The 57671-nt window shown below is 53.6% G+C and carries 53 protein-coding genes (2 of these 53 running past the window's edge); 20 read left to right on the top strand and 33 right to left on the bottom strand.

Annotated features, from left to right (window positions below; translation table 11 throughout):
- Nucleotides 1–1542 carry the 5' portion of a carbohydrate porin gene (locus ACZRKO_RS02970; RefSeq protein WP_463737451.1) on the bottom strand. It extends 42 nt beyond the left edge of the window, so only the first 1542 of its 1584 coding nucleotides appear in the window; its start codon is at nucleotides 1540–1542; the stop codon falls past the left edge of the window.
- 242 nt (nucleotides 1543–1784) lie between these two features.
- On the opposite strand from ACZRKO_RS02970, the gene ACZRKO_RS02965 reads away from it, so the two are divergent.
- The gene (locus tag ACZRKO_RS02965) at nucleotides 1785–2732 is read left to right on the top strand and encodes an aminoimidazole riboside kinase (RefSeq protein ID WP_463735771.1); all 948 of its coding nucleotides are present in this window, start codon (nucleotides 1785–1787) and stop codon (nucleotides 2730–2732) included.
- Between the two features lie 78 nt (nucleotides 2733–2810).
- Here ACZRKO_RS02965 and eptB read toward each other — a convergent pair whose 3' ends face one another.
- The 3 genes from eptB to ACZRKO_RS02950 all read right to left on the bottom strand — a co-directional run bounded on the left by eptB (nucleotide 2811) and on the right by ACZRKO_RS02950 (nucleotide 6835).
- Nucleotides 2811–4475, bottom strand: coding sequence for a kdo(2)-lipid A phosphoethanolamine 7''-transferase (gene eptB / locus ACZRKO_RS02960; RefSeq protein WP_463735770.1), 1665 nt, complete (start codon nucleotides 4473–4475; stop codon nucleotides 2811–2813).
- 237 nt (nucleotides 4476–4712) lie between these two features.
- Nucleotides 4713–6167: a heavy metal sensor histidine kinase gene (locus ACZRKO_RS02955; protein WP_463735769.1), complete on the bottom strand. Its 1455-nt coding sequence runs from the start codon at nucleotides 6165–6167 to the stop codon at nucleotides 4713–4715.
- Entirely contained in the window at nucleotides 6164–6835 is a 672-nt protein-coding gene (locus ACZRKO_RS02950) for a heavy metal response regulator transcription factor (RefSeq protein ID WP_463735768.1), read from the bottom strand. The genes ACZRKO_RS02955 and ACZRKO_RS02950 overlap by 4 nt, the downstream gene beginning before the upstream one ends.
- Before the next feature lie 186 nt (nucleotides 6836–7021).
- Here ACZRKO_RS02950 and ACZRKO_RS02945 point away from each other — a divergent pair, with 186 nt between their 5' ends.
- The 3 genes from ACZRKO_RS02945 to ACZRKO_RS02935 all read left to right on the top strand — a co-directional run bounded on the left by ACZRKO_RS02945 (nucleotide 7022) and on the right by ACZRKO_RS02935 (nucleotide 9221).
- Entirely contained in the window at nucleotides 7022–7636 is a 615-nt protein-coding gene (locus ACZRKO_RS02945; protein ID WP_463735767.1) for a hypothetical protein, read from the top strand.
- Between the two features lie 189 nt (nucleotides 7637–7825).
- On the top strand, nucleotides 7826–8464 hold the full coding sequence (locus tag ACZRKO_RS02940) for a cytochrome b/b6 domain-containing protein (RefSeq protein ID WP_463737450.1): 639 nt from the start codon (nucleotides 7826–7828) through the stop codon (nucleotides 8462–8464).
- Nucleotides 8457–9221: a molybdopterin-dependent oxidoreductase gene (locus ACZRKO_RS02935; RefSeq protein ID WP_463735766.1), complete on the top strand. Its 765-nt coding sequence runs from the start codon at nucleotides 8457–8459 to the stop codon at nucleotides 9219–9221. The genes ACZRKO_RS02940 and ACZRKO_RS02935 overlap by 8 nt, the downstream gene beginning before the upstream one ends.
- A 115-nt stretch (nucleotides 9222–9336) precedes the next feature.
- On the opposite strand, the gene ompX is transcribed toward ACZRKO_RS02935, so the two are convergent.
- A complete protein-coding gene (gene ompX, locus ACZRKO_RS02930; protein WP_463735765.1) occupies nucleotides 9337–9867 on the bottom strand; it encodes an outer membrane protein OmpX in 531 nt (176 codons plus the stop codon).
- 401 nt (nucleotides 9868–10268) lie between these two features.
- Here ompX and rhtA point away from each other — a divergent pair, with 401 nt between their 5' ends.
- The 11 genes from rhtA to ybiO all read left to right on the top strand — a co-directional run bounded on the left by rhtA (nucleotide 10269) and on the right by ybiO (nucleotide 20790).
- Nucleotides 10269–11264 carry a threonine/homoserine exporter RhtA gene (gene rhtA, locus ACZRKO_RS02925; protein ID WP_463735764.1) on the top strand — a complete coding sequence of 332 codons (996 nt, stop codon included), beginning with the start codon at nucleotides 10269–10271 and terminating at the stop codon, nucleotides 11262–11264.
- Nucleotides 11265–11451: 187 nt separating this feature from the next.
- On the top strand, nucleotides 11452–12012 hold the full coding sequence (locus ACZRKO_RS02920; protein ID WP_463735763.1) for a fasciclin domain-containing protein: 561 nt from the start codon (nucleotides 11452–11454) through the stop codon (nucleotides 12010–12012).
- Nucleotides 12013–12079: 67 nt separating this feature from the next.
- A complete protein-coding gene (locus tag ACZRKO_RS02915; protein ID WP_463735762.1) occupies nucleotides 12080–12661 on the top strand; it encodes a sigma-70 family RNA polymerase sigma factor in 582 nt (193 codons plus the stop codon).
- Nucleotides 12658–13338 carry an anti-sigma factor gene (locus ACZRKO_RS02910; RefSeq protein WP_463735761.1) on the top strand — a complete coding sequence of 227 codons (681 nt, stop codon included), beginning with the start codon at nucleotides 12658–12660 and terminating at the stop codon, nucleotides 13336–13338. The genes ACZRKO_RS02915 and ACZRKO_RS02910 overlap by 4 nt, the downstream gene beginning before the upstream one ends.
- Nucleotides 13339–13473: 135 nt before the next feature.
- Entirely contained in the window at nucleotides 13474–14256 is a 783-nt protein-coding gene (gene tam, locus ACZRKO_RS02905) for a trans-aconitate 2-methyltransferase (RefSeq protein WP_463735760.1), read from the top strand.
- A gap of 592 nt (nucleotides 14257–14848) precedes the next feature.
- Nucleotides 14849–15352 (top strand): DNA starvation/stationary phase protection protein Dps, encoded by a 504-nt coding sequence (gene dps / locus ACZRKO_RS02900; protein WP_463735759.1) that lies wholly within the window; start codon nucleotides 14849–14851, stop codon nucleotides 15350–15352.
- A 150-nt stretch (nucleotides 15353–15502) separates the two neighbouring features.
- A complete protein-coding gene (locus tag ACZRKO_RS02895; protein WP_463735758.1) occupies nucleotides 15503–15769 on the top strand; it encodes a DksA/TraR family C4-type zinc finger protein in 267 nt (88 codons plus the stop codon).
- Between the two features lie 411 nt (nucleotides 15770–16180).
- Nucleotides 16181–16924, top strand: a complete 744-nt coding sequence (gene glnH, locus ACZRKO_RS02890; RefSeq protein WP_463735757.1) for a glutamine ABC transporter substrate-binding protein GlnH — start codon at nucleotides 16181–16183, stop codon at nucleotides 16922–16924.
- Between the two features lie 78 nt (nucleotides 16925–17002).
- On the top strand, nucleotides 17003–17662 hold the full coding sequence (glnP, locus tag ACZRKO_RS02885; protein WP_463735756.1) for a glutamine ABC transporter permease GlnP: 660 nt from the start codon (nucleotides 17003–17005) through the stop codon (nucleotides 17660–17662).
- The gene (glnQ, locus tag ACZRKO_RS02880) at nucleotides 17659–18381 is read left to right on the top strand and encodes a glutamine ABC transporter ATP-binding protein GlnQ (RefSeq protein ID WP_463735755.1); all 723 of its coding nucleotides are present in this window, start codon (nucleotides 17659–17661) and stop codon (nucleotides 18379–18381) included. Before glnP ends, glnQ begins: the two co-directional genes overlap by 4 nt.
- 159 nt (nucleotides 18382–18540) lie before the next feature.
- Nucleotides 18541–20790, top strand: coding sequence for a mechanosensitive channel protein (gene ybiO, locus ACZRKO_RS02875; RefSeq protein WP_463735754.1), 2250 nt, complete (start codon nucleotides 18541–18543; stop codon nucleotides 20788–20790).
- Nucleotides 20791–20879: 89 nt separating this feature from the next.
- Here ybiO and ACZRKO_RS02870 read toward each other — a convergent pair whose 3' ends face one another.
- On the bottom strand, nucleotides 20880–22475 hold the full coding sequence (locus ACZRKO_RS02870) for an ABC transporter substrate-binding protein (protein WP_463735753.1): 1596 nt from the start codon (nucleotides 22473–22475) through the stop codon (nucleotides 20880–20882).
- A 149-nt stretch (nucleotides 22476–22624) separates the two neighbouring features.
- On the opposite strand from ACZRKO_RS02870, the gene pepT reads away from it, so the two are divergent.
- Nucleotides 22625–23857, top strand: a complete 1233-nt coding sequence (gene pepT, locus ACZRKO_RS02865) for a peptidase T (protein WP_463735752.1) — start codon at nucleotides 22625–22627, stop codon at nucleotides 23855–23857.
- Nucleotides 23858–23929: 72 nt separating this feature from the next.
- Here pepT and hisP read toward each other — a convergent pair whose 3' ends face one another.
- From hisP to ACZRKO_RS02790, 15 genes are all read right to left on the bottom strand, one after another.
- Complete coding sequence (gene hisP / locus ACZRKO_RS02860; RefSeq protein ID WP_463735751.1) at nucleotides 23930–24703, bottom strand: histidine ABC transporter ATP-binding protein HisP; 774 nt, start codon at nucleotides 24701–24703, stop codon at nucleotides 23930–23932.
- Between the two features lie 43 nt (nucleotides 24704–24746).
- Nucleotides 24747–25460, bottom strand: coding sequence for an ABC transporter permease (locus ACZRKO_RS02855; protein ID WP_463735750.1), 714 nt, complete (start codon nucleotides 25458–25460; stop codon nucleotides 24747–24749).
- On the bottom strand, nucleotides 25457–26143 hold the full coding sequence (locus ACZRKO_RS02850) for a histidine ABC transporter permease HisQ (RefSeq protein ID WP_463735749.1): 687 nt from the start codon (nucleotides 26141–26143) through the stop codon (nucleotides 25457–25459). The genes ACZRKO_RS02855 and ACZRKO_RS02850 overlap by 4 nt, the downstream gene beginning before the upstream one ends.
- 141 nt (nucleotides 26144–26284) lie before the next feature.
- Nucleotides 26285–27067, bottom strand: a complete 783-nt coding sequence (locus ACZRKO_RS02845; protein WP_463735748.1) for a lysine/arginine/ornithine ABC transporter substrate-binding protein — start codon at nucleotides 27065–27067, stop codon at nucleotides 26285–26287.
- Between the two features lie 339 nt (nucleotides 27068–27406).
- Complete coding sequence (locus ACZRKO_RS02840; protein ID WP_463735747.1) at nucleotides 27407–27979, bottom strand: UbiX family flavin prenyltransferase; 573 nt, start codon at nucleotides 27977–27979, stop codon at nucleotides 27407–27409.
- A gap of 195 nt (nucleotides 27980–28174) precedes the next feature.
- Nucleotides 28175–29692, bottom strand: a complete 1518-nt coding sequence (purF, locus tag ACZRKO_RS02835; protein ID WP_463735746.1) for an amidophosphoribosyltransferase — start codon at nucleotides 29690–29692, stop codon at nucleotides 28175–28177.
- Between the two features lie 31 nt (nucleotides 29693–29723).
- A complete protein-coding gene (gene cvpA, locus ACZRKO_RS02830) occupies nucleotides 29724–30215 on the bottom strand; it encodes a colicin V production protein (RefSeq protein ID WP_463735745.1) in 492 nt (163 codons plus the stop codon).
- A gap of 244 nt (nucleotides 30216–30459) precedes the next feature.
- A complete protein-coding gene (gene dedD, locus ACZRKO_RS02825) occupies nucleotides 30460–31245 on the bottom strand; it encodes a cell division protein DedD (RefSeq protein ID WP_463735744.1) in 786 nt (261 codons plus the stop codon).
- Nucleotides 31238–32509: a bifunctional tetrahydrofolate synthase/dihydrofolate synthase gene (folC, locus tag ACZRKO_RS02820; RefSeq protein ID WP_463735743.1), complete on the bottom strand. Its 1272-nt coding sequence runs from the start codon at nucleotides 32507–32509 to the stop codon at nucleotides 31238–31240. The genes dedD and folC overlap by 8 nt, the downstream gene beginning before the upstream one ends.
- Nucleotides 32510–32630: 121 nt before the next feature.
- On the bottom strand, nucleotides 32631–33548 hold the full coding sequence (gene accD / locus ACZRKO_RS02815; RefSeq protein ID WP_463735742.1) for an acetyl-CoA carboxylase, carboxyltransferase subunit beta: 918 nt from the start codon (nucleotides 33546–33548) through the stop codon (nucleotides 32631–32633).
- 253 nt (nucleotides 33549–33801) lie between these two features.
- A complete protein-coding gene (locus ACZRKO_RS02810) occupies nucleotides 33802–34470 on the bottom strand; it encodes a DedA family protein (protein WP_463735741.1) in 669 nt (222 codons plus the stop codon).
- A 72-nt stretch (nucleotides 34471–34542) separates the two neighbouring features.
- Nucleotides 34543–35382 carry a tRNA pseudouridine(38-40) synthase TruA gene (truA, locus tag ACZRKO_RS02805; RefSeq protein ID WP_463735740.1) on the bottom strand — a complete coding sequence of 280 codons (840 nt, stop codon included), beginning with the start codon at nucleotides 35380–35382 and terminating at the stop codon, nucleotides 34543–34545.
- Nucleotides 35382–36395, bottom strand: a complete 1014-nt coding sequence (locus ACZRKO_RS02800; RefSeq protein ID WP_463735739.1) for an aspartate-semialdehyde dehydrogenase — start codon at nucleotides 36393–36395, stop codon at nucleotides 35382–35384. The genes truA and ACZRKO_RS02800 overlap by 1 nt, the downstream gene beginning before the upstream one ends.
- A 116-nt stretch (nucleotides 36396–36511) precedes the next feature.
- A complete protein-coding gene (pdxB, locus tag ACZRKO_RS02795) occupies nucleotides 36512–37639 on the bottom strand; it encodes a 4-phosphoerythronate dehydrogenase PdxB (RefSeq protein WP_463735738.1) in 1128 nt (375 codons plus the stop codon).
- A gap of 99 nt (nucleotides 37640–37738) precedes the next feature.
- A complete protein-coding gene (locus ACZRKO_RS02790) occupies nucleotides 37739–38518 on the bottom strand; it encodes an AraC family transcriptional regulator (protein WP_463735737.1) in 780 nt (259 codons plus the stop codon).
- A gap of 145 nt (nucleotides 38519–38663) precedes the next feature.
- On the opposite strand from ACZRKO_RS02790, the gene ACZRKO_RS02785 reads away from it, so the two are divergent.
- Nucleotides 38664–39572 carry a DMT family transporter gene (locus tag ACZRKO_RS02785; protein WP_463735736.1) on the top strand — a complete coding sequence of 303 codons (909 nt, stop codon included), beginning with the start codon at nucleotides 38664–38666 and terminating at the stop codon, nucleotides 39570–39572.
- A 208-nt stretch (nucleotides 39573–39780) separates the two neighbouring features.
- Entirely contained in the window at nucleotides 39781–40830 is a 1050-nt protein-coding gene (gene flk, locus ACZRKO_RS02780; RefSeq protein WP_463735735.1) for a flagella biosynthesis regulator Flk, read from the top strand.
- 12 nt (nucleotides 40831–40842) lie between these two features.
- On the opposite strand, the gene ACZRKO_RS02775 is transcribed toward flk, so the two are convergent.
- On the bottom strand, nucleotides 40843–41298 hold the full coding sequence (locus ACZRKO_RS02775; RefSeq protein ID WP_463735734.1) for a rhodanese-like domain-containing protein: 456 nt from the start codon (nucleotides 41296–41298) through the stop codon (nucleotides 40843–40845).
- 134 nt (nucleotides 41299–41432) lie between these two features.
- On the opposite strand from ACZRKO_RS02775, the gene pdxR reads away from it, so the two are divergent.
- On the top strand, nucleotides 41433–42902 hold the full coding sequence (gene pdxR, locus ACZRKO_RS02770; RefSeq protein ID WP_463735733.1) for a MocR-like pyridoxine biosynthesis transcription factor PdxR: 1470 nt from the start codon (nucleotides 41433–41435) through the stop codon (nucleotides 42900–42902).
- A 35-nt stretch (nucleotides 42903–42937) separates the two neighbouring features.
- Here pdxR and ACZRKO_RS02765 read toward each other — a convergent pair whose 3' ends face one another.
- The 6 genes from ACZRKO_RS02765 to fabB all read right to left on the bottom strand — a co-directional run bounded on the left by ACZRKO_RS02765 (nucleotide 42938) and on the right by fabB (nucleotide 51741).
- Nucleotides 42938–44059 carry an SLC13 family permease gene (locus ACZRKO_RS02765; protein ID WP_463735732.1) on the bottom strand — a complete coding sequence of 374 codons (1122 nt, stop codon included), beginning with the start codon at nucleotides 44057–44059 and terminating at the stop codon, nucleotides 42938–42940.
- A gap of 213 nt (nucleotides 44060–44272) precedes the next feature.
- Entirely contained in the window at nucleotides 44273–46579 is a 2307-nt protein-coding gene (locus tag ACZRKO_RS02760) for an Orn/Lys/Arg family decarboxylase (protein WP_463735731.1), read from the bottom strand.
- A 103-nt stretch (nucleotides 46580–46682) separates the two neighbouring features.
- Nucleotides 46683–48020 (bottom strand): arginine/agmatine antiporter, encoded by a 1338-nt coding sequence (gene adiC / locus ACZRKO_RS02755; RefSeq protein ID WP_463735730.1) that lies wholly within the window; start codon nucleotides 48018–48020, stop codon nucleotides 46683–46685.
- A gap of 290 nt (nucleotides 48021–48310) precedes the next feature.
- On the bottom strand, nucleotides 48311–49807 hold the full coding sequence (locus ACZRKO_RS02750; protein WP_463735729.1) for a PepSY-associated TM helix domain-containing protein: 1497 nt from the start codon (nucleotides 49805–49807) through the stop codon (nucleotides 48311–48313).
- A 92-nt stretch (nucleotides 49808–49899) separates the two neighbouring features.
- Entirely contained in the window at nucleotides 49900–50376 is a 477-nt protein-coding gene (locus tag ACZRKO_RS02745) for a DUF2946 domain-containing protein (RefSeq protein WP_463735728.1), read from the bottom strand.
- A gap of 144 nt (nucleotides 50377–50520) precedes the next feature.
- Nucleotides 50521–51741 (bottom strand): beta-ketoacyl-ACP synthase I, encoded by a 1221-nt coding sequence (gene fabB / locus ACZRKO_RS02740; RefSeq protein WP_463735727.1) that lies wholly within the window; start codon nucleotides 51739–51741, stop codon nucleotides 50521–50523.
- Nucleotides 51742–51914: 173 nt separating this feature from the next.
- On the opposite strand from fabB, the gene mnmC reads away from it, so the two are divergent.
- Nucleotides 51915–53951, top strand: a complete 2037-nt coding sequence (mnmC, locus tag ACZRKO_RS02735; protein ID WP_463735726.1) for a bifunctional tRNA (5-methylaminomethyl-2-thiouridine)(34)-methyltransferase MnmC2/FAD-dependent 5-carboxymethylaminomethyl-2-thiouridine(34) oxidoreductase MnmC1 — start codon at nucleotides 51915–51917, stop codon at nucleotides 53949–53951.
- Between the two features lie 69 nt (nucleotides 53952–54020).
- Here the strand turns inward: mnmC and ACZRKO_RS02730 are convergent, their stop codons facing one another.
- From ACZRKO_RS02730 to aroC, 5 genes are all read right to left on the bottom strand, one after another.
- On the bottom strand, nucleotides 54021–54314 hold the full coding sequence (locus ACZRKO_RS02730; RefSeq protein ID WP_463735725.1) for a YfcL family protein: 294 nt from the start codon (nucleotides 54312–54314) through the stop codon (nucleotides 54021–54023).
- Between the two features lie 32 nt (nucleotides 54315–54346).
- Complete coding sequence (locus tag ACZRKO_RS02725; RefSeq protein WP_463735724.1) at nucleotides 54347–54904, bottom strand: elongation factor P hydroxylase; 558 nt, start codon at nucleotides 54902–54904, stop codon at nucleotides 54347–54349.
- Nucleotides 54905–55036: 132 nt separating this feature from the next.
- Nucleotides 55037–55837 (bottom strand): sulfite exporter TauE/SafE family protein, encoded by an 801-nt coding sequence (locus tag ACZRKO_RS02720; RefSeq protein ID WP_463735723.1) that lies wholly within the window; start codon nucleotides 55835–55837, stop codon nucleotides 55037–55039.
- A 47-nt stretch (nucleotides 55838–55884) separates the two neighbouring features.
- A complete protein-coding gene (gene mepA, locus ACZRKO_RS02715; protein WP_463735722.1) occupies nucleotides 55885–56724 on the bottom strand; it encodes a penicillin-insensitive murein endopeptidase in 840 nt (279 codons plus the stop codon).
- Between the two features lie 22 nt (nucleotides 56725–56746).
- A protein-coding gene (aroC, locus tag ACZRKO_RS02710) for a chorismate synthase (protein WP_463735721.1) crosses the window boundary here: on the bottom strand, nucleotides 56747–57671 show its 3' portion. 161 nt of this gene lie beyond the right edge of the window; the window shows 925 of its 1086 coding nt (coding positions 162–1086); its start codon lies beyond the right edge, outside the window; it ends in the stop codon at nucleotides 56747–56749.

The following is a 57671-nucleotide window of genomic DNA, read 5'->3' as shown; positions in this document are numbered from 1 at the left end:
GCCGGAGATAAAGCCATCGGTACCGAAAGCATCGCTGGAGGAGTAGTTATCCAGCTCTTTGCTCCAGTCCATGTAGCTGGCAAAAAGACGTATTTCAGGGCGGCTGAGAATATCGCTGATATCTCCCACTTTGAACGTTGGGGCGAATGTCAGCTTATAGAAACCGCCTTTCACTTTGTTGTTGTTTTTATAGCCCTGCGGGTCGAGATCCATATATTGGTAGCTGCCCTCGTAGGCCAGCGCGAAGTTTTCGGTGATCTCCTGAATCAGACGGGTGTTGAAAGTTAGCCATTTATAGTCATCTCCTGATACATAACGGTCTTTGCTCTGTTGAGCCAGAATGGCCGGGGCAATGCTCCAGTTTTTACCCAGAGGCGTGATGCCGTAAGTGGCCAGACGCAACGTGCTGGCGTCGTCGGTCAGATGACCGTCCGCTCCCAGTGCCTTCACTTCTGCCCCTAAACCGTGGCCGTACAACAGCGCAGTTTTGGACGTACCGTCACGCAGACCGTAGAAGCTGTCGCCGTGGTACGCCAGCATGGTATGGAAACCGGTATCGGCGGCATGGCTGTTAACGTTTTCGCCGCTGTTTTCTCGATCCTGATTATTCTTGGCGCGTAAACCACTGACCATCCACTGGAACGGACCGGCGTAGTTATTGGCGGTGAAGATGTAGTTCTCGATGCGTGTGTCGTCGTGATTATTGCCGTCATCAAGGTCGTCAAAGTTACGCCCGTAGAGCGAGAAGTTACTTTTCAGGTTCTCACTCCACTTCACGTCATAGATACCGCCACCGGTCCCGGCGAGGAAAATGACGTCGGAATCCAGCCAGTGAATATCAAAGTTGTCGCGGTCGAAACGCTTACCGGCCCACAGCGTGGAATCTTTCACCGCGCCGCCAAACGTCGGCAGGGATCCGAGTTCCACAAAGGCCTGACGCACGTTGAGGTCACTGGTTTCTCCGGTCCAGTCGTTGTAGCTGCGCTGCCCATCAGCCAGCATCACTTTGTAACGGGTGGTGGCGCCGCTGGCCAGTTGCTGTTTATGCTCCAGATTCAGCTCAACGTAGGTGTTATTTTCGTTACCCAGACGCCCGACCGCACCGCCGGTTTGCCCGGCTGGCGTGACGTAAGGTCCGCTTTCGGTCGAGGTGCCGGAGTCATTCATGATGATGCCTGAACGGGCATAACCGTGGAACTCAAAGCCGCTGTTGCTACTCTCTTTGATTTTACTGTTGCTGGCTAACGCTTCGGTGCGTTTAGCCACTTCGGCGGTCTGTTTTTCTGTGCTCTCGGCATGTTTCGCCACCTCTTGGGTTTTCTGCTCATTGCTGGTGGTGCGTGTTTCCAGCCTTTTCACCTGCCGTTCCGCGTCCGTGGCGCGGGCCTCTGCCTTGGCAGCCCGGCTTTCAGCCAGTTGCAAACGTTTTTCCAGCGCATCGAACCGCGCTTCGATGGCGCTGGCAGAAGGTTCTGCACCCTGCGCAGCCCCTGAAAGAATAAGTCCAATAGCAACAGCCAGATAGCGTGGTTTCATCATTATTTTTATATCCCAGAAGAGATGTCATTATTATGTGGAAATACCAGTTTGCTAAATTGCTAAACTGGTTTTCCTGCACACCATAATCATTCAGGGCTTCATCAGGCAACGATGTTTGCCAGTTTTGTTCTGTAAATGTGATCGTGCTGGCAAATAAGCGTTTATTCACTTGTTATCAAATACGCTTGCCATGCTAAACCGGTTCTTCTATTTTATCCGGCAGGAAATTAACGCAGGGAGTGATGATGATAAATCGTGTTTGGGTGATGGGTGATGCCGTCGTGGACTTGATCCCCGCAGGGGATAACCAGTTGCTAAAATGTCCGGGCGGTGCACCGGCGAACGTGGCGGTAGGCATCAGCCGTTTAGGCGGCGACAGCGCCTTTATTGGCCGCGTGGGAGAGGATCCTTTCGGGCGTTTTTTATGCCAGACACTGCGTGACGAAGCGGTCAATACCGACTTTATGCACCGCGATCCTTTTCACCGCACGTCGACGGTGGTGGTGGAAAATGATGCCAGTGGCGAACGCTCATTCACGTTTATGGTACGCCCGAGTGCCGATCTGTTCCTGCAACCGGCCGATATTCCGGCCTTCAGTGCGGGCCAGTTTCTGCATCTCTGTTCTATTTCGCTTTGCGCTGAGCCATCGCGATCTTCAGCCTTTCTGGCGATGGCGCAGATGAAAAACGCAGGCGGGAAAGTGAGCTTTGACCCCAATATCCGTCATGATTTATGGCCAGACGAAACGCAGTTGCGCGAGTGCCTGCTTCAGGCGCTGTCGCTGGCAGACATTGTGAAAGTTTCTGAGGATGAGCTGGCTTATCTGACCGGTGAGGCACTGATTTCAGAGGGGATTATCCGCCTGTGCCAGCACTGCAATCCGGCGTTATTGCTGGTAACGCAGGGCAAAGAGGGCGTGCTGGTTTACCAGCAAAAGGATGCCTCACTGAAGCACTATCCTGCTCCTGCGGTGAAAGCCGTGGATACCACCGGCGCGGGTGATGCGTTTGTGGCCGGTTTGCTGGCAGGGCTGGCGGCACAAGGGGAAGAGGAGTATTCACAGGTGCAGTGGCGGGCAATTATCCGTCAGGCCATAAGCTGTGGCGCGCTGGCGACCACGGCGAAAGGGGCCATGACCGCCCTGCCTGATGCCGCCGCGCTGCGTGCGTTTACCCGTCAGGCATTCGCATAACATTCCTATAAAAAAATGCCGCCGTTTCATCTGCTGAAGACGAAACGGCGGCGTCGGTTTTGGCTTTACTGCACGTAATTACTGGCTGGCAGGCACATGGCACCAGTTACGCTGCTCGACGATCCCGCCGTTTGGCGAGGTGTAACCGATACAGCCCAGAATCGAGTCAAACAGCTTTTCATGGAATACCGGTTTTTTCTCGGCAGCCAGTTTCTGCAACTGCTGGAAACCGGCGCGGTTCTGATCGTCTGACAGGAATTTGTCTGACGCCCAGACCATGATCGGCACCGTACGCTGCTCCGGTGGCGCGTGGTCGCGCGGCGTGCCGTGGAAGTGCATACTTTTGGAAATTGACTCGCCGTGATCCGACGCATAAAACACGATGGCGTTCTTATCGCGCAGCTGGTTAAACACCTGCTCGAGGAAGTAATCGGTATAGAGCAGCGAGTTATCGTAGGCGTTGATCATCTCCTGAGTGGAACAGGAATCATCAATGCCCATGCACTCAGGCTGATATTTGGCAAATGAACGCGGGTAGCGGTCTGAGTAGAGATAATGGGAGCCTTTGGTGTGCAAAATGATCAGATGCTTACCTTGCGGATGGTTATCCATCGAGTCTTTCATCTCATCGACCAGCAGCATGTCGTCCACGGGTTTACCGGCGTTACGCTTCTCTGAGGCGATATTCTCACGCAGCGAGTAGTCATCGGCGCGGGTTTTGTTGTAGAACCAGGCTTCGCTTTGCATGGAGTAAAGTTCTGAGCTCCAGCCGTTACTCTTTAGAACGGAGAAAACGTTAGCTTCTTTGAGCGTACGTTGCGGTGCTTCAGACGCCCCGCCTTCGCGCACAAACATGCATCGCAGTGAAAGTTTGGTAGCAGTGTCACAGGAGTAGCCCTGCAAAGCGGCAAGATTTTTCTCTTTGCTCAGGTAAGGCGTGTTGTCGCGGTCATAACCGTACAGGCCCATGTGGTCGCGGCGCGCACTTTCACCAATCACAAACACCACGTAGAGATCTTTGACATCTTTTGGGGGAACGTAAGTGAAGTGTTTGGCCGGATCGAACAGGTTTTTAGTGTCTTCAGCTTTGCTGTAAGAGCTGTACGCGAACAGACCGAGTGCCGAAAGCCAGTTGGAGGGTGAATAGGTTCCCGCCACCACGCCGCCGTAGCTGGCCATCATGCGGTTATTCACCAAGTCATGTTTATCCTGCACTTTGCCCATCAGTTGCAGCGGCAGATAGCACACCAGACCCGCCGCCACGAGAAGCACCCCTTTTTTCAGCAAGCCTTTCGGGGAGCTCTCTTTGAGCGCCGCGCCAGGCATTTTACTGCCCCACAGCAGCAACAGCGGCACCAGGCTGAACAGCACCGTCCACCCCACAAAGTGCGTGCCTATAGACTCTTTAGACAGGTCGATCGAGTCCGACGCCAGCGCTGCCGCCAGAATGCCGTAGCCGATATCGACGTTGAACAGGATCATGTAGTAACTGGCCGCTGCTGACGAAATAACAATCAGGCTAAGCAGCAAGCGGAAAACGGTTTTACCGGTGAAGGAAACCAGTAATGTCAGGAAGTAGACCAGAGCGAACGATGCGAGCATTTCTACCGCGATGGACAACAGGTTGTCGTAATGCAACTGGCCAAAGCGACGGAAGAAAATCGGAAGGTTAAGCAGGATCCCCAGGTAAAGCGCAATAAATAAAGAAATTTTCTGTTGCGAAAGTAAGCGTAATTTTTGCATCAGTGAGTGAAGCTCTTTTTAAAAGTCAGTGTGCGTTGTACAACCCGCGCGTGTCGAAGTGTCAAAAACTGGCGCCAGAGTACACGTCGATAACTTATTCTGACCAGCAACCGAGGCATTTGTTTCGGCTTCAATCATTTCAGTCAATGTAATAATGTAACGTGATTGATGAAATGTTTATATTTCAAGAACCTAAAAATGCGGTTTTTTTACATTTTTTTGAAGTTCGTTGAGAAATTATTGAGAAAACGTGGGGATGCTTTCCTCATGGATGGCCGGAAAATGCAAAGTAAAGCGGGTTTGCCCGTGTTCGAGGCTCTGCACCGTCACGCTTCCCTGATGCAGCGCCATGATGGCCTGCACAATAGAAAGTCCCAGACCGTTAGAACTGCCGCCTTCGCTGCGCGAGGCATCGGCGCGGTAGAAGCGGTCAAACAGTTTTTCACGCTTACCGTCCGGGATCGGCACACCGGTGCTGTTCACATGAACACGCGTGGCCTGCCCGCCCTGCTCCACCTGCACGCAAATTTGCGTATTTTCATCGCCATATCGAATGGCATTCGCCACCAGATTACTCAGCGCACGCTGGAATAAAATGGCATCGGCGTACAATGTGCCGCCACCTTTGCAGACCAGCTGCATACCGCGCTCTTCGGCCAGCCCTTCAAAGTAATCTGCTACGCGGGTGGTTTCTGAAGCCAGCGCCAGCGCAGTGATATTGAGCACCGAACGGGCATGGGACGCACGGGCCAGAAACAGGATATTTTCCACCATGCGCGAAATCCGCTCCAGTTCCTCCATATTATTTGCCAGCAGCGTTTCGTACTCTTCGGTACTGCGCGGCTGATAGAGTGCCACCTGACAATGGCCCATCAGCGCGCCCACCGGTGTGCGGATCTCATGAGCCAGATCGGCAGAAAATTGGGTCAGACGCGCATAGCCTTCTGCCAGACGGTCGAGCATGGCGTTGAAAGAGTGGATCAGTTGCTGCAACTCCTGCGGCGCATCTTCAGAACTCAGGCGCGTAGAGAGGCTGGTCGGGTGGATCTGCGCCGCTTCCAGCGCCATTTTTCGCAGCGGCCGTAACCCCCGGCGGATCACGCCAAAGCCCAGCACGGCAATCAGGATATAGGCGAAGATCACCGCGCCGATGATCTCCAGACGGAACGCCACCAGCATCTGCGCTTCACCGGTCATGAAATGCGCGGCAGCAATGTCTACCGTCCGGCCATCCTGCATACGCACCGCGGCAGAGGTAAAGCGTACCGGCGTGCCGTCGGGAGCCGAAAGGTGGTGAACGGTATCAAGCGTTAATTCACGGCCATCGGCCACCGGTTTAACGTCCGGCAAAGGCAGGCGCGACGGATTGACGTTGATGATCGGCGGCTGATTTTCCAGCCGGAATTGCAGGATATCCCGCTCGTTGCCAAGCATATTTTCAAACAGCTCAGGGCTGCGGCTAAGCTGTGACAGCGGGAAATCATTGCTCAGCAGATGACGGAAATACTGCACCCGTCCGGTTACCTGATAATCGGCGCGGCGGATAAGTTCTTTTTCCATCGAATAGTAAAGATAGAAACCGACGGCACTGACCACCAGAGCGGCGATCAGCGCAAAAAGCAGCGTTGCGCGCAGGGTCAGCGACATAGCGCGTTTTGGTCGGGAAGCGGCAGCGGTGGAGGAGAGATTCATGCGCGCACTTCGCAAACGTAACCGATGCCCCGCACGGTGTGGATCAGCTTGACCTCAAACGCCCGGTCTATTTTGGCGCGCAGGCGTTTGACCGCCACGTCAACTACGTTGGTATCACTGTCGAAATTCATATCCCACACCTGTGAAGCAATCATGGTACGCGACAGCACTTCGCCTTCACGGCGCATCAGTAAGTGCAGCAGCATAAATTCTTTATTGGTGAGTGCGATCACCTGATCCTGGCGCGTAACGCGGCGGCGCAGCACGTCCAGATGCAGATCCGCCAGCGAATAGGTATCCGCCTCGCGGGCTGTCGGGCGACGCAGCAAGGTGCGGATCCTCAGCACCAGTTCCGTGAATGAGAAAGGTTTGATCAGATAATCATCAGCGCCGAGTTCCAGCCCGTGGATGCGATCCTGCACTTCGTCACGCGCGGTAAGAAACAGCACCGGCACGTCACTTTTTTTGCGCAGTACTTCCATCACCTGCCAGCCATCAAGACCTGGCAGCATGACGTCGAGGATCACGGCGTCATAGCCCTCCTCCAGCGCCAGGAACAGGCCGTCCGCGCCGTTACGCGCCAGATCCACGCGATACCCCGCCTCGCCCAACCCCTTTTTCAGGTAGTCGCCGGTGCTGATGTCATCTTCAATAACCAGTATCCGCATGCGCGCAACTCATCATCCAATCATTCAATACAGGAAGCTTATCAGTTTCGTCGATCATGTTTGATGACAATTTTGTCATCAAGTTGTCATCTCAGGGTTCCGGTTTATCGTCCATTCTTGATCTACACAAACCGCCGGGTGGCAACGCCACGGCCTTGATCAACATGCAAAATATGGAGAGTTAAAATGATGAAATCAACGCGCCTTGCTGGCTTATTGTTGAGTTCCCTGCTGATGTGCAGCGGTGCATTCGCCGCCGACAACGTGATCAAACCTACCCGCGGAACCATTGATTCAGTTAATGATTCATCCCTTCAGGTGACCACCCGTCAGGGCGAAAAGCTGGACGTCAAACTGACCGACCAGACCAAAATCAACAGCGTAAGCAAAGGTCAGATTTCCGACATCAAAGCCGACAGCTTCATTGGCACCGCCGCCGTTCCGCAAGCTGACGGCACGCTGAAAGCGCTGGAAGTCCACGTGTTCGCGCCAAGTCTGCGCGGCAGCGGCGAGGGCTTTAACCCGTTTGAATCCGCTGATGGAAAAATCAATACCATGACCAACGGCACCGTCGGCAAGCTGGTCAACAGCAATGGCCGCACCCTGACCGTGAAATACCATGACGCCGAGAAAACCGTGGTTGTGCCTGACGATGTCCCCGTCGTTCTGCTGGCACCGGGTGATCGCAGCCTGCTTAAACCTGGCGTAAAAATCGTGCTGTTCGCGACTAAAGATGACAAAGGTCAGCTGTCCGCTCGTGGTATCGCCGCCGGTAAAGACGGCATCGCGCCACCGATGTAACCCCTTTTCGCCGGTGTCCTGTGTCTGACAATATGCCGGTGAAAGCGGTCGTTTTAAGAAGCCGCTATTTTAGAAAGAAGTCAGCACCACGGCGCGGACCTCCCTCTTTCGCGCCGTGGTGCTTTCTGATTTGCCTCTGTCTGACCACGCAGGAGAGACCTCGTGAGCCATCAACCCTCTGTGAACGTCATGCCCCGCAAGCCGCCGCGCAAAAGAAAAATTCACCCGTGGCCGGTTCGTCTTTGCCATTGGATAAACCTGCTCGCCATGATTGGCATGGTGATGAGCGGCTGGGGAATTTATAACGCCGATCCGCTGTTCAGTTTTCTGACGTTCCCTCAGGCCAGCACGGTCGGCGGCTGGCTCGGCGGCAATATTGCCTGGCATCTGGCGGTGATGTGGCTGCTGGCGGCCAATGCGCTGATCTATCTGACATGGGGCCTGTTCAGCGGCCATTTCAAACGTAATTTTTTCCCGTTTACGCCGAAATCCATCTGGCGCGACGTTGTTCAGGCGCTGACTTTTACGCTGCCGCATAAACTCGGTGAATATAACGCCGTGCAAAAAGTGATGTATGTCGGTGTGCTGCTGCTCGGCGCACTGCTGGTGCTATCCGGGCTTTCCATCTGGAAACCGGTGCAATTCAGCGGGCTGGTATGTCTGTTCGGTGGTTTCGACCTCGCCCGTTACGTTCATTTTTTTGCCATGAGCGGCGTCATGCTGTTCGTGGTTGTCCACGTCCTGATGGTGTTGCTGGTACCGAAAACCTTGGTCGCCATGATCACCGGCGGCAAAAAGCAGCCCGTTAAGGAGAATGCTGATGAGTGACAAAGCCAACCGGCCAAAGATTATCGTTGAGCCGGATCAGCGTAAACAGCTGGTGAATATTCAGCGGCGACTGCTGCTGCGATCGGGGCTGACGTTGGGGGCGGTTTCTATGCTGACGGGCTGTAATTTACAAGACGGTGACGAGGTCGACAAAGTGCTGTGGGCCATGTCCCGCTGGAACGACCGGGTTCAGGGCTGGCTGTTTGGCGGGCAGAAGCTGGCGCAGACCTACCGCGCGGATCAAATCACCACGCCGTTTCGCTTTAATGCGTATTATCCGGAATACAACGTGCCGGAGATCGACATTCCCAATTACCGGCTGGAAGTCTCCGGGCTGGTGCAGAAAAAAGCCTCCTGGACACTTGAGCAGTTACAGCGCCTGCCGCAGGAGAGCCAGATCACCCGGCTGATTTGCATCGAAGGCTGGAGCGCTATCGGTCAGTGGAGCGGCGTACCGCTGAAGACGTTCCTTCAGCATATCGGCGCTGACCTGAATGCCAAGTATGTCGGTTTCAAATGCGATGACCGCTATTACTCAAGCATTGATATGGCGACCGCGCTGCATCCGCAAACCATTCTGGCGCTAGATTTCGCTGGAAAACCGCTGCCACCTGACTTCGGCTATCCGCTGCGTTTACGAATGCCAACCAAGCTCGGCTTCAAAAACGCCAAGCACATCGGCGCCATATTTGTCACCAATGAGTATCCCGGCGGCTACTGGGAAGATCAGGGTTATAACTGGTATAGCGGGATCTGATATCAAAGCCCACTGAAAAAATCCCATAAAAAAACCGCCTCTTGAGGCGGTTTTTATTTTCGGAACTCTCTTTTCTAAAGAAAGGCAGCGGCGAAGCGCTACAGTTTCCGAATAATTAGAAGCGGTAACCCACGCCAGCGATCCAAGTACCAACGTCAACGCTACGGATGCGAGACTGCTCGTAAGAGAAGTCCAGAGCAACGTTTTCGATTGGGTTGAACTGCAGACCAGCACCGTAAGAGAAGCCGTAATCGCTGGTGTCAGACTTGTCACGCAGAACGGTAGAGCTGGTGTCACTGCTGTTCTGGAATTTACCGTAACCCACACCCACTACGCCGTAGATGGAAGCCCAGTCATTCAGACGGTATGCAGGACCTGCAGTGATGCCGTAGTATTGTGATTTGTCGTAGCCGTTGTCAGCTGCAGAATCACTTTTCTCGATGTAAGTGAAAGAGCCAATCACACCCAGTGGGTTGCTGTCTTGCTCGAAACGATATTTCAGGTTGAAGCCGTTTGCTTTGTTAACAACGCCTTGCATATCACCTTGCGCGTAACCTGCAGTTACGGTGCTGGTGTCAGCGAATGCGCTAGAAGCGCCCAGAGCTACTACGCAAGCTAATGCGGAAAGACATGCAATTTTTTTCATAACATCCACCTCAAATGGGAAACAAAGTAACCTTCACCACGAAAATATAACAAAAAGCAGTGTGAAACTCTGCCTGATATCGAGTGTCCAAAGCGTTATATGGTGTAACAGGAAGTTTCCAGATGGATATATGCCATTAATTTTAAATGGTTTTTTAGCTTTAAAAGTATAAGCGAAACTTATTGAACTTTTTTCGTTTAGCAGATAATTCCTAAAGTTTTGAGCGCTTTTTGACCTCAAAACCGCTCTTTTTTGCGAATTCATTTTCTAAAAAAAACTTTTTTATGGATTTTTCCGCCCTGCTTTTCACTCTACACTGGGTCATCGCGTAAACATCATTTTTACATTTCACCTGCAAAACAAGAATTACCCGGACCGGGATCACATTTAAGGCGCAAAGGATGACCAAGTCAGACAAAAATTCAGCAACAGGCGATTCGTCTATAGACAACAGCCCGGCTGATACCCAGTACCCCCAAGCCCCCGCGCTGCCCGTGTTACCGAAAACAGCATCACCGCTTATCGCTGTGCTGCTGCTGCTGATCGCCATGCTTTCTTTGCAGGGTGGTGCGTCGCTGGCTAAAACCCTGTTTCCGGTGGTCGGCCCGCAGGGCGTCACGGCGCTGCGTCTGGGAATTGGCTCCCTGCTGCTGCTGGCATGGTTCAGACCGTGGCGGATGAAAGTGCGCGGCGGCAACCTGCGCGCACTGCTGATCTACGGCCTGGCGCTCGGCAGCATGAACTACAGCTTCTATCTGGCAATCCAGACCATACCGCTCGGCGTGGGTGTGGCGCTGGAGTTTACCGGCCCGCTGGCAGTGGCCATGTTCTCCTCACGCCGCCCGGTGGATTTTCTGTGGGTGATTCTGGCGGTGGTCGGGCTCTGGTTCCTGCTGCCTCTCGGCCATGAGACGGACAGCATTGATCCGAAAGGTGCCTGTCTGGCGCTGTTTGCCGGCGCCTGCTGGGCTATCTATATTCTGGCAGGTCAACGTGCGGGTAGCAGCTACGGGCCCGGCACGGCGGCGATAGGCTCGCTGATTGGCGCACTGGTGTTTTTCCCGATTGGTGCCTTTCAGGCACATAGTTCGATTTTCACCCTGTCGATCCTGCCGCTGGGTTTACTGATTGCTCTGCTGACGTCGGCTGTGCCCTACTCTCTTGAGATGGTCGCCATGACGCGACTCCCGGCGAAAACCTTCGGCACGCTGATGAGCATGGAACCGGCGATGGCGGCAATGTCCGGCATTATCTTCCTTGGCGAATACCTCAACGGGATGCAGTGGCTGGCGCTGGCGGCGATCATCGCGGCATCGGCAGGTTCCACCCTGACGATTCAACGTAAAACCAAACTCGAGACGGTAGACGTGGCAGGAAATAGTCCTTCCGGGAAGTAATTCCTGCATTTCTTCAAAAAACCACGCCGATACGCGTGGTTTTTTATTGGAATAAAATCAGCAATTTAAAAGCATTTTGATAGTAATTCAAAAATAACTGCATTTTCCTGCATCCAAAACCGCACCCTGATTCGTATGTATTGATGTGAGGCAAGACCTTACCCATATAACCCAAAAGGATCACATCATGAAAACGCTTATTCGTACCGCAATCTGTGCTTCGATTCTGTTCAGCACCGCGTCAATGGCTGCAATGATGTCCGACACCACCATGGTGGGGGGGGCTGCAATGTATCCGTCCAAGAATATTGTTGAAAACGCCGTGAACTCAAAAGATCACACTACGCTGGTTGCCGCAGTAAAAGCGGCCGGTCTGGTCGATACCCTGCAAAGCAAAGGTCCCTTTACCGTCTTCGCCCCCACTGATGCCGCTTTCGGTAAGTTGCCAGCAGGTACTGTGGCTAATCTGGTGAAACCAGAAAATAAAGCCACGCTCACCAGCATCCTGACCTACCACGTGGTAGCCGGGAAATATGAGATGAAAGATCTGGAAAAACTGATCAAACAGGGTGGCGGTAAAGCCGAACTGAAAACCGTTAACGGTCAGGCGCTGTGGCTGATTGGCAATGGCCCGCACAATATCCAGCTTAAAGATGCCAAAGGCGATGTGGCCAACATCAGCACCTATGATGTGCAACAGAAAAACGGTGTGATCGACGTCATCGACACCGTGCTGATGCCTAAATAAAACCGTCTATACTGGGTGCAGTGCTGCCGATGTTGGCACTGCACACTTGAGGTTTTGGGGTTGGCGAATGCTAGACAATTCAATAACAAAAACAGTGTCGGATCCGGCCACGGATCCCTTGCGTGACCTGATGCACGCCATGGCTGGCGGTGATCGTCAGGCATTCGAAAAACTGTACCGCCTGACGTCACCGCGCCTTTTTGCTGTTGCGCTGCGCATGTTGCGACGTCACGCCTGGGCAGAAGAAGTGCTGCACGACAGCTTTATCACCGCCTGGAACCGGGCCACCTCCTATGACCCGTCGCTCAGTTCGCCGATGACCTGGCTGACGCACATTGTACGCAACCGTTCGATTGACTGGATGCGTGGCAGTGACAACCAACTGACCGAACTCGACGACAGTATGCAGGAGAACCTGTGTGCCGATAACGACGAGCCCCTGCGACAACTGCAACAGGACGGCGACGCCAAAGTGCTGGCCGACTGTCTGGCGCATTTACCGGCGGAACAGCGGCAAAGTCTGGTGCTGGCGTACTATCAGGGACTTTCGCACGGCGAAGTCTCAGACCATTTACAACAACCTCTTGGCACGATCAAAAGTTGGATCCGTCGCGCCCTGGAGCACTTGAAGAGCTGCGTGGGCCTATGAAAAACAGACGGGAATATCATGCCGCTCTGTCGGCAGAATATGCGCTGGGAACCTTACGCGGCGCAGCCAAACGACAGTTTGAACAGCAAATGCTGAGTGACCCAGCCTTACAGGCTGAAGTGGCGCGCTGGCAGGAAGCATTTACTCAGCTCGATAACCAGCTCACCCCAGTAACGCCCCCCGCTTCTGTGTGGAAACGAATTCAGTTGCAGCTCGGCCCGGTGTCTGAGCGCCAACCTGCCATGCCTGCGGCGAAAACGCCGTGGCGCGGTTATCTCGGTTGGGCGCTGGCGGCAGGACTTGCGGCACTTCTGCTGGTACCGCGTCTGCTGGTGCAGCCTTCGGCCATCACACCGGTGGCGATTTTAGCCAATAACAGTGCCGACGCCGGGCAGTGGGTGGTCAGCGTGGATAAAAGCGCTAACAGTCTGATGCTGACGCCGCTGCATACGCGTGAGATCGCAAAAGACCGCAGTCTTGAGCTGTGGACGATTCCGGCAGGCGGCAAGCCGCGTTCGTTGGGATTGTTAAGCGATGCCTCTCCGACGCAGTTGTCGCTGGCGGCCAGAATGCCTGATCCCGGTTCAACGCTGGCAATCAGCCTTGAACCGCACGGCGGCTCACCGACCGGACAGCCAACCGGCGCGGTTCTTTACAGCGGCACGGTTGCGTTATAGAAGCCAAACACTTTCTGACATTCTTTCGTGAAGATGATATTCGCCAGCCGGCGCAAGTCGGTCTAGGATTATGGGCATTGATCACTGCACACCATGTGCAGTGATTTGTCTCAGGCACCGTTGTAAGGACATGTCATGAAAGACTGGAATCCGGATCTTTATCGTCAGTTCGAAGCAGAACGTACCCGCCCTGCGGCAGAATTGCTGGCCCGCGTGACCCACCCGAATGCCAAATTTATCAGTGATCTGGGTTGTGGCCCCGGCAACAGCACCGAGTTGCTGCACCACGCCTACCCGGACGCCCTGCTTACCGGCCTCGACACTTCGCAGGCCATGCTTGAACAGGCCCGCGACCGTCTTCCGTCATGCCGCTTTGAGCTGGCAGATATCCGCGAGTGGCAGCCGCAACAACAGCAGGACATCATTTACGGTAACGCCTCGCTGCAATGGGTGACCGGTCATGAACAACTTCTCCCCCACTTGATGCAACAACTGGCCCCCGAGGGCATTCTGGCTGTCCAGATGCCGGACAATCTCGACCAGCCTTCACACCAGTTAATGCAGAAAGTCGCAGACAGTGGGCCATGGAAAACGCTGATTAGCAGCATCGATAATTCACGTAAACAGCTGCTGACCACAGAACAGTATTACGATCTGCTGGCTGGTCAGGGTGCACTGGTGGATATCTGGCGCACCACCTATTACCACGTCATGCCGTCGGCTAAAGCGATTGTCGACTGGCTGAGTGCCACTGGCTTACGTCCGTTCCTCGCACCGCTGGATGACCCACAGCAGGAGGCTTTCCTCATTCAATACCAGCATGAACTTGAACAGGTTTATCAGCCACGCGCTGACCGCAGCGTATTGCTGGCCTTTCCTCGTCTGTTTATGATCGCCCGTAAAAGTGCCCGCCATTAAGATGAATGATATATAAACGTCAGGACACGCATAGAAACATCGTGAATTATTCTCGCCATGATGCTTCTTTGTTACCTGACGTTATTACTACGAAGCAGAATCGTCTTAAAATCCGTGTTAACAAATCTTTCAGAAGAGTCATTTCCCACATCTCTATTATTGCGTAAATATTTCATTAAAACGTGAATGATAAATATTTACATTTAACAACCGAAAAACAATTCAAATTTAATTTACTTAAAAATCATAACGATAAATCAAAATTTATTCACAAGGGTTGAAATCAACTGCCGCCAGCCCAACTGTATTTATAACGCAGATTAATTGAGTGAAACGGAACAATTAATAGATAAAAACCTTACCTTTAATGAAGAAAAAATAAACTTTCGCACGCATTTCCAGATTATTAGGTTTTATCTATCTCATCGATAGCCGAGAATTTACGGCAGAGTGGAAAAATGTTGCTATACTTATTCCAGTCTTGTTGATGAACACATTTTTAATCGAAGTTAGAAGTTAATCGAAATAGAGTGACAGCTAAAAATGCCACAGGGTTGTGCACTCACTACTACTCACTGAAGAGGATATCAATATGAGCACCGCTAAACTGGTAAAAACGAAATCTTCTGAGCTTATCTATACACGTAATGACGTGGAAGAAAGCGTTAAGCTCGACACCATCAAAGTGCTGAACCGCCTGGTGGCGCAATTTATTGATCTGTCACTGATCACTAAACAGGCCCACTGGAACATGCGCGGCGCAAACTTCATCGGTGTCCATGAAATGCTGGACGGCTTCCGTACCGCCATCACCGATCATCAGGACACCATGGCAGAACGCGTGGTGCAGTTAGGCGGCGTAGCGCTGGGTACCGTACAGGTCGTGAATGACCAGACCCCGCTGAAAAGCTACCCGACCAATATTCATACCGTGCAGGAACACTTGAAAGCACTGGCTGAACGTTATGCCGTGACCGCTAACGAAACACGTAAGGCGATCACCACAGTAGAAGATGAAGACACCGCAGATATCCTGACCGCCGCTTCACGCGACCTGGATAAATTCCTGTGGTTTATTGAATCCAATATCGAGTAATCAGGTTGATCGCTGGTTTAAATCATTCCCGGCATTCTTCTTATTAGAATTGCCGGCGTAAGGCAGTTAAGCGGGTTGGCAACTTCTGTTGCTAACCCGCTTTTATATTTATTAAATCTTATTTCCTCATTTCTACGAACGGGAGGATTTATGGCTAGCGGATGGGCGCACGATGGCGCCGTTCAGGATCAGATTGATTCGACCATAGAAGACGCCGTTCAGCGCGCCAGAGAAGCATTAGGCCGTGGTGAGAGTGCTGAATTTTGCCACGAGTGCGGCGAACCCATTCCCGAAGCAAGACGGGAAGCGCTGCCAGGGGTGCAATATTGTATTCGTTGCCAAACCGCACTCGATAAGAAACATCAAAACAGTGCCGGTTATAACCGACGCGGCAGTAAAGACAGTCAGCTGCGCTGACCTCTTTCCAGAGTGTAAAGCGCAACCTGCTGCACCAAAATGGTTCAACCCACCTTCATTCCCCAGCCTGGCGCAGGACTTTACCCTGCCGGCCTGCTTCATTTTTAAGCACGTGTTTCAGGCCTTACATGCAAAAGTTAGAGTGGGATTGCAATAACGCAGCGTGATTGTTAATTAGCGATTGTTTAAAAGGCGACATTTGGTTAATGATAAAGCGTTGCACCATCACGAGTCATGTCAATTTGTTACATTGCACCATTACAGTGCAATTTATGCGACTTATCTTGCTTTATCGGTTCAGCAAAATATAACCTGTTGAATTTCATGAGACTTGATTCGTGGCATAGTTATTGCATAAAATCGAATGTAATACTACGCAGCTCCTCTATTATGTACAAAGGAAATTAACTGATGAAGTCACTGTTGAAAGTTTCCCTGGCCGCACTGACGCTGGCCTTTGCCGTTAGCTCCCATGCCGCAGAAAAAAAATTAATTGTAGCTACCGACACTGCATTTGTACCTTTTGAGTTTAAACAAGGTGATAACTACGTCGGTTTTGATATCGACTTATGGGACGCCATTGCGAAGGAGATGAAAGTCTCTTACGAACTGAAACCAATGGATTTCGGCGGCATCATCCCTGCCCTGCAAACCCATAACATCGACCTGGCGCTGGCGGGTATCACCATTACTCCTGAGCGTAAAAAAGCGATCGACTTCTCTGACGGCTACTACAACAGCGGCCTGATGATCATGGTTAAGAAAGATAACGATGCGATTAAAAGCGTCGCCGATCTGCAAGGCAAAACCGTGGCAGTGAAAAGCGGCACCAGCTCCGTGGATTACATGAAAGCCAACGTGAAAACCAAAGACCTGCGTCAGTTCCCGAACATCGACAGCGCCTATATGGAACTCGGTACGGGCCGCGCTGACGCGGTAATGCACGATACGCCAAACATCCTGTACTTCATCAAAACTGCCGGTAACGGTCAGTTCAAAGCGGTTGGCGACTCTCTGGCTGGCCAGCAATACGGTATCGCCTTCCCGCAGGGTAGCGATCTGCGTGAGAAAGCCAACGCCGCGCTGAAAACCATCAAAGAAAATGGTACTTACGCGAAGATCTACAAAAAATGGTTTGATACTGAACCTAAGTAAACACCCTTCGTACTGAACGCCCATTCGTTTTAATTCAGCGGATGGGCGTTTGAAATTTGTTTTACCAGGAGAGAATGCATGCAGTTTGACTGGAGCGTTATTTGGCCCGCTCTGCCTATCCTGCTCGAAGGCGCCAAGCTGACCCTGTGGATTTCGATCCTCGGTCTGGTCGGTGGCCTGATTATTGGTGTGATTGCGGGTTTTGCCCGCGCGTTTGGCGGCTGGGTAAGCAGCCATATTGCACTGGTATTTATTGAGCTTATTCGCGGTACCCCGATTGTCGTGCAGGTGATGTTTATCTACTTCGCCCTGCCTATGATGGTTCCCGGCCTGCGCATTGACCCGTTCACCGCCGCCGTTGTGACGATCATCATCAACTCCGGTGCGTACATCGCAGAAATTACCCGTGGTGCCGTCCTGTCGATTCACAGCGGTTTCCGCGAAGCGGGTCTGGCGCTCGGTCTCTCGCGCCGTGATACGCTGCGTTACATCATCGCGCCGCTGGCGCTGCGCCGCATGCTGCCACCGCTGGGTAACCAGTGGATCGTCAGCATTAAGGACACGTCGCTGTTTATCGTTATTGGTGTGGCAGAGCTGACCCGTCAGGGCCAGGAGATCATCGCCGGTAACTTCCGCGCCATGGAAATCTGGAGTGCGGTCGCCGTCATTTACCTGATTATCACGCTGGCACTGAGCTTTGTTCTGCGCCGCCTCGAACGCAGACTGAAAATTATATGATTGAATTCAAGAACGTCTCAAAACACTTTGGCAAAACCCAGGTGCTCCACGACATCGATCTGAATATTTCTCAGGGTGAAGTGGTGGTGATTATCGGGCCATCGGGCTCGGGCAAATCCACGCTGCTGCGCTGCATCAATAAGCTGGAGGAGATCACCTCCGGCGAATTGATTGTTGATGGTCTGAAAGTGAATGACCCGAAAGTAGACGAGCGCCTGATCCGCCAGGAAGCGGGCATGGTATTCCAGCAGTTCTATCTGTTCCCGCACATGACCGCGCTCGAAAACGTGGCCTTTGGCCCGATCCGCGTACGTGGAGCGAAGAAAGAAGAAGCCCATAAGCAGGCAAAAGAGTTGCTGGCAAAAGTGGGCCTGTCTGAGCGTGCGCATCATTATCCATCTGAGCTTTCTGGTGGCCAGCAGCAGCGCGTGGCGATTGCCCGTGCGCTGGCGGTTAAACCGAAACTGATGTTGTTTGATGAGCCTACCTCTGCGCTGGATCCTGAGCTGCGTCACGAAGTGCTGACGGTAATGAAGCAACTGGCCGACGAAGGCATGACGATGGTTATCGTGACCCACGAAGTGGGCTTTGCCGAGAAAGTGGCCTCGCGCCTGATCTTCATCGATAAAGGCCGTATCGCCGAAGATGGCCCGCCAGCAGAACTGATTGCTAACCCGCCAAGCGAACGCCTGCGCGAGTTCCTGCAACACGTTTCCTGAGCCGCCAGAGCGGGTGTAAACATCGGTTATAAACAGACGGGCATCTTCGGATGTCCGTTTTTTTGGCTGCTTTTTTCCCATTTCGGTCATAAATTCCTTACACTGTCGCTACAAAGTTAAAGAATTGCCAATTAACCGCCACTCTAAAAGTGAGGAAAAATGCCGAATAACGACTGGAACGCGTTATTACCACGACACAGAAAACCGGTATTACTTGTCCTGCCCTTTCTGATTCTCATTCTGATGCTGAGCTTGTTCAGCGGCACGTCCCACGCCGCGACGCCTGCGGCTTCCCCTTCCGGCGATACGGCGAAACAGCAGGCTTCATACAGCGCGCTGGCCGATATTTTGCAGGACGATAAATCCAGGGCCGAACTGATTGCCCATCTGCGCAAAGCTGCAAAAACTCCGGCCAATAATACGCAAAAAAACGCCCCTGATACTCCGCAGGAGAAGCCCGAACAGCTATCGCTTATCGATAATCTGGTGGATTCCAGTCAGGGCTACGTGTCCCTGATAATGCAGAAGGTGCAAAAGCTTAAACGCACCATTGATTCCGGCCCTCAGCGGGCGTTCAACGCCGAGCGTTTCTTTCACGCGCTGACCTACTTCCTGCTGACCGTGCTGGTCACCTTCGCGCTGTTCCATCTGGTGCGGTTTCTGGTTGGCCCGCTGTATAAACGTCTGGGCCGCTGGGGGCATCACGCACGCTTGAAAGAGGCCCATTGGTATCAGCTTCCGGCCAGCATTCTCAGTGCCTTTGTTATCGATATTGGCATTCTGCTGCTGACCGTCGCGGCCGGAAATCTGTTTACTCAGTATGTGAACGGTGGCAGTGCGCTGATCGCCCGCCAGCAGGCGTTATTCCTCAGCGCATTTGCGGTCATCGAGTTTTTCAAAGCGGTGCTGCGGCTGATCTTCGCGCCCAATTTCGATTATCTGCGCCCCTTCCCGCTCAGCGATCAGACCGCGCGTTACTGGAACACCCGTCTGGCCTGGGTCAGCGGGCTTATCGGTTACGGGTTAATGGTTGCGGTGCCAATCGTCGCGACACAGGTCAATTACCAGACTGCAGCGGTGGTGAATTTCGTGGTGATGCTGGCACTGACGCTCTACGCCAGCTGGCTTATCCTGCATAACCGCAAGAGAATTCATCACGAGTTCAACTTGTTAGCCGAACGCTCGATGGCATTTTTCAGCATTATCCTGCGCGCACTGGGGCATGTCTGGCACATCCTGGCGGTCAGTTATTTCGTGGTGCTGTTCTTCCTGTCGCAGTTTGATTTCGCAGGAAGCCTGACCTTTATGATGGCCGCCACGCTGAAAAGTCTGGTCGTCATAGGTCTTGGGGCCGTGATCTCCGGACTGCTGTCGCGCTGGATTTTAAAACGTATCACCCTGCCCGATGACATCAACCGCCGTTACCCACTGCTACAAAAACGCATCAATTCCTATATTCCGGGCGGACTGAAGATCCTTCGCGTTCTGGTGGTGATAGCCGTCACGCTTTCGCTGCTGGATGCCTGGCAGATTTTCAATCTGAATAAATGGTTCATGACTGAAACCGGCTCTCAGGTGGTCGGCGGGCTGACGCATATTCTGTTTATCCTGTTCTTCGCCATTGTCTCCTGGACCCTGCTCGCCAGCATTATCGAGCATCGTCTGGCGCTGGAACTCAGCAACGGCAGCCGTCCAAGTGCCCGTGAACGCACGTTGCTCACCCTGTTTCGCAACGTACTGGCGATCGTGATTTGCACCATTACCATTATGATCATGCTCTCGCAGATCGGGCTGAACATTGCGCCGCTGCTGGCCGGTGCGGGCGCGCTCGGTTTAGCCATCAGTTTTGGCGCACAGACGCTGGTCAAAGACGTCATTACCGGCGTGTTTATTCAGTTCGAGAACGGCATGAATACCGGCGAATACGTCACGGTGATGGGTATCAGCGGAACAGTCGAACGCATGACCATCCGCTCAATCGGCCTGCGCGATATTTACGGCGTGTATCACATCGTCCCCTATTCGTCGATCACCACGCTGTCGAACTACGAACGTGAATTCGGCGTTTATCGCGCCAGTTACAGCGTCAGCCGCGAGGAGGATGTTGATCAGGTCAATACGGTGCTGGCGCAAGCGGTGGACGCACTGAAAGAGGATGAAGCCATCAAAGGCTCCCTGCTTGGCGAGCCGATTTATCAGGGTGTCGTGGCCCTGGCCGACCAGTCATTTACCGTCCGTGTGCTGATCCGCACCAAACCGCTGGAACAGTGGAACGTGCAGTACGCGCTGGATCGTCTGGTGAAGATCCACTTCCAGAAGGCGGGCATCGCGATGCCGAAGCAGGCAATGAAGGTATACACCGAAGGAGAGGACTGTGGGGCTTTGAAAAGCCCAGGGGAAACTTTTTAAGTTCAAATCTAACGTTAAGGTCAAGGTCGTGGGCTAGCCCGCCCACACCGGCCCATAATTTGGAAGCGGCCCGAAAGCCGCCTCATTCATCACTCTTTGATATCGGCCTGATAGAAAATATGCTTTCCGAACGGGTCAATCTCGTAGCCGGTCACTTCTTTGCGTACTGGCTCGAAGATGGTTGAGTGCGCGATAAACACCGCCGGTGCCTGATCGTGCATGACCTGTTGGGCTTCTTCGTAAAGTGCGACGCGTTTGTCGTGATCGGTAGTTTCTTTGGCTTCGGTGATTAACTTATCAAACGGCGGGTAACACCATTTGGCTGAGTTTGAACCGCCTTTGGCCGCATTACAGGTAAACAGCGGGCCGAAGAAGTTGTCCGGGTCGCCGTTGGCGGTGGTCCAGCCCATCAGGGCTGCCATATGTTCGCCATTACGCACGCGGGTCTGATACTCGCCCCACTCGTAGCTGACAATGTGCGCTTTCACGCCAATCTTCGCCCAGTCGGACTGGATCATCTCCGCCATACGGCGCGCATTCGGGTTGTAAGGACGCTGAACTGGCATCGCCCACAAGTCGATATCAAAACCGTTTGGCATTCCCGCTTCAGTCAGCAGGGCCTTGGCTTTTTCCGGTGAATATTCGTAATCCACCACTTTATCGTTGTAGCTCCAGACGCCGGTCGGCAGCAGGGTTTTAGCTACGGTGCCGGTGCCGCGGAACACGGCTTCGATAATCTGCGGTTTGTTGATCGCCATGCTCAGCGCCTGACGCACTTTCACGTTATCCAGCGGCGGCTTCTGGGTATTAAACGAGAGGAAACCGGTATTGAGGCCAGACTTGCTCATCAGATTGATGTCTTTGTTGGCGCGCATACGGTCGAGGTCAGCCGGGTTCGGGAACGGCATCACCTGACACTCGTTCTTCTCCAGCTTGGCAAGTCGCATCGAGGCATCTGGCGTGATGGTATAAACCAGACGGTCGATTTTCGATTTACCCTGCCAGTATTCCGGGAAGGCTTTGAACAGCAGACGAGTGTCTTTCTGGTACTGCACCAGCTCGAATGGACCGGTACCGATCGGGTTCATGTCGACTTTTTCTGGCGTACCGGCTTTTAGCATCTGATCAGCGTATTCGGCTGAGAGGATAGAGGCGAAATACCAAGCCAGATCGGCAACAAACGGCGCTTCCGGGCGGGTCAGATTAAAGCGCACGGTGTTGTCATCCACCTTGTCAATGCTGCCGATCAGGTCGCCCATTTTCAGGCTGTCAAAGTTAAGATACGTGCCGCCCGACACTTTGTGGTACGGGTTATTTTCGTCTTTCTGGCGCATGAAGGAGAAAATCACGTCGTCAGCATTGAAGTCACGGGATGGCGTAAACAGCTTGCTGCTCTGGAATTTCACCCCTTTGCGCAGATGGAAAGTATACGTTTTGCCGTCCGGGCTGACGTCCCAGCTTTCGGCCAGGCTCGGTACCAGTTCGGTAGTGCCGGTTTTGAAATCCACCAGACGGTTGTAAATCGGTGCCGCGCTGGCATCCACGGAGGTGCCGGAGGTATAAAGCTGCGGGTTAAATTGTTCCGGTGAGCCTTCGGAGCAGTAGACCAGCGTCTTGGCGGAAACGCCGCCTGCCATCGCCAGCGCCATCAATCCCGTGCTTATTTTTAATATTTTCTGTTTCATCATTTTCCCTGTCACAAGTGATTAAAAGCTTTAATGATCGTGCTACCGATCGTGGTACAAAAAGCAAAAACAGATTAACATTCGTGCAACGCTTTGTAATACTCTGTTATATATGAAAGTCTTATATGTGTGCAAACTTAGGGGTAAAGATGTCGACAAATATCGCAAAACAGCTTTCCGATCGTTTCTTTCGCTATCTCGCTATCAACACGCAAAGTGATGCTCACGCTACGACACTACCCAGTACGCCGGGCCAACACACTCTGGCGAAACTGCTGGCCGATGAGCTGAAAACGCTGGGCCTGCAAAACATTCAGATTGATGAACATGCGACCGTCACCGCCGTGAAACCTGGCACCAAACAGGGTGGCCCTCGCATCGGTTTTATCACCCATATTGATACCGTCGACGTCGGTCTGAGTCCGGATATTCATCCGCAAACACTGACTTTCAGCGGTGACGATGTTTGCCTCAATGCTGAGAAAGATATCTGGCTGCGCCCGTCCCAACGCCCGGAAATCCTGCCCTACAAAGGCGAAGAGATTATTTTCAGCGACGGCACCAGCGTGCTCGGTGCAGACAACAAAGCTGCCGTGACGGTGGTGATGACGTTGCTGGAAAACCTGCGTGATGACCAGCAGTACGGCGATATCGTGGTGGCCTTTGTGCCGGATGAAGAGATTGGCCTGCGCGGTGCCAAGGCGCTGGATCTGAAACGCTTTGACGTCGATTTTGCCTATACCATCGACTGCTGCGAACTCGGTGAAGTGGTATATGAAAACTTCAATGCCGCCGCCGCGGAAATCACCTTTACCGGCGTGACCGCCCACCCGATGTCGGCCAAAGGCGTGCTGGTTAACCCCATGTTGATGGCGCACGATTTCATGAGTCAGTTTGACCGTGCAGAAACCCCGGAAAATACCGAAGGCCGCGAAGGCTATGTCTGGTTCAATGGCATGAATGCCACCCAGCAAGGGGCTACGTTGCACGCCTCAATCCGAGATTTCGACAGCGCCAGCTTCGCTGCGCGCAAACAGAAAATTGACGATGTGGCAAAACAGATCGCCGCAAAATACCCGACGGCGAAAGTAGCGGTTGAGATAAGCGATACCTACAGCAATATCAGCAGCGCGATTGGCGAAGATAAACGCGCCATTGACCTGATATTTGCCGGGCTGAAAGAGATTGGCGTTGAGCCAAAAGTGATCCCGATGCGCGGAGGGACTGACGGCGCAGCGCTCTCGGCCAAAGGTCTGTTAACGCCAAACTACTTTACCGGCGCGCATAACTTCCACTCGAAGTATGAGTTCCTGCCAGTCAGCTCTTTTGTGAAATCTTACGAACTGACGGTTCAGCTTTGCCTGCTGGCCGCTAAAGGCTGATTTCCGGCGATAAAAAAACCGCCTGCATGGGCGGTTTTTTTGTTTTTTAATGCCTGACTGACTTCTTCTTTCTTACTTCAGCGCACCTGAGAGGAACTGCTGCAAGCGCGCAGATTTCGGACTGCCAAAGACGTCGGCCGGATTGCCCTGCTCTTCAATCACGCCCTGATGAAGGAAAATAACGTGGCTGGAGACATGACGTGCAAACTCCATTTCGTGCGTCACCACCACCATCGTTTTCCCCTCTTCCGCCAGCTTTTGCATGATACGCAGCACTTCGCCTACCAGCTCAGGGTCAAGCGCGGAGGTCGGTTCGTCGAACAGTAACACTTCCGGCTCCATCGCCAGCGCACGGGCGATGGAGACGCGCTGCTGCTGGCCACCGGAAAGGTTCACCGGATATTTACCCTGCGCACGAGAATCGATACCGACTTTATCGAGATACTTCACCGCACGTTCGCGCGCTTCGGCCTTGCTCAGCCCCAGCACCTGCACCGGCGCTTCCATGACGTTTTCCAACACCGTCATGTGGCTCCACAAGTTGAAGTGCTGGAAGACCATCGTCAGTTTGGTTCGCAGCAGTTGCAGCTGTTTTTTGTCGAAGACTTTCAGCTGGCCGTCGGTGTCGCGCACCATACGGATATCCTGATTATTGACGCTGATCGACCCTTCGCTCGGTTTTTCAAGAAAGTTAATACAGCGCAGGAAGGTACTCTTCCCAGAACCCGATGACCCGATAATGCTGATCACATCCCCCGCGTTGGCGGAGAGCGACACGCCTTTGAGGACTTCATGATCGCCGTAGCGTTTGTGCAGGTCGAGAACCGCTAATTTGTTTTCTGGCATAATGTTATTCCGCAAAAAGTTATGTCCATAAAAAGAATGCTTTTTAGTGAGTCTGAGGTTTCACATGCGCCAGCCAGCGCTTTTCAGCCATGCGGAACAGGCCAATCAATACAAAGGAGATGCACAGGTAGATCACCGCTGCGATGCCAAAAGCATAAAACGGCTGATAAGTGGCCGAGTTAATGTCGCGGGCAATTTTCAGCACGTCCGGCACCGTGGCGGTAAACGCCAGCGCCGTGGAGTGCAGCATCAGGATCACCTCGTTGCTGTAGGCCGGTAACGCCGTACGCAGTGCCGAAGGTAGAATAATGCAGGTATACAGTTTGAAACGGGAGAAGCCATACGCATTCGCCGCTTCAATCTCGCCGTGTGGCACCGCGCGGATCGCACCAGCAAAAATCTCGGTGGTGTACGCACAGGTGTTGAGCGTCAGTGCGAGGATCGTACAGTTCAGGCCGCTGCGGAAAAACGCGTTGAGGAAATCGGTGCCGCGCACGATCTCCAGACTGTACATACCGGAATAAAAGACCAGCAGCTGCACATAAAGCGGTGTACCGCGAAACACGTAGGTATAAAGCCAAATAGGCAGACGGATGAATTTGTTCGATGACACGCGCCCTACTGCCATCGGTACCGCCAGTAATCCACCTATGACCACGGAGCTGATTAACAGCCACAGCGTGACGGCCAGGCCGGTAAAACGGTAGCCGTCGCTGTAGAGCAGCGACATGCCGTACTGTTGCAGGATCTCAATCATAGCTCAGCCCTCTTCACGCCCAGCGAATAACGGCGTTCGAGCCATAACAGCACCCCGTTGGAAACCGTGGTAAACACCAGATAAATCACACCCGCCACGATGGCGAAGTAAAACGGCTGATAAGTGCCCTTTCCCGCCAGCACCGTGGCTTTCACCACGTCATTGAGGCCAAGCAGGGACACCAGCGCCGTCGCTTTGAGGATAACCTGCCAGTTGTTGCCAATGCCCGGTAGAGCAAAGCGCATCATGGCCGGAAACAGAATACGGCGGAAGATTTGCGCGCTGCTGAAACCAAACGCCGTCGCCGCTTCAATTTGCCCACGAGGAACCGCCATAAAAGCGCCACGGAAGGTTTCGGTAAAATACGCGCCGTAGATAAAACCGAGCGTAATGATACCGGCACCGAGAGGATCGATATCAATCTGCGCCATGCCCAGCGATTCTGTCACGCTGTTAAGCACGATCTGCAGACCGTAGAAAATCAGCAGCATCAGCACCAAGTCTGGTACACCGCGAATCAATGTCGTATAGCAGCCGAAAAATCCTGAAATCAGACGGTTTTTCGAGAGTTTACCGCCTGCACCGATTAAACCAATTATCACCGCCAGCAGAACCGAAGAGATTGCCAGTTCCAGCGTGACCAATGTGCCCTGAATAATAACCTGGGAATACCCGTATAACATGCTGTGTTCCTGTCTTTGACCAACGTCGTGTCACCTGCCGCAGGTGTTTTTTATTAAACAGTATGAAACTGATTGTGCACGGAAGTGACTTAATGCGGCCTGCCAACATAAGGCAGGCCGCAGACGTTATAGCGCTGAACTTTAGCCGCCGTAAACGTCAAAGTTGAAGTATTTCTTCGCCAGCTTGTCGTAAGTGCCATCTTTGCGCATTGAAGCAAAGGCTTTGTTCAGCGCCGCTTTCAGATCGCCATCATCTTTACGCAGGCCCATACCGGTACCCACACCAAAGAATTTGTCATCTTTCACTGACGGGCCGGCAAACACATAGTCTTTACCCGGAGCCTGTTTCAGGAAACCTTCGCTGCCTGCTACTTCATCCTGGAATGCCGCATCCAGACGACCGGAAGCCAGATCGGCGTAGATCAGATCCTGGTTCTGGTAAGCCACCACGTTGATGCCTTTTGGCTGCCACATCGCGTTGGCATAGGCTTCCTGAGTGGAACCTTGTAATACGCCGACGTTTTTGCCTTTCAGCGCGTCAAGGGTAGGAACAATTTTGGTGCCTTTTGGTGCGATCAGACGGGCGTTGGCCGCATAGAGTTTGTCAGTGAAATCGATTTCCAACTGACGTTTTTCTGTAATGGACAGAGACGAAATAATGGCATCAATTTTCTTCGCTTTCAGCGACGGGATCAACGCATCAAAATCACTTTCAACGAAAGTACATTTGATTTCAGCACGCTTACACATTTCGGTCGCCAGATCGATATCAAAACCGACCAGCTTACCGCTGGAGTCTTTCGATTCAAAAGGGGCGTAAGTCGGATCGGTACCGATCTTAATGTCTTTAGGGGCGGCGGCAAAGGCGCTGCTGACACTGGCTAAAGCCAAAACCAGCGGAAGAACCTTGAACAACTTTTTCATACATTACCCTCAGTCATGAATCGTCTGTTGTGATTGGTCATTTCTGTTGTGTCTGAACATGTTTTTATTATTGGTCGTACTGTTGCAGCTAACGGGAGTTTGCGTTTCCCTCAGTTTCACTATGCAGTTTTCATGCCGATTTTGTTCCGGTCAAGTTAACCGGCCATCGTCCGCCCGTTGCGATTAAAATTGCAGCAAGATCATGCTGCAAATCAGCGGGATGAATAAACCACAGGAACAGAATGCAATAACAATGCACCAAAATGAAACGAGCAATGTTCGTTTTTGGTGCATTGTTATCAATTTGTTTAAAATATGCGATGAATTGGTGAAACGCAGCTAGCGACCGCCCTGCCATCGAACAAACAGGTCTTCCGGCAGCTCGATATCGAACTGGTCGATCACCCGATTTACGGTCTGATTGATGATGTCATCAACGCAGGTCGGGCGATGATAAAAGGCAGGAACAGGAGGCATGATCACCACACCCAGCTCGGCGGCCTGAGTCATCAGGCGCAAGTGGCCAAGATGCAGCGGAGTTTCACGCACGCAGAGCACCAGACGGCGGCTCTCTTTGAGCACCACGTCGGCCGCGCGGGTCAGCAACCCGTCGGTATAACTATTGACGATGCCGGAGAGGGTTTTAATCGAGCAAGGCAGGATAACCATGCCCGCGGTTTTAAAAGAACCGGAGGAGATGCTGGCGGCGATATCGCGCGAATCATGCACTACGTCGGCCAGTTGCTGGACATCACGCAGTGTCAGGTCGGTTTCCAGCGTCAACGTCTGGCGGGCAGCGTTGCTCATCACCAGATGGGTTTCGATATCGGCAACGCCTTGCAGCACCTCAAGTAACCGTACGCCATAAATCGCGCCGCTTGCGCCGGAAATGCCGACAATAAGTCGTTTCATGAAAACTGCCTCTGAAGAGTGACGCCGGGAAGGCGCTTTGACTGACAAAAAGTCATTTTGATGACTTTGCCGCAATGCAGGGGGATAAGCAAGCCTGCGCGGCGCTGGGATAGGAGGGAATTTAGCCCATAAAAAAGGCGCGCCTGCACGGTCGGTTCACCGGACAGGTCGCGCCCTAAAAGGCGTAGTTAAAAATCAGCCTTCGTTATGCATTTCGAGATTTTCGGCTTCCTGCTGACCGCGTAACGCCTGAGCGTCATCGTTGCGCAGGGATTCGAGATACTCGAGGTAATTCTGGTCAACGTCTTTGGTGACATAGACGCCATCAAATACCGAGCATTCGAACTGCTCAATATCCATATTGTCCTCTTTCACCGCAGCAATCAGGTCACTGAGGTCCTGGAAAATCAGTGCATCGGCGCCGATCATCTGGGTGATTTCACTGACTTCACGGCCATGAGCAATCAGCTCATTGGCGCTCGGCATGTCGATGCCGTAGACGTTCGGGAAACGAATTTCCGGTGCCGCCGACGCGAGATACACACGTCTTGCGCCCGCTTCACGGGCCATCTCAACGATTTGCTGAGAGGTGGTGCCGCGCACGATGGAGTCATCCACCAGCAGAACGTTTTTATCACGGAACTCAGCGCGGTTAGCGTTCAGCTTACGGCGTACTGACTTACGACGCTCAACCTGACCGGGCATGATAAAGGTACGGCCGACGTAACGGTTTTTCACAAAACCCTGACGATAAGGCTTGTCGAGGATACGGGCGATTTCCAGCGCGATATCACACGAGGTTTCCGGAATAGGGATCACCACGTCGATATCCAGATCTTCCCAGTCGCGGGCAATTTTCGCACCCAATTTCTGCCCCATACGCACACGGGCGCTGTAGACCGAAATTTTGTCGATGAAGGAGTCAGGACGCGCGAAATAGACGTATTCGAACAGGCACGGATTGTACTGAGGATTTTCAGCACACATACGGGTAAACAGCTGGCCTTTTTCAGTGATGTACACCGCTTCGCCGGGGGCAACGTCACGCAGGAACTCAAAGCCCAGGGTGTCCAGCGCAACGCTCTCTGAAGCCACCATATACTCGTTGCGGCCGCCTTCCAGCGTACGCTTACCGATAACCAGCGGGCGGATGCCATGCGGGTCACGGAACGCCAGCATACCGTGACCGATGATCATCGCCACACAGGCATAAGCGCCGCGGATCTTCAGGTTCATGGCGGCGACCGCTGCGAATACGTTGTCAGCTTCCAGCGGGTAGTGCTGGAAACGGTCAAGTTCGCTGGCCAGAATATTGAGCAGAATTTCTGAGTCGGACGTGGTATTCACATGGCGACGCTGGCCTTCGAACAGATTACTTCTCAGTTCGTGGGCATTGGTCAGGTTACCGTTATGGGCAAGGGTGATGCCGAACGGAGAGTTGACGTAAAAAGGTTGAGCTTCGGAAGCGCTGGAACTGCCAGCCGTAGGGTAACGAACATGGCCAATACCCATGTTGCCCTGCAAACGTTGCATATGGCGTGCTTCAAACACATCTCTCACCAGGCCATTCGCTTTCCGCAAACGGAAATTGTTATTGGCATCAATGGTGACGATGCCTGCGGCATCCTGCCCACGGTGTTGTAACACCGTTAACGCGTCATAAATCGACTGGTTTACCGGCGTGAAACCGGCGATACCGACAATACCGCACATGTTGTCTTTTCCTCAATCAGCGCTGCCAAAACTAGAGATGTTTTGGCAAGAAACTCGACGTGCTCTGCAGGTAGTCAAAGAACCACCTGATGATGTAACTGAACTGTGGGATCAACTGAGACTGTTTCCAGTCCTCACTTTGTGAAAAGCCGGTAAAAGTGTCCAGGAAGAACAGTATCGCGGAGACAATCAGTACGCCGCGCAGTGCGCCGAAGCACACCCCCAACACCCTGTCGGTACCGGACAACCCGGTTCGCTCAACCAGAGAGCTAATCACATAGTTGGCAATGGCACCTACGATCAACGTCGCGATGAACAAGATGCCAATTGCGATCCCGTTTCGAACTAACTCATCTTCGAAACGTGTGAAATAGATAGCGAGGTACGGGTAATAATGGCTGGCAACAAAGAAGGCACAAGCCCAGGTTACCAGTGATAAGGCCTCGCGGACAAAACCCCGGATCAGGCTGACTAAAGCAGAAAACCCGATAACCGCAATAATGACGTAATCAATCCAGACCATTAACGATTCCAGTGTGTAAACCAGTAAAGACGGCCCAAACATCCATTTCGCGGCGAATTCTAACAGAAAAAGAAAACGTTTGCGTAGCGGAAATCTGCCAGCCGAACAAATTAATAATCGCGATGAAAAAAACCTCAATCACCGCAGAAACCTATAAGATCCTGTGTAATAGACCTTATAGAAAAAGGGCACAAAATGCGTGCCCCTCCCCATGACTTAACAACAGAACACAACAGCAGTGCGGTTATTTTCCAGCGCTGTAACTGCGTATCTGCCCGCTTAATCCGCTGATCTGGTTCAACTGCGGCAGTGACGATTCCAGTTTTTGTTTCGACGCATCAGGCCCCACGAAGACGCGAGTGATCTGTCCCTGCACCGGCGTACTTGGAACCGTATACGCACGGAAACCGGACAAGCGCAGACTGGCGACAATCTCGTTGGCTTTCGACGCATTTTTCAACGCGCCCAACTGTACAACGTAGGACTGCCCGGCAGGTGCTTTCTCTTCCGGCTGAGGTTTGCTTTCCACTTTCGGTGGTTCAGTTACTTTCGGCTGTTCAACCGGTTTTGGTGCAACAGGTTTAGGCTGAACCGGCTTCGGTTTTTCGACCGGTTTTGCTTCGACCATCGGCTTAGGTTCAATCACCTTAGGTTTAGCCGGTACCGGACGCGCTGGCTGAACCTGTTTTTGTGGCTCAGGACGGGTCGTGACTGGCGGTACTGGCGTCACAGGCTGCGCGTCGGTGTCATCCGGCAGTTCCTGCCCGGAATTCGCCGGCTGCGTCGCCGTATTGCCCCGCCCATGCACCGCTTCCCCTGCCCCTTCCGGTGGCTGAGCAGGCAGCGACTGTGATACCGGTGGCACCACATCCTGCTCCTGCGCATCACCCGGTTTTGGCACTAACGGGATCGACGCAAACTCATCCTCATAATGCTTTTTCTTCCCGTCGAGCAAACCCGGCAGAATGATCACGCCCAGTGCGACCAAAATGATGGTCCCCACCAGACGATTTTGAAACTTACTAGCCACTGGCTTTCCCCGCGTCTAAAGCAGCCATCACGTGCGCTACGGTATGAAATGATCCGCAGACAATCACAATATCCTGACTATCAGCATCCTGCATGGCCTGTTGCCAAGCCGAAACGACGTCCGTGAACTGATGCGCTTGCACCAGATGCACGGCCAGTTCTTCTACGCTGGCACCGCGCGGGCCTTCAAGCGGTGCGCAGTACCATTGATCAATCTCAGACGCCAGACAGGCCAGCGTGCCTGCAATGTCTTTATCATGCAGCATTCCCACCACGGCGCGTACTTTTCCGCCATTGCGCGGCAACTCACGCAGACGTCCGGCCAGATAGCTGGCGGCATGGGGGTTGTGCGCGACGTCCAGAATAAGTCTTGGCGACTCGCTCACGGTCTGGAAACGGCCCGGCAGTTGCGCCTGTTGTAAACCGCTGCGGATAGCGGCTTCGGGAATGTTCAGCGTGGAGAAGTGCAATGCGGCCAGCGCCGTGGCGGCGTTAGGCAGCGGAACGTTGGGAACAGGTAAATCATCCAGCACGTCGCCCTCCTTCACTTCCCAGCGCCAGCGGTCACCCGCAACACTGTAGTTCCAGCTGTCACCCAGGCGGTATAAGTCAGCGCCTTTTTCAGCGGCCACATCGGCAATTGACTGCGGCATCTCCGGCTCACCGACAATTGCCGGCCGGTTGCCACGGAATACGCCCGCTTTCTCACGCCCGATACTTTCGCAGTCAGGGCCGAGCCAGTCGGTGTGGTCGAGTGCAATGCTGGTCACCACGGCAACATTGGCATCGACGATATTGGTGGCATCAAGCCGCCCGCCGAGGCCCACTTCGAGGATCACGACGTCCAGTTTGGCATCTTTAAACAGCTTCAGGGCCGACAGGGTTCCGTACTCGAAATAGGTCAGGGAGATCTCCCCGCGTCCGGCTTCAAGCGTAGCAAAGGATTGACAATGTGCCTCTTCCGGCAGCTCTTCTCCCTGAATGCGCACACGTTCGGTGTAACGCACCAGATGCGGCGAGCTGTAAACCCCAACGCGCAGCCCGGCGGCGATAAGAATCGCTTCCAGCGTACGGCAGGTGGTGCCCTTGCCGTTGGTACCAGCGACGGTGAAGACGAAAGGCGCAGGTTGCAGCAAGTCCAGTTTACTGGCTACCGCTTTGACACGATCGAGGCCGAGCTCTATCGCCTGAGAATGGAGATGTTCGAGATAATAAAGCCACGCAGACAAAGGCGACGTGGCTTGAGGAATAACTTGATTTTGCATAACAGGCAATGCCCCTTCGTCAGATGCGACAGTCAGGATAAAAGCACGGTATGCAGGCTGGACGACGCTCGCGTTACAGGAACGTCGTCCATTTATGATTGACCGGCTTTTACCTGGTCAATCAGGCATCCTGATGATTGTCAGCGGCGTTGCCGCTGACTGCTGCCTGAACGTCAACCACTTTCGGTTCAGGGCGACCGGTCAGCTTAGACAGCACGCTACCCAGTTTTGGACGCAAATCAGGACGACGGACAATCATGTCGATCGCGCCCTTTTCAATCAGGAATTCACTGCGCTGGAAGCCCGGTGGCAGTTTTTCACGAACGGTTTGCTCGATAACGCGTGGACCAGCAAAGCCGATCAGCGCTTTCGGCTCAGCGACGTTGATGTCGCCCAGCATCGCCAAACTGGCGGAAACACCGCCCATGGTCGGGTCAGTCATCACAGAGATGTACGGCAGGCCGCGCTCCTGCAATTTCGCCAGAGCAGCACTGGTTTTGGCCATTTGCATCAGCGACATCAACGCTTCCTGCATACGGGCGCCGCCACTGGCTGAGAAACAGACCAGCGGACAATTATCTTCCATCGCCTGCTCTACAGCACGGACAAAACGCGCACCGACAACGGACGCCATTGAACCGCCCATGAAAGCAAATTCAAAGGCTGCCACGACGATAGGCATGCCGTATAGCGTGCCTTTCATGACAACCATTGCGTCTTTTTCGTCGGTTTCTTTTTGTGCTGCAACCAGACGGTCTTTGTATTTTTTGGAGTCTTTAAACTTCAGAATGTCTTTAGGCTCAAGCTCGCTGCCTAATTCAACCTCGCTGCCTTCATCCATAAAAGTGAAGAGGCGCATCCGCGCAGACATGCGCATGTGATGGTCGCACTTCGGGCAAACCATGAGATTGCGTTCAAGCTCGGCGCGGTAAAGTACCTGACCGCAGCTGTCACATTTAGTCCAGACGCCCTCAGGAATGCTTGCCTTACGGGTTTGCGAGACGTTGCTCTTATTAAGAATTCGTTCAATCCAGCTCATCGATGACCTTTCTGTTTGAACCCGGCCGAAGCCAGTCCGCTGTTCATGCTGTAACAAGTCCCCTGAAACCTACCCAAAACGCCCGCCCGCTCTGATGCCGGATGGCAAAACAGACGCATAACGGAAGGGTTGTTCGCAGGAACAGACCATAAATGTCGCTCATTAAACCATAACGGCCCGACGCTGTGGATAAAAAACTGGTCGAACCCTCTGGTTTAATCTCTTTATATTTCCCAGCTTTGCTGACCTGAGGTTAGCCCTGCTGACGCTTTACCTTCGCCGCCGCACGCTTGTGCCGCCAGATTTCCACCACACCCGGCAGAATCGACAGGACGATGATCACCACGATCAGCAATTTCAGATTGTTCTGCACAATCGGTACGTTACCAAAAAGGTAGCCAGCATAGGTAAATAACAGAACCCAAACCAGCGCACCAATCACGTTATACGCCGCAAAGTGGCGATAGGACATGTGCCCCATACCCGCGACGAAAGGCGCAAAGGTACGCACTATCGGCACGAAGCGCGCAAGAATAATCGTTTTGCCGCCATGTTTCTCGTAAAACTTGTGCGTCTGGTCCAAATAACTGCGACGGAAAATCTTCGAATTCGGATTCCGGAACAGACGTTCACCAAACAGGCGGCCGATGGTGTAGTTGAGCGCGTCACCTACAATAGCGGCAACGGCCATCAGGGACACCATCAAATGTACGTTCAGATCATTGCCCGGCAGCGCGGCCAGTGCACCGGCCACAAACAGCAGGGAATCTCCCGGCAGGAACGGCGTGACCACCAGCCCCGTTTCGCAAAACAGGATCAGGAACAGGATACCGTAAACCCAGGCGCCGTATTGCGCCACCAGTTCAGCCAGATGCACATCAATATGGAGAATAAAATCAATGATAAAGTGGATGAAATCCATTTAGTGAATCGCCTTTTTTAAGCGCCGATGCGCAACGTTAAACAAGCAGCGTAAACAATGTATGCAGCAAAATCAGTCCGCTAAAAACAGCGGGCCCATATTCAATTTTGGCAGTCCAAACTTCTCCGGGTAATCCACCGAAACCAGATACAGCCCTTCAGCTTTCGCCGTCGCTGCGGCCAGATTACGGTCTTTGGCGGCCAGCAACTCGGCCATCCAGTTTTCAGGCTGCGCACCTGAACCCACCTCAATCAGACTGCCGACAATGTTGCGCACCATATGATGAACAAACGCGTTGGCCTTCACATCCACCACCACATAGTTACCGTGACGGCTGACGTTAAGGTGAATCATGTAGCGCCACGGCGTGCGGGACTGACACTGGGAGGCGCGAAACGACGTAAAGTCGTTCTCACCCAGCAGCGCCTGACCCGCGCGCTGCATTTTGTCGACGTCCAGCGGCAGATGCACATGCGTGATACCGGTCTGCAAAATGGCCGCGCGGAAACGGTGGTTGTAAATAATATAGCGATAACGGCGTGCGGTGGCGCTGAAGCGGGCGTGGAAATCCTCCGCCACTTCACTCATCCAGCGAACCGAAATGTTTTTCGGCAAATGGGTATTCACGCCCATCGTCCAGGCCGCTTCTTTGCGCAGTACCGGCGTTTCGAAATGCACCACCTGACCGGTCGCGCTCACGCCCGTGTCCGTCCGCCCGGCGCAGAAAACAGAAATGGGCGCATCAGCCACGCGGCTCAGCGCTTTTTCCAGACAAGCCTGGACGCTCGCTGCGTCAGGTTGCCGCTGCCAGCCATAATAAGCACTGCCATCATATTCAATCCCTAACGCAATACGCGCTGCCACGGGAGCGGCCTGCGGCGCTTGCCGTTCAGGGGTTAACTCTTCAGACATTAGTACCAATACTCCCCAATCAGTTTCTCAGCCGTTTCAACCGCCATCAGTGCGCCGCCGAAGCGAACGTTATCCGCCACAGACCAGAACTGCAGTATTTCAGGAATACCGTAATCGTTACGCAGACAGCCAATGCTCAGGTTGGCATTGCCGGAGGCATCGCTGACCTGAGTCGGGAAATCGTCCTCTTCGCTGAGGTTAATATCATCAACACGTTCAAGTTCAGTGCGCGCTTCTTCAGCAGAGAGCGGACGCAGACCTTCCAGATGCACTACCTGTGCGTGGCCGTAAAACACCGGCGACTGCACGCAGCTCACGGAAATCGGCAGGCCATCGTTTTGCAGTACTTTACGCACCTGATCCACCAGACGACGTTCCTGGCGAACGCTGCCCTCTTCATCATTGAGCAGAGGAAGCAGGTTGAAGGCTAACTGCTTGCTAAAGAGCCCCCCTTCTTCGGCCGGAATGCCGTTAAGCAGACGGGCACTTTGCCCGGCCAGATCGTCCACGGCCACTTTACCCAGCGCAGAAACCGACAGCAGCGAAGTGACGTGAAGGCGCGCTAAACCTGCCTGCTCTGTCAGCGGTTTAATCGCTGTCAGTAACTGGCTGGTCAAGCTGTCGGCCACTGCCACGATATTGCGGTTGCGGTAATGGGCCAGCGAATCTGGGTTGACGCCAGGGACCACCAGCGGAATGTCATGCTCCATGGCAAACAGACCGCTGCTGTCGATAACCAGACAACCCTGATTTGCCGCTTCTTCAGCAAACTGTGCCGACGCTTCGGCGCCTGCGACAAAAAACGCCAGTTGAACCTGAGACCAGTCAAATTCGGCGGCATTTTGCACGCGCAGACTTTTTCCGTTGTAGCGGATGGTCTGGCCGGCGCTGCGTTCGCTGGCCAGAGGGAAGAGTTCACCAACCGGGAACTGACGTTCAGACAGCAGCTCCAGTAACGCATCACCTACTGCGCCCGTGGCGCCGAGCAGCGCGATATTCCAGCCATCAGACATGTTGGTATTCTCCAGAAATGAGTCGTACAAAATACAAAGGGGCGGAAATTACCGCCCTTTCGCAAAATAGTCGCGAAGCCACTTTAAGCGTATAAACTTAAGGCCGCGTTAAGTCATCAGCCTTGAACCGCCGTGAAGCCGAGTTTATTCAGTAATTCGACGGTAGCCTTGTTATCACAAATCACCCGCAGAGATGACCACTCGCGCCGCTCTTCATAGAACTTGCGCAGCTTGTCAAATTCCCCCGGCTGGCCGGCAACACGACGCAGTGGCGCATCATCGCGGCGCACATCATACACTAAGTGAATAAGTCTCAGGAGTCTGGCTTCGGTCAGCTCGCCCGAGAAGCTGACCACCGGGAATTCCGGCGCTGGCAGCAACGCTTCCAGCGGCACTTTTTGCGGATCACCGATAAACTGGCTGAATGCTTCGAACACCTGCGTGGTGCCACGCGCTTTCCCTTCCAGGCTATAACCGGCGATGTGCGCGGTCCCGATAGCCACTTTCGCCAGCAGCGCCAGCGACAGATCAGGCTCGGGCTCCCACACGTCCAGTACGGCGGTCAGCTTTTTCGGGCCGTTAAGGGCATCGAGCAGTGCTGCGTTATCCACCACTTCTCCGCGACAAGCGTTAATTAAAATGCGGTCCGCAGGCAGACGCGCCAGCAAACTGGCATCCACCAGATGATGGGTGGCGTATGGGCCGGACATGTTGAGCGGCGTATGGAAAGTCAGCACATCGGCTTCGGCCACCAACTGCTCCAGCGGGGAGAAATCCCCCTCATCACCGCGCTCCGAGCGGGGTGGATCGCATAACAACGTGCGCACGCCCAGCGCCCGCAGGCGGTCATTGAGCCGCGAACCGACATTGCCGACGCCGATGATACCCACGGTTTTATCCCGCAACAGGAAACCATCGCGCTGGGCGATGATCAGCAACGCAGAGAAAACGTATTCCACTACCGCGATGGCATTGCAGCCCGGTGCCGCAGAGAAACCAATACCCTGCTGATGCAGCCAGGCATCATCCACGTGATCGGTTCCCGCCGTCGCTGTGCCGACAAATTTTACTGGCTTACCGGCCAGCAAACTCTCGTTCACTTTGGTGACGGAACGTACCATCAGTGCGTCGGCATCATTAAGCGCATCTTGCAGGATAGGTCGGCCAGGAACGGCCTGAACGGTGCCCAGTCGGCTGAAAAGCTCGACGGCATAAGGCATATTTTCATCAACCAGGATTTTCACGTGTGTCTCCGGCAGGCTGTGCCATGGAAAGAACAGAAAATAAAGAGGACCCTGATTTTGCCACGAATGGCGACAGATCCCAATGCCGACGCATCAGGCTTACCTTTCATTACGGAAACGTTGAGGCGTGGTCCCGGAAATTTGCTGGAACATAACAATAAAAGCCGACGACGAACTGTAGCCAACCTCGAGCGCCACATCCTGAACCGTCTTTCCCTGCTCAAGCAGAGAGATGGCATGCAGGAAACGCAGCCGCTGTCGCCATTCTGCAAAACCCATGCTCAGATCCTGCTGGCAGCGGCGGGACAAGGTTCGCTCCGTGGTATAGACCCGCGCCGCCCACTGAGCCAGCGAGGTGTTATCCGCGGGATTTTTCTCCAGCGCGTTCAGTACCGGTGCCAGTAACTTACTTTGCGACGTTGGCAGATAGGTATCCTGCCGGTGCGCCAGCGCTATCTGGTCAATCAACACCCGCGCCATTCGCATATCGCTTTCAGTGACCGGCTCGGTCAGATTGCGGGCAAAGCAGTCGTCAGCAATGGCATTAAAAATCGGCGTTAAGGTCAGCAGACACGGGTTAGGCGGCAGCCCGACATCCAGCCAGGGCGCAATATCTATCGCGCAGAAATGGGAGGTTTTCCGGTTATAACTGGAGTGTTCTGTACCGGCTGGCAGCCAGACGGCAAATTCACGCGGTGCCAGATAGCGCTGGCCAGCGACGTCCATCGTCATTACGCCAGACTTCACACAGATGATCTGACTCCAGGGGTGCGAATGCAGGATATATTCTGAATTGGCGAGGAGCGTTTCACCGCGAAAAAGCAGCGTGGTCGGTTCTGTTTCTGGGAGAGGCGGATAAAAACGTTTTTGCGATATCACGGGCCGGAGTTCCTGCATTCGTTATCAGTGTAAAACCATGTTGTCTGAATTGCGTAGAGCATTGTCTGGTTATCGTTATATATAACAAACAAGACAACCGTACACTAGCGCAACGATTTAATCACAGACGTACCGGACGAAAATTATGAATGCTCTTTTCCCCCTGCTGGCCGTGCTTATCTGGTCGCTCAATGCGGTCGTCAGCAAAGTGTCAGCCACGGCTATCGACCCGGCGGCCATTTCTTTCTACCGCTGGTTGCTCGCCCTGCTGACGCTGACACCTTTCGTCCTGCCCGGCGTGTTACGCAATCTCAAAGCGATTAAACAGTACTGGTGGAAGTTGCTGATCCTCGGCCTGCTCGGCATGGTGCTTTATCAAAGCCTGGCGTACTACGCCGCGCACAGCGTCAGCGCACTGTTTATGGGCATTCTCAATTCGCTGATCCCGCTGCTGACGGTGATCATTAGCCTGGTCGTGCTTAGCGTCGTCCCGACGGTGGGGATTGCCCTCGGTGGCCTGCTTTCACTGGCAGGGCTTGTCTGGCTGGTCAGCGCGGGTGATCCGGCGCAGCTATTGCAACACGGTATCGGCCGCGGCGAACTGATGATGTTTGCCGCATCGGCCTCCTACGCCCTTTACGGCGTACTAACCAAACGCTGGGCCATTCCCCTGCCAAACTGGCAAGCCTTGTATGTCCAGATTCTTTTTGGCGTACTGCTGCTGCTGCCAAATTTCCTGCTGGCACCGAATGTAGAATTGAATGCGCACAATATTCCGCTGGTGCTTTTCGCCGGGATCCCGGCATCGATCATTGCGCCTTTCCTGTGGATTCAGGGAGTTATTCGGTTGGGTGCCAATAAAACCTCCATTTTCATGAATCTGTCGCCGATTTTCACCGCCATTATTGCGGTACTTTTCCTGCATGAACAGCTACACAGCTACCACCTGATTGGCGGTGGAGTCACGCTTGTCGGGGTGATCCTCGCTCAACGCTTACGCCGCCCATTGTTTGGTGATACAGCGAAAACTGTCAAAAAAGATCCGGCTGCTTAAGCCCCCTTTCGCTGCCCGCAATCCTGCGGGCAGCGAAACATTTTCGTGCCTTTTATGGCTTTCTCGTGCCACCTGACAAAATCTAAAAAAAATAAGCGTAAGAATAGGGGTTCGCGGACTATTCACGGTGTCGATTGCACAGGTTTGCAGGTATGATGTGGCGCTTCTGCGCTTTGCGCCGTTTTAACTAGAGCGAAGGACTGGTGATATGCAACCTTTGAGTGGTCCAGGCACGCCGATCGGCGGCGACAGGACACAGCCGAATGGCCAGACAGTCCCCGCCGGGCCGGGTGAAAACCAGCCGTTAACGCCCGCACAGCGCACGACTCTGGAAAAGCTTATCGTCAAATTAATGGCGCTGACGCCGATGAAATCCGCAGAGATCTGGGCCGGGCTGCGCCATGAACTGGCATTGCCGCACGACGCCGAGCTAACTGCCGGGATTTTCTCCCGCGCCGAAACCGTTTTGCAGGGCAAACTGAGCCAGGCTCAGGAGGGGCACTCCACCCGCCAACTGCTGCAACAACTGACCGAACTGCTACCGCAGGGCAACAACCGTCAGGCCGTCAGCGACTTCATTCGCCAGAATTTTGGTCATACCGTGTTAAGCCAGCTGAGCCATGAACAGCTGCAGCAGGTATTCCTGCTGGTGCAAACCCGCGAGATGGCCATTCCTCAGCCGCAGCAAACGACCATTACTGACCGGGCCTTGCTGCCTGCCGAGCACAATAACCTGCAACAGCTGGTGACAAAACTCAGCGCTGCGACCGGCGAAGCGCCTGCGAAACTGTGGCAGGAACTGTTTAATCTGGTTGGCGTGAAAGTGGGTGAGCCTATTCCCGCACGCCATTTTCAGCTGTTAAGCCAGTTTATGCAGGTCAAAGCCGCACTCAGCCAGCCGACCGCAACGCCTACACTGACCACCTTACTGAGCGTGCTCAAGCAACCGGCCACCGCGCAGGAAGTTCTTCAGCTCACCGAGTACGTAGAATCTCGCTTCAACGCCACACCCGCTACGCCGCTCAACATCGCCCAGCTTAACGATCTGGTGGGTGTACTGTTCAGCCAGCGGGTCGATCGTACGCCGCGCCCTGAGAAAATGGCTGATGACTTCACCACGGTCTCGCGCACTGTACCCCAGCCAATCATGAATCCTTTGATGGCGATGCTGCCCCCCTCGATGCAATCTTTGGTTGGCAAGCCTTTAGCGCTTATCGCTTCCGTTGTGATCGTGGTGCTCCTGTGGCTGCTGTTCTGATCCCGTGATGGGTTAGTTACAGCCGCAATCCTCAACGCTGAGATCGGCAGGATAGCTGCCGGTTTCTTCCCCTTCAGCCAGCGGATGCTGGTCACGGATCCAGAAATCCAGCCCGCCGATCAATTCTTTGACCTGAAACCCCAATTTAGCCAATTTATACGCCCCCTGCGTTGAACCGTTACACCCGATGCCGTCGCAATAGGTGACATACACCATGTCGCGATCTAAATACCGGGTGCTTTCCTCGTTCATTAAACGGTGATGGAAACTCACGGCACCGGGAATATGCCCGCGCAGATAATGTGCTTCGGCGCGGGTATCAATCACCACGATGCCCGCAACACGATTTTTCAAATCGTCTGCTACATCTGCGGAATCGGTGTAGAAACTGAGTTTCGCCAGCAAATAAGCCTCACTGACGGCGGGTGACGGTGGCGCGAAAGCCAAAACGCTGGACGATAAATTCATTTTCTTCTCTCTCATAATGAATAAAAACGGTATTTGCCGCTGCAGGGTGAATAACGCCTGCAGAAAACAGCATTATCTTCGACCATTTTGGCCTTATGATTAATACCAATTACGGCGCAACAATAAGACCCATAATGACAATAAACCCGGCTTCGACGGCTCTGCTGACTCTGTTTGAAAACCCGGCTCATGGAGGCCAAAGCCTGCGCGACCGCCTCTGCACCGCTTTGCGGCAGTCCATCATGCAGGGCGCATTATCCGCAGGGCAACGCCTGCCCTCTTCGCGTCAGCTGGCTGCTGACATGAAGGTTTCGCGTATCACCGCTGAGGCAGCTTATGCCCAGGTGGAATCCGAAGGCTATCTGCTGCGCCAGACCGGGAAAGGCACATTCGTCAGCCGCGATATTCCCCGGCCAGTGACAGATAGAAAGCATCCAGCCCTTAAACAAAACCCGGTCAGACTCTCTCTGCGCGGGGCGCAAATTGTTGCCACGGGTGGCTGTCATGATCCTTTAGAGCCTGTGGCCTTTGCCGCAGGCAGCCCGGATCTGCGGGTTTTCCCGTTAAAAATATGGAAACAGTTGACCAACAAACAGCTGCGCACTAACGGGGAAAAATTGCTCAGCTACGGCGATCCGCAAGGGTTCGCTCCGTTACGTGAAGCCGTTTGTAGCTATCTGCAACAATCGCGCGGCGTACGTTGCAGCCCAGAGCAGATCGTCATCACCACCAGTTCGCAGCAGGCTTTACAACTGCTGGCAACACTGCTGCTCGACGCCGGAGATAACGTCTGGCTGGAGCAACCAGGCTACCCTGGCGCCCGCAATGCCTTTGCCAGCGCAGGAGCCCGCCTCTGCGCAGTGGAAGTCGATGAGCAGGGTTTAAAACCTGACTACGCTAAGCCGACACCGAAGCTGATCTACCTGACGCCATCACACCACTACCCTTCCGGCGTGAGCCTCAGCCTGCCACGCCGCCTTGAATTACTGGACTATGCCCGCCAGCAACAAGCCTGGATCATCGAAGATGATTACGACAGCGAACTGCATTACGACGGCCGCCCTTTGCCGGCGATGCAGGGGTTGGATAAACATCAGCGGGTAATTTATCTCGGCACCTTTTCCAAAGTCCTGTTTCCTTCTCTGCGGCTAGCCTATGCCGTTCTGCCTCCGGCGTTAGTGGCACCGATGGTGACTTTGCGTACCGTCTATGACGGTCACTCTTCGCAAGTTATGCAAGCCGTCACGGCTGAGTTTATTCACAACGGCCACTTCGCCGCACACCTGCGTTTTTCACGCCAGCTCTATCAGAGCCGCAGGGATCATCTGCTCACACAAATAAATAACAAACTCTCGGACTGGTTAACGCCGCAACATGCTGCCGGTGGGCTGCAAATCGCCGCGCGTTTGCCTGCCGGGTCAGAGGAAACACTCAGCCAGCAGGCGTCTGCTCTTGGCGTGACGACGCCACGCCTGTCGCCGCTTTGGTTACCCGGACCCGATACGTCGTCCAGCACCCGCGACGGATGGCTGCTCGGGTTCTCGGCGCTAACGCCGGGGGAAATCACCACCGCGGTTGACAGGCTAGCGCGCATAACCCCATGACACTCAGGCGGGCCGCCACCACTTAGGGTGTCTGTTTATAACTGCTTCAGCAGACCCCAACCCGCGAGGCTGCTAAGGGCTAAAAAAGGGAAAGAATAATAATGAAATGTCAGCCAAACCTTGCGGTCGTTCGCCATACGTAAGGCGATCAGGTTGGCGAGGGAACCAATGGCTAGACCAAAGCCCCCGGCATTGACGCCGTAGGCCAACAGCGTATTGGCCGGAACATAGTTAATCATCAGGATGGTCGCCGGTACGTTGCTTATTACCTGCGACAGTCCGATCCCCAATGCATAAATCCCCAGGGAAGAGAAATGAGTTATCTGCTCAACCGCACCCTGTACGGCACCTAACCCGACGATCAGTCGCACATCAATAAACATGGCGATAAACACCATAATCAGCGGCCAGTCGATGCGAAGCAGCACGTCGCGGGCCAGCAAAAGAAAGCAAAGTAATACTGCCAGCAACCCGTATACCGCCATGCCGAGATCGACGCAGCCGATAAACACGACATACATCACGAGGCAGCTAAACAGCAGCTTTTTCTTATAAGGGTAGCCCTGGTTATTCTCCAGCCGCTTTAGTGTAGTTGCGGGAAAACTCAGCCAGGTCACGACCAGCAGTACCAGCAGACTCACCAGCGCCAGCGGGGCCATTTGCGTAATAAACGCAATAAATGACAGCCCTGACTTGTTCCATAACAGGATATTTTGCGGATTGCCGATGGGCGTTAGTAATGAGCCCGCATTCACGGCCAGCGCCTCGAAAATAATCAACCGGGTGACCGGTAAGGTGGAGAGTTTTTTCAGCGTAATGGTCAGGGGAATAACAATAAATAGCGCGACGTCATTGGTCATAAACGTTGACAGCAGCGCCGCCGCACAGACCAGAAAGAGCGCCAGATAACGTTCATGGCTGATGGTGTTGATCATCTTACGGCCAACAAAATCAAAGTAACCGCTCACCTCTACACCTTTGGTAAGCATCAGCAGGCCGAGGAGCGTTACGATCGTTGACCAGTCCACAAACTGGGGGAACTGGATGATTTTTTCCGGCTGAAACAGGCTTAGCCCAACCCCCAGCAAAAGCAGGACATGCAGAAAACGGTCGTGTAAGAAGGGTTTCAACAGCGTGTTTAATACAGGGGTTCTCATGATGATGTCTGCCGTGAAGAGCCGGTTATCGGATGCGCTGACGTTAACCCAAGCCTCCGCACTCTACCAGTGCAAAAGTTAAATCTCCGCGACGCCTCGCAAAAAAAACGAGGCCCTGTCAGGGCCCCGCCGTCGGATTGCGAGACATCTCGCAATCCTTTTATTCACTGGTTTTTTCCCTTGCAGGAGAAGACCTATTGAGTAGACTCGCCGTTACTCTTTCAGCACCCAGATATGGTACTGACCGTCTTTGAACTCCGCGCCTTCAAGCTCTTTCTCGAAGCCGGGGAATTTCTCGCCCCATTGCGCGATGCTGCGAATGTAGCTGAGCCAAGGGTCATTTTTAGTACCAAAGCTTTCGCCCGGCATCACGATAGGAATGCCCGGTGGATAAGGAATTACCCCAACAGCCGAAACGCGACCGGCCAGTTTATCCAGTGTGAGTTGTTCGCAACGTCCGGCCATATGGTCCTGGAATGCGGCACGCGGCAGTTTGACCGGCGTAGGGATTTTTCCGAAGGCCTCCGACTGCAACTTGTCCATCTGGCTGGTTTTCATGTATTCGAACATTTCGTCGCACAAATCTTTAAGCCCCATCCCGGCATAACGCGCGGTATTGGTGGAGTAAAGAGTTGGCAGGCACTGCGCCAGCGGGCTGTTTTCATCATAGTGCTGTTTGAACTCCAGCAGCACGTTGATAAGCGTGCCCCACTTGCCTTTGGTCACGCCGACGGAGAACAGACACAGCACCATAAAGTCAGTGGTACGTGACGGAACGATGCCGTGCTGTGACAGGAAGGCTGTGACCATCGCTGCCGGAATACCCTTTTCCAGCATACTGCCGTCATCACCCATGCCAGGTGACAAAATACCGGCTTTGATCGGGTCAAGCATGCACCAGTCATCGTCAAGCTGGTCAAAACCGTGCCAGCTTTCACCCGGCTTCAGTACCCAGCAATTCGGATCAGTCGTCAGTTGCTCTTTGGAGGCATTAATGAACGGAATTTTTTTACCAGTTTTCACATCAACCACATCCGGGGCATTCCACGGCGAGAAGAACCATTCGCCCTGAGCTGCAAAAGCTGCATGAACTTTCGCCAGTGCCAGACGAAAATCCACCGCTTCGTTGATCACTTCCTGCGTCAGCGACTCACCTTGCTTGCCATCCATCATGGCGGCACCGACTTCATTGGCCGCGATAATCGCGTACAGCGGAGACGTGGTGGCCTGCAACATATAGGACTCGTTGAAGCGAGAATGCTCAACCGGCTTTTTGCCGTTGCGGATATGGATATAGGAGGCCTGCGACAAGGCGGCCAGTAGTTTATGCGTGGAGTGAGTGGCAAACACGGTCGGCCCTTCTGGGTCGTGATCGGCCGGATTACCGCGCATGGCGTAACGATCGCGGTAGAACGGATTGAAGCGCGCATACGCATACCAGGCTTCGTCAAAGTGAATCTGGTCAACGCTTTTTGCCAGCAAATCCTGCGCCTGTTTGGCGTTGTAGCACATGCCGTCATAGGTACAGTTGGTCACCACCGCATAAACCGGTTTAGGGTCTGTGGCCAGATGCTTGAGTGGATGCTCATCAATTTTCTGCTGGATAGATTCCGGCATAAATTGAGATTTAGGAATCGGTCCGATAATGCCAAAACGGTTACGGGTTGGAATAAAGAATACCGGCACGCCGCCGGTCATCACTAAGCCCTGCTCAATCGATTTATGGCAGTTGCGGTCACAGAGTGCAAACTGACCATCACCGATCACTGCCGCCATAATGGCGCGGTTAGAGCCAGACGTTCCGTTCAGTACCGAATAGCTTTGATGCGATCCGAAGACCCGGGCGGCATAAGTTTCGGACTCTTTAATGGGGCCGCTGTGGTCAAGTAAAGACCCCAGCGCACCACGTTCAATACCCGTATCGGTACGGAATAAATTTTCACCGAAGAAGTCGAGGAATTCACGGCCGACGGCCGTTTTCGTAAAGGCAACGCCGCCCTGATGACCAGGGGCCGCCCATGAATATTCTGGTGAGTACTTGGTGTAATTGAACAATGCTTTGGTAAAAGGCGGCAGCAGTTGATCGTAATACTTGTCGATCAGTGCAACAGAACGGGCAGCAATGAATTCGGCGGTGTCTTCATGCATCCAGACGAATTCATTGACCATTTTCATGGTCTCAAGCGTCAGGGTATCGATACAGGAGTGCTCGGCCATCAGTAATACCGGCACGCCTTTGTTACGGCGGCGGATCTCCTGCAACAACGCAAATGCCTGACTGTGGGACGCATCGTCATTGCCACCGGATGTCCAGTCAACAAAGACGCAGCAAATAGAAGCATCAGAAGTAATCGTTGCTACGCCATCGTCGAAGGTGACTGCCGGGATCACCGACAGATTGTTGTCTTCCAGCGCTTCGATGAGCTCACGAACGGCGCGTCCGTTAGCGGTATTGACGTCCATGATATTACTGTCAACCACCAAAACTTTACGTTTCTTATGACGACTTAAATCGATCATTAACCTCTCCTTTTCATCGTGAATACCGTTGTGGGCCGCGGGTTAACGCCGGGGCTGTCATCAAAACAATGACGGACAACGCCCGGCTTGCGGCCAAAACCTGTCAGTCCAGCTCAAGCTTTTTGCCAAGCGGGTACGGGTTTTTATGACGACGGTTGTAGTTGAAGCTGTACATGGCAGTGATCACCATCAGAGCAATGAATGACCACATCACCTCTTCTGCACCGGAACCGACTACGGCCCATACACAATAGACAAAGGCGATAAGTGTAATGAAGCTGTACATCCCGGCGCGGTTACCCAGATGTCCGTGTCCTACCAACATCAGGGCAGCGCACGTATAGAGGTAAGGCACGAGCGTGAAGATAACCGAAACGGATGACACCAGTGCGAATTGCGCCGTGGCATCAGGAGAAATGGTGGAGATCTGGAAGATAGTCATCAGAATACCGAGAACAATCAATCCTTTAACCGGCACTCCTTCTTTATTAACTTTGGCAAAAATCGGCGGAAAGAGACCATCATCTGCGGCGGCTTTCGCCGTCTGGCTGGCAAGTAATGTCCAGCCGCCTAACGAACCAAGACAACCTGCAGCGGCGCAGAATGTCACAATGGCCCCGGCGGTATTCCCCATCGCCATACGGGCGGCATCACCAAAGGGTGACGTCGATAGCCGCAGCGCGGCGTTTGGGATCATCCCCATAATGGCCGTCGTAGACAGCACGTAGCAGACGGCGGCGATCAACACACCACCGATGGTGGCAATCGGCACGTTACGTTTTGGATTTTTCACCACGGCAGCGGCTACCGACGCACTCTCTACACCGATAAACGACCACAATGTAACGCTCAGCGTACTCTGAATGGCGCCAAACGTGCTTTTACCGCTGACGTTCCAGGCTTCCATATAGGTATCAGTTTTAAACCAGAACCAGCCGAATATTGCGATGGCAAGAATGGGGATCAGCGCCAGTACGGTTGCCACCGCCTGAACGCGGGTGATCATCTTCGCACCAACAATGTTAAGAATAACAAACAGCCATAGCACCGCCACGCAGGTAAATGTCAGCACCAGCGGCTCTTTTAATATAGGGAAGAAGTAACTGAGATACCCAACACCAATGACCACCATGGCAATATTACCGACCCAGCAGGCCAGCCAATAAAGCAGGTTAGTTTGATAACCGAGATAAGGACCAAAGGCCCTGCGCGCATAGGCGTAAGAACCGCCGGCGCTGTCATCCAGAGAGGACATTTTTGCGTAGACCATCGACAGTGCGAGTGCGCCAATGATTGTCACCAGCCAACCATAAATGGCTACGCCACCGGTTGAGGCAAGGTTGGCGGGTAACAGAAAGACTCCTGACCCCATAATATTCCCGGATACCATTAGGGTAACCGGGATTAACCCCACTTTATGTGCATCTGATTCTATAGCCATAGACCCTACCCCTACAAAAAGTAATACATTAATTTCCAAGGGAAATACTGAATAAAAACCAACAATTACTGCGGACAATTATGGTACTTCGCTAAGCCTAGTAGACTTTTCTGAAAGCGGCAGGGAATAGTGAATAAAACTCAATAAAATGAGGAATAGAATATAAATAAGCAGATGATTTATAGGGATATTAAATTAACTATCCCTTGAAAGCGGGGAATGATTTCTGTAAGCCAATGTAATGGGAAGTCATCAGCGGTATGACCGGGTCTGCCGCTGACAATAAAGAATTAATTCGCCGTTGAAGCCGGTTGTAGAACGCGCTTGTGTTGCATCCAGCGCCAGAGATCGATGAACAGGAAGATAACCAGACTCATTCCTATCAGCGGTAATGAGAGCGATAACGCGATAACCACCAGCAGGATTGGACATTGCAGGCAAAATGGGACCAGCCGCCAGATTTGCATCAGCGTCACGGCAGGGTTAGTCGCGCTGTTTATTTGCGGACGGCGCAACCACCAGAGGCGGTATCCCCAACCAATCATCAGACATAAACCCAACCCGAACACGGCGAGGACAATCTGGTTCCAGAGGCCAAAAAGTATGCCCATATGGGCATCGACTCCCCATCGCGTCAGCTTAGCCAGCAGCGGGAAATCAGCAAAACGGGTGTGATCAAGGATAGTCAGTGTCTGCGGATTTACCGAAACTGCGTCAACCCGTGTTGGCCAACTGCGATCCACTTCAGTGACGGTCCAGGCTTTATCAGAGCGGTAAGCGGGACGAACCTCAATCTTTGCCGCACCAATTCCGGCATAACGTGCAGCACTGACGACCTGGTCAAACGTAACCGGTATCACCGTCGCGGCCTCATGTGCGCTCTGCACCGGCATGTTATCCGCATCCATTCCCGGCATATCTGGCATGTCAGCCATACTCATACTGCTATGACCGGCGGCCTGATGGTCGGCATGCTCACTCACCGGTTCAGCTTGCTCACCGGCTACCAGAGCGGTCGACACTGACGGCGTCATCCATCCCATTTTAGCGCGCAGCAGGCTGATATTATCCCCTGCCCACTGTGACCATGTCAGGCCGGTGGCGGAGAAAAACAGCAATCCGGCGATCAACGCCAGTCCCAACCCGCTGTGCCAGCGGCGGCTGTGCTGCTGTTTTGCGACGACGCCTTTCAGCTTGCGGTTACCCCGTACCTTCTGGCGACCGGTGGCCCACAATACGATGCCGCCGAGCGCCGCTACCCACAACCATGACGCTGCCAGTTCACTGTAGTTACGGCCCACGTCACCTAACAATAATCCACGGTGCAGGTCATCCAGCCAGGTTCTGAAGGGTAAAATTCCGCTGGTGCCGTACACCGTCAGCTCGCCCTGTACTCTGAGGGTTACAGGGTCCACAAACACCGCACGGCTTTTAGAAGCACCCAGCTCCGGGTCTGAGAACATGACGCGGGTGGTTTCCCCCTCGGCGGGCGAAGGGCGAACTGCATAGATTTTTGCCTCTGCGCCGGAGGCTGCCTGCGCCGCTTCAATCTGGCGGGATAACGGCTGCGCTTCTCCCTTCGAAGAAGTGAACAGCTCATGCGCATAAAGATGGTTTTCCAGTTGCGGGGTCAGCACATATAAGGTGCCGGTGAGGGCCGCAACAAAGATAAACGGGCCGATGAACAGACCGATATAAAAGTGGATTCGCTTAAGCAGCGCGAGAAAGGCGGCTTTAGGTGTCAGTTTTTGGACCGTCATTTTTTGGGTATAAGCAGAGTGACTCATCAGTCAATATTCCTGAATTTTCAGATAGCAGGTGCGCAACGGCTACGCCAGAAAGGCGCCGTTTAAGCGATGTTAAGGAAAAAAACAGCAGACTATTGAGAAACAGGGGGAGCACGGGGCTGGGCGTCGGAATAAAAGACAGGAGGAACAAAATGCGCGGCGACAGAGGAAGGAGCAATATCGCCCTGAATATCCGCCGACCACAGGAGTGCCAGTACGAGCATATGCAGCAGGGGCAGATGCACCAGCAGCACACAGTAACCACAGGCCGCATCGCTCATTTCGCCTGGCATCATCGGCCCCATATCATGGGATAGCGCCGCGTGATGAATGCCCGCATGAGCCCCCTTCTCGGTGCTCTGTGGCGCAGGCATCTCATCTGCGGTCATATCCATTGCAGACATATTCATTCCGGGCATCGACATACCTGGCATTATCGAATGCGGCATTCCTTCAGACATCAGTGCTTTAGAAACCACCGGTGCGATAAACAACATCAGGATCGCCACTATCCCGAGCCATGCCGGGAAGTGCAGATGCCGATGGTTGATTTGTCGGAGTGAAAGCATTATGTCAACAAAATGGGGGTAAGAAGTGGCGAAATTGTACCTGAATAGTTGGAATATGACAGAAACACTAAATCGCAGAGATAAAAAAACCCGCGAGAAGCGGGTTTTTATTTATTAGAAACGACAGGACACGGAACGGCGAGATTACTTGTCGTTTTTCAGCTTACGCATGACCAGCGTGGCGTTGGTGCCACCGAAGCCGAAGCTGTTGGACATAACGGTCGTCAGTTCGCGCTGAGTTGGCTTGGTGATGATATCCATACCTTCAGCCTGCTCATCAAGGTTTTCGATGTTAATGCTTGGCGCGATAAAGCCGTGTTCAGCCATCAGCAGGGTATAAATCGCTTCCTGCACACCAGCGGCACCCAGAGAGTGACCGGTCATAGCTTTAGTTGAAGAGAGTGCTGGCGTTTTGTCGCCGAACACTTCACGGATTGCACCCAGCTCTTTCACATCGCCAACCGGTGTGGAAGTACCGTGGACGTTAACGTAATCAATCGGGGTATCCACGCCGTTCATGGCCATCTTCATGCAACGCACTGCGCCTTCACCGGATGGAGCGACCATGTCAGCACCGTCAGACGTTGCGCCGTAGCCCACGATTTCAGCATAGATATGCGCGCCACGTGCCAGAGCATGTTCCAGCTCTTCAACGACAACCATTCCGCCGCCGCCAGCGATGACGAAACCGTCACGTTGCTGATCATAAGTACGGGATGCTTTTTCCGGAGTTTCGTTGTACTTGGTAGACAACGCGCCCATGGCATCGAATTCACAGGCCATTTCCCAGCACAGCTCTTCGCCGCCGCCAGCAAATACCACATCCTGCTTACCCAGTTGAATCATTTCTACCGCGTTACCGATGCAGTGAGCAGAGGTCGCACAGGCAGAACTGATGGAATAGTTAACACCGCGAATTTTGAACGGGGTTGCCAGGCAGGCAGACACACCGGAAGCCATCGCTTTCGTTACCATGTAGGGACCGACGCCTTTCAGACCTTTGGCACGCATACCGTCGGAACCTGCAACCTGGTTACGCGGAGAACCGCCACCGGAACCTGCAATGAGGCCAGTGCGGTCGTTGGAAACCATTTCAGGCGTCAGACCTGAGTCTTCGATCGCCTGCTGCATGGAGAGATAAGCGTAAATGGAAGCATCGCTCATGAAACGCACAATCTTGCGGTCGATCAGTCCAGCGGTGTCCAGTTTAACATCGCCCCAGACGTGACTGCGCATTCCGGCATCTTTCAACTCTTGCGAGAAGGTGATACCAGATTTCCCTTGCTGCAGAGAGGTCAGAACTTCCTGCTTATTGTTACCAATGCTCGAGATAATACCCAGGCCAGTAATGACTGCACGTTTCATTTAATACCTCTTGTACTATTAACTAACTATTCGGGATTTCGTGACGCACTCTAGCGTACAGTTGTACGCCGAACAAGTCCGATCAGCAATTCCTTGTGTAAATCGCAGTAAATTTGCGCGAGGTCAAACACGCCGTTAAACTTCGGCATCGCCTTGAACTGAGAGAGTTTCACGTGAGCCATTCCCCTATCCAGCCCGCCGAATTAAGTTGGAACGAACAGGGTACACCTGTTTCCCGACATTTTGATGACGTCTACTTTTCCAATCAGGACGGCTTGCTGGAAACACGCCATGTCTTCCTCGATGGCAACGGTTTTCCTGAGCGGTTTGCAACGCATCCGCGCCCGTTATGCATTGTCGCCGAGACAGGATTTGGCACCGGTTTAAACTTTCTCACCCTGTGGCAGGCATTCGATGCCTTCCATCAGCAAGCCCCTGACGCCACCCTGAAACGTCTGCATTTCATCAGCTTCGAGAAATTCCCACTTTCGGCGCCGGACCTGACCGCTGCTCTGGCACGCTGGCCGGAACTGGCCGGTTATGCCACCAAACTAACCGAACAGTGGCCGCTTCCGTTTGCCGGTTGCCACCGCCTGCTGTTTGATGGCGGCCGCGTGACGCTGGACCTGTGGTTTGGTGATGTCACCACCCTGCTTCCTGCGTGCGACAGCAGCATGAATCAGCAGATCGATGCCTGGTTCTTAGACGGTTTTGCCCCCTCGAAAAACCCGGATATGTGGACGGCTGAGGTATTTATCAATATGGCCCGCCTGTCGCGGGCGCAGAGCACGCTGGCGACCTTTACGGTGGCCGGTTTTGTGCGCCGCGGTTTACAGGACGCAGGGTTTGACGTCAGAAAAGTGAAAGGGTTCGGTGAGAAAAAGCATGTGCTCAGCGGCGAGATGAATAATCCGCGGAATTTAACCCATCCGGCCCCCTGGTATCACCGCCCCGCCGCTGATAAAACCACGGACATCGGCATTATTGGCGGCGGCGTCGCCAGTGCGGTGTTAGCGCTGGCGCTGCTGCGGCGGAATTATGCGGTCACACTTTATTGCGCCGATGAGCAACCAGCCAGGGGCGCGTCCGGCAACCGTCAGGGTGCGGTCTATCCGTTACTCAATGGCAGAAATGACGTACTGGAGCGTTTTTTCGCTCAGGCGTTCACCTTTGCCCGGCGCCAGTATCAGGCGGTTGCCGCTCATGGTGTACCTTTTGATCATGACTGGTGCGGCGTCAGCCAGCTTGGATATGACGAAAAAAGTCAGGGGAAAATCGACAAGATCCTCGAAGGTGAATGGCCTTCCGCTCTGGCAACCGGATTGTCGCAGCAGGAATTGACCGACGCCTGCGGGCTGGAGTGCGGTAACGGCGGTATTACCTATCCGCTCGGTGGCTGGTTGTGTCCGGCCGATCTTACCGCAGAGCTTATCGCGCTGGCCGCAAAGCAGGGGTTAACCGTCCATTTCAATCAGCGGGTCACCGGACTGGCCTTGACTGAAACGGATTGCTGGCAGCTGAATTTTAGCGACGGGCACTCTGCGCAACACGACAGCGTAGTGCTGGCCAACGGCGCCGATATCAACGACTTCCGGCAGACCGGAAAGTTACCGGTTTACGCCGTCAGTGGTCAGGTTTCCCACATTCCTACTACACCCACGCTGCAAAAACTCAAACAGGTGCTGTGCTACGACGGCTACATGACGCCGGAAAACCCACTGAATCAGCATCACTGCATTGGGGCGAGTTATCACCGTGCAGATAAATGCACGGTGTATCGGGAGGACGATCAGCAGCAAAACCGTCAGCGTCTGATTGATTGTCTGCCAAGCGTTGAGTGGCCCAACGAGGTAGACGTCAGTGCGGGCGAAGCCCGTAACGGGGTACGGTGCGCAACCCGTGATCACCTGCCGATGGCCGGTGCTGTAGCGGATTACGACGCCATGCTGGCCGAATACAAGAAGCTGGATATCGCCGTGAAACGTGGTCAGCCGGTGGCGGAAGCCCCCTGCCACCGCAATCTTTTTCTGCTGGGCGCACTGGGGTCACGCGGGCTGAGCTCTGCCCCTCTGGCCGCAGAAGTGCTGGCGGCACAAATCGCCGGTGAGCCAATGCCACTCGACAGCGAAACGCTGGCGGCGCTGAACCCGAACCGTATGTGGATCCGCAAACTGATTAAAGGCAAACCGGTGGTTCAGGAAGAAATCTGAAATGACAAAGGGCCGTGAGGCCCTTTGTTTTTAAGAATAGAATAATGTTTTTAAAACAACGCTACGCGGTTACTTATCTTCAGACTCTTCGGGCAGTGACGCCTGATACAGCGTTTCCCACATCCCCAATACAAGAACCTGGTCGCGTGGTGAAAGTTCCCCTGCCTGAATAGCTTTGTCCAGACCTTGCTGAACCAGGGCTTTCAGGCCTTCGGCGCTGTGCTCGCCCTGCTCTTCGGCATCAGCAACTGCCACAGTCAGATGGCCTCGCAGATAGCCACTGGCAAACAGTTCATCATCGCTGGCGCTCTCAACCATGTCGTCGATCAGCGTCAAAATCCGCGTTTCAAATTCTGCGATCATCAATCATCCTCTATTCTTCTTTATTCTGAAATTCATTCAAGCGGCTGGAGTGCAGGGAAATCCTCAGCCGTCAGTGGAGCGGTATTGTAAAACGATTGTAACGCTTTTATAAAGCGCGCTGGGCGTGGCGGGATACCTTCGCGCAACATTTTTAACACTTCTTCCCGTACTTTGTTCTGAAAACCGACCCGGTCCGGCTCGCAGTCGCCGCTCAGATTGTCGCAGCTGACGTTAAAGTTAAAACCGGCAGCGGCGCAAAACAGCCACTCATAGGACTGAGGTTTGATCTCAACTTTTTCGAATTCACTCTGCGTCTGCGCATCGCGTCCGTCCGGGCAATACCAGTAACCGAAATCGACCAGTTTGTGGCGTTCCGCCCCGGCCACGCACCAGTGGGAAATTTCATGCATACCGCTGGCGTAATAGCCGTGGGCGAATACGATGCGATTGAAGCTTTCCTGCTCGTCGGCCGGCAAATAAATAGGTTCATCGTCGCCTTTCACCAGACGCACGTTGAATTCCTCAAAGAAGCAGGAATCAAAAATCTCGATCAATTGATGATAATTATGTGTTGCGGTCGAATCTGACATAGTGGCAGTGAAACTCAGTAAGTAAATTCAGGGGCGACAATATAACCCTGTTTCCATCATGGCTTTTATGACGTGAATCAGTGATTCGGGTCTGCGACAAATCTGCCAGGGGCAGATTTGAACGCTGCGGCGTCAAGTATGCAGGGTAAGCCAGTGGTGGATTTCAGCACCGTGACTATCATAAATCAGCTTACAACTCATGACGACCGACACAATAACCACCATCGGGCGGATCATTTTTTGCCCTTTGCTGAGCACCATACGGGCACCCAGCCTTGCACCGATAAACTGCCCCGCCATCATCACAAAACCGACGACCCACACCACTTTACCGCCCATGATGAAAAACAGCAGGCCACCAAAGTTGGAGGTGAAGTTCAGCACTTTGGCGTGGGCGGTGGCTTTAGCGAGATTGAAGCCACACAGCGTCACAAATCCGAGTGCGTAGAAAGACCCCGCACCGGGGCCAAAAAATCCGTCGTAAAAACCGACACAACCCCCGCCCACCAGCGCGTAGGGCAAAGCTGACAGACGACGCTGACGGTCACTTTCACCCAGCCTTGGCGTCAGCAGAAAATAGAGCCCGATACAGATGATCAGCAGCGGTAATATCTGCCGTAACATGTCGGCCTGCAAACGCTGGATTAAAATCGCCCCCAGCACCGCGCCGATAAACGTACAGGCAATATTCAGCTTCTGATCGTTGAGATTCACCACCCCGCGGCGCACAAAGTAAAGGCTTGCTGAAAACGAACCGCCAACCGCTGAAAGCTTGTTGGTGGCGATAGCCTGGGCCGGTGGGATCCCCGCCGCCAGCAGCGCAGGCAGGCTGATCAGCCCGCCACCGCCGGCAATAGAGTCGATAAATCCCGCCACGACAGCCACTAAAAACAGAACACCTACTACCCAGGGGGCAACAATCAACCAATCCATTTTTCTTTCAGTCCCGCTTAACGTGGCGAAGAATTATCTACGTCTGATTAAAGAACGTGTTTATCCAGCAGTGCCTGACAGGTTTTCGGCAACGGTGGCGGCTCTTTTTTCACTGGCGTTCCGCTACCCGGTTTCGGCGGCAGGAACCAGCTTTGCAACTCCGCACCACAACCATCACCCGGCGGAGGTGGCGCCTGATCGAGACATTCCAGACTGCCGGCCGGACAGCGTAAACGCACATGCATGTGCGCTCGGTGACCAAACCACGGGCGGACCTTATGCAGCCACTCGCGGTCACTGCCCGCATCCGCACAAAGTTGTTGCTTGATGGCTGCATTGACAAAAATACGCGTGACGTCACTGTCCTGTGCGGCCAGTTTGATCAGCGTTTCGATCCGCGGCTGCCATTGACGCTGGTTCACCGTCTTACCGTCGGCGTTCACCAGATCGATAGGCTGAGGCTTGAGCAACATCTGCTCGCTCCAACGCTGACGTGGCAATTGCAGCCAGATATCGACGTCCAGGCCTGACTGATGGCTTGCGTGACCGCTGCTGAAACGTCCACCGGCAGGCATCGCCATGTCGCCAATCAGCATCGTCCCCAGACCTTTATCGTTGGCCTGAATACCCAGACGCTTAATAAAAGCCAGCAAATCGGGCTGACCGAAATAACGTCGCTGGTCAGTGCGCATCACCTGATAGTCCGGTGAATTAAGCGGTAACGGATGCGCGCCTATCTGGCAGCCGTTGGCAAAACCGCCAATAGCCTGCGGTGCACCCGCAATAGGCTGAGTGATTTTTTGCCACGGCGTAGCGGCCATGGCGGGCGCACAGAGCGCCAGCGCCAGAAAACCGGCGCAGGCTTTTTTGAATACATTGGCTGTCATCAGTGCAGATTTCATCCGGGATTTACCAGCGTGGAACATCTGAATGCACATCGCCATTTTGTGCGCGCTGACGCAGGAGGTGATCCATCAACACAATCGCCATCATCGCTTCGGCAATTGGTACCGCACGGATCCCCACACAAGGGTCATGGCGACCTTTAGTGATCATCTCCACCTGTTCGCCTTCGCGATTGATGGTACGGCCCGGCACAGTAATGCTGGATGTCGGTTTCAACGCAAGGTGAGCAATCACCGGCTGACCACTGCTGATACCGCCGAGAATGCCGCCCGCATGGTTACTTTCGAAACCCTGAGGGGTGATTTCATCGCGGTTTTCGCTGCCACGCTTGTTAACCACGGCAAAGCCGTCGCCAATTTCAACGCCTTTCACCGCATTGATGCTCATCAGCGCATGGGCCAGATCGGCATCCAGACGGTCAAACACCGGCTCACCCAGACCGACTGGCACATGTTCTGCCACGACGGTGATTTTGGCGCCAATCGAATCGCCTTCTTTTTTCAGCGCACGCATCAGTTCATCGAGCGCTTCCAGCTTGGATTCATCCGGGCAGAAAAACGGGTTGGTTTCCACCAGATCCCAGTCTTTCAGTTCGCAGGTGATATCGCCCATCTGGGACATATAACCGCGCACTGTCACACCAAATTTCTGTGCCAGATATTTCTTTGCGACCGCACCGGCCGCCACGCGCATGGCAGTTTCACGGGCGGAAGAACGACCGCCGCCGCGGTAGTCACGCACGCCATATTTCTGCTCGTAGGTGTAATCAGCATGGCCCGGACGGAATACGTCTTTGATGGCGCTGTAATCCTGCGAACGCTGGTCAGTGTTTTGAATCACCAGACCGATACTGGTACCGGTGGTCACCCCTTCGAAAACGCCGGAGAGAATTTTCACCTCATCAGCCTCACGGCGCTGTGTGGTGTAG

It is taken from the genome of Ewingella sp. C233 (assembly GCF_055407225.1).
The sequence above is the reverse complement of the archived record's forward strand: the minus strand, read 5'-3'. Positions and strand labels throughout refer to the sequence as shown.

Bases quoted from the DNA above. Each gene is read 5' to 3' on its own strand.
- ACZRKO_RS02965 (WP_463735771.1), top strand. From the start codon at position 1,785: ATGATAAATCGTGTTTGGGTGATGGGTGATGCCGTCGTGGACTTGATC.
- eptB (WP_463735770.1), bottom strand. From the start codon at position 4,475: ATGCAAAAATTACGCTTACTTTCGCAACAGAAAATTTCTTTATTTATT.
- ACZRKO_RS02955 (WP_463735769.1), bottom strand. From the start codon at position 6,167: ATGAATCTCTCCTCCACCGCTGCCGCTTCCCGACCAAAACGCGCTATG.
- ACZRKO_RS02950 (WP_463735768.1), bottom strand. From the start codon at position 6,835: ATGCGGATACTGGTTATTGAAGATGACATCAGCACCGGCGACTACCTG.
- ACZRKO_RS02945 (WP_463735767.1), top strand. From the start codon at position 7,022: ATGATGAAATCAACGCGCCTTGCTGGCTTATTGTTGAGTTCCCTGCTG.
- ACZRKO_RS02940 (WP_463737450.1), top strand. From the start codon at position 7,826: ATGCCCCGCAAGCCGCCGCGCAAAAGAAAAATTCACCCGTGGCCGGTT.
- ACZRKO_RS02935 (WP_463735766.1), top strand. From the start codon at position 8,457: ATGAGTGACAAAGCCAACCGGCCAAAGATTATCGTTGAGCCGGATCAG.
- ompX (WP_463735765.1), bottom strand. From the start codon at position 9,867: ATGAAAAAAATTGCATGTCTTTCCGCATTAGCTTGCGTAGTAGCTCTG.
- rhtA (WP_463735764.1), top strand. From the start codon at position 10,269: ATGACCAAGTCAGACAAAAATTCAGCAACAGGCGATTCGTCTATAGAC.
- ACZRKO_RS02920 (WP_463735763.1), top strand. From the start codon at position 11,452: ATGAAAACGCTTATTCGTACCGCAATCTGTGCTTCGATTCTGTTCAGC.
- ACZRKO_RS02915 (WP_463735762.1), top strand. From the start codon at position 12,080: ATGCTAGACAATTCAATAACAAAAACAGTGTCGGATCCGGCCACGGAT.
- ACZRKO_RS02910 (WP_463735761.1), top strand. From the start codon at position 12,658: ATGAAAAACAGACGGGAATATCATGCCGCTCTGTCGGCAGAATATGCG.
- tam (WP_463735760.1), top strand. From the start codon at position 13,474: ATGAAAGACTGGAATCCGGATCTTTATCGTCAGTTCGAAGCAGAACGT.
- dps (WP_463735759.1), top strand. From the start codon at position 14,849: ATGAGCACCGCTAAACTGGTAAAAACGAAATCTTCTGAGCTTATCTAT.
- ACZRKO_RS02895 (WP_463735758.1), top strand. From the start codon at position 15,503: ATGGCTAGCGGATGGGCGCACGATGGCGCCGTTCAGGATCAGATTGAT.
- glnH (WP_463735757.1), top strand. From the start codon at position 16,181: ATGAAGTCACTGTTGAAAGTTTCCCTGGCCGCACTGACGCTGGCCTTT.
- glnP (WP_463735756.1), top strand. From the start codon at position 17,003: ATGCAGTTTGACTGGAGCGTTATTTGGCCCGCTCTGCCTATCCTGCTC.
- glnQ (WP_463735755.1), top strand. From the start codon at position 17,659: ATGATTGAATTCAAGAACGTCTCAAAACACTTTGGCAAAACCCAGGTG.
- ybiO (WP_463735754.1), top strand. From the start codon at position 18,541: ATGCCGAATAACGACTGGAACGCGTTATTACCACGACACAGAAAACCG.
- ACZRKO_RS02870 (WP_463735753.1), bottom strand. From the start codon at position 22,475: ATGAAACAGAAAATATTAAAAATAAGCACGGGATTGATGGCGCTGGCG.
- pepT (WP_463735752.1), top strand. From the start codon at position 22,625: ATGTCGACAAATATCGCAAAACAGCTTTCCGATCGTTTCTTTCGCTAT.
- hisP (WP_463735751.1), bottom strand. From the start codon at position 24,703: ATGCCAGAAAACAAATTAGCGGTTCTCGACCTGCACAAACGCTACGGC.
- ACZRKO_RS02855 (WP_463735750.1), bottom strand. From the start codon at position 25,460: ATGATTGAGATCCTGCAACAGTACGGCATGTCGCTGCTCTACAGCGAC.
- ACZRKO_RS02850 (WP_463735749.1), bottom strand. From the start codon at position 26,143: ATGTTATACGGGTATTCCCAGGTTATTATTCAGGGCACATTGGTCACG.
- ACZRKO_RS02845 (WP_463735748.1), bottom strand. From the start codon at position 27,067: ATGAAAAAGTTGTTCAAGGTTCTTCCGCTGGTTTTGGCTTTAGCCAGT.
- ACZRKO_RS02840 (WP_463735747.1), bottom strand. From the start codon at position 27,979: ATGAAACGACTTATTGTCGGCATTTCCGGCGCAAGCGGCGCGATTTAT.
- purF (WP_463735746.1), bottom strand. From the start codon at position 29,692: ATGTGCGGTATTGTCGGTATCGCCGGTTTCACGCCGGTAAACCAGTCG.
- cvpA (WP_463735745.1), bottom strand. From the start codon at position 30,215: ATGGTCTGGATTGATTACGTCATTATTGCGGTTATCGGGTTTTCTGCT.
- folC (WP_463735743.1), bottom strand. From the start codon at position 32,509: ATGCAAAATCAAGTTATTCCTCAAGCCACGTCGCCTTTGTCTGCGTGG.
- accD (WP_463735742.1), bottom strand. From the start codon at position 33,548: ATGAGCTGGATTGAACGAATTCTTAATAAGAGCAACGTCTCGCAAACC.
- ACZRKO_RS02810 (WP_463735741.1), bottom strand. From the start codon at position 34,470: ATGGATTTCATCCACTTTATCATTGATTTTATTCTCCATATTGATGTG.
- truA (WP_463735740.1), bottom strand. From the start codon at position 35,382: ATGTCTGAAGAGTTAACCCCTGAACGGCAAGCGCCGCAGGCCGCTCCC.
- ACZRKO_RS02800 (WP_463735739.1), bottom strand. From the start codon at position 36,395: ATGTCTGATGGCTGGAATATCGCGCTGCTCGGCGCCACGGGCGCAGTA.
- ACZRKO_RS02785 (WP_463735736.1), top strand. From the start codon at position 38,664: ATGAATGCTCTTTTCCCCCTGCTGGCCGTGCTTATCTGGTCGCTCAAT.
- flk (WP_463735735.1), top strand. From the start codon at position 39,781: ATGCAACCTTTGAGTGGTCCAGGCACGCCGATCGGCGGCGACAGGACA.
- ACZRKO_RS02775 (WP_463735734.1), bottom strand. From the start codon at position 41,298: ATGAATTTATCGTCCAGCGTTTTGGCTTTCGCGCCACCGTCACCCGCC.
- pdxR (WP_463735733.1), top strand. From the start codon at position 41,433: ATGACAATAAACCCGGCTTCGACGGCTCTGCTGACTCTGTTTGAAAAC.
- ACZRKO_RS02765 (WP_463735732.1), bottom strand. From the start codon at position 44,059: ATGAGAACCCCTGTATTAAACACGCTGTTGAAACCCTTCTTACACGAC.
- ACZRKO_RS02760 (WP_463735731.1), bottom strand. From the start codon at position 46,579: ATGATCGATTTAAGTCGTCATAAGAAACGTAAAGTTTTGGTGGTTGAC.
- adiC (WP_463735730.1), bottom strand. From the start codon at position 48,020: ATGGCTATAGAATCAGATGCACATAAAGTGGGGTTAATCCCGGTTACC.
- ACZRKO_RS02750 (WP_463735729.1), bottom strand. From the start codon at position 49,807: ATGAGTCACTCTGCTTATACCCAAAAAATGACGGTCCAAAAACTGACA.
- ACZRKO_RS02745 (WP_463735728.1), bottom strand. From the start codon at position 50,376: ATGCTTTCACTCCGACAAATCAACCATCGGCATCTGCACTTCCCGGCA.
- fabB (WP_463735727.1), bottom strand. From the start codon at position 51,741: ATGAAACGTGCAGTCATTACTGGCCTGGGTATTATCTCGAGCATTGGT.
- ACZRKO_RS02730 (WP_463735725.1), bottom strand. From the start codon at position 54,314: ATGATCGCAGAATTTGAAACGCGGATTTTGACGCTGATCGACGACATG.
- ACZRKO_RS02725 (WP_463735724.1), bottom strand. From the start codon at position 54,904: ATGTCAGATTCGACCGCAACACATAATTATCATCAATTGATCGAGATT.
- ACZRKO_RS02720 (WP_463735723.1), bottom strand. From the start codon at position 55,837: ATGGATTGGTTGATTGTTGCCCCCTGGGTAGTAGGTGTTCTGTTTTTA.
- mepA (WP_463735722.1), bottom strand. From the start codon at position 56,724: ATGACAGCCAATGTATTCAAAAAAGCCTGCGCCGGTTTTCTGGCGCTG.